Source organism: Leucobacter salsicius M1-8 (assembly GCF_000350525.1).
GTDB lineage: Bacteria > Actinomycetota > Actinomycetes > Actinomycetales > Microbacteriaceae > Leucobacter > Leucobacter salsicius.
The window spans coordinates 1-57671 of sequence record NZ_AOCN01000004.1 but is presented as its reverse complement, the minus strand read 5'-3'; the positions used below and the strand labels follow the sequence as shown (position 1 = coordinate 57671).

Sequence of the window (57671 nt, the reverse complement as noted above, 5' to 3'; positions counted from 1 at the left end):
ACACGAGCCCGTTTACCGCCGCGGCTGGCGGCGTGCTCGTCGTGCGCGCGGTTGCTGATTTGAACTCTGCAGACCTAGTTGATGGCGCGCGTGCGTTCGTGCTGGCGACTGGGCGCGAGTATCTTCGGCGCGGTGGCGCGTGGGAGCGTGTGCCGATCGTCTGGGCGACCACTGGGGCGATTCCTGGTACGGCGCAGGCTCAGGGATCGGTTACCGTATCGTTCCCGGCTGGACTGTTTCCGAGCGCGCCAGCGGTCACTGTGACGCCACAGACGACGGTGCCTGGGTCTGCTGACGTGAAGATGGGTGCCGCGAGCATCACCGCTTCTGCATGTGCCGTATACCTGGGGCGGTTGAGTAACCAGCTCACCTCGTTTTCGCTGATCGCCGTGCTGGCGTAGCCGATCGGGAGGGAGCAACGTGCGCGTTTTGCTTCACGAGACGATGACGGGCGAGCCCGTCTCAGAGCTCGAGTACTCTGCCGCGTCATGGTCAGTGGGGGTGTGCCGCGCGGACGAAGTCACGGTAGAGATTCCGGGCTATACGGGCCGGTCTTGGTACCAGTTCATGGTGCCTCGTAAGTTCGTGATGTCGGTGATCGACGAAGAGCGACGGGTGCTCGCTGCTGGCGTACTGGGGATACCCGAGGGGAAAAGCGATACCGACGGGGCACACAAGATCTCCTTCCCCGGCACCGGGGTTGAGTCGTTGTACGAGCGCAGGCACGTGCTCCCGGTCGGGTACTGGCCGCTCGTGGACGCGACTGGGTTCCCGATCAAAGCACGCAACACAACGATCACCGGTGTTGACTACGGGACGATCATGAAACGGCTGTACATGCAGGCCATGAATCACGAGGGCGGGCATATCCCTGCGGTGTTCATGCCTGACCGGATAGGCACTCGTGAGCGCACATATCTTGCCGTCGACGGGAAACCAGTACAAGACGCGGTACAGGAAATTGCTGAAGTCGTGGGCGGGGTCGAGTGGGACTGGGTGCCGGTGATCGACGAGAGCGACCGGCTCACGTTCCATCTGATCACCGGAACCGACGCGGAACCTGAGATCACCTCTTCATTTTGGCGGGCCTGGCAGTCGGGCGGGGACGACCCCGATATTCGCGGACTGGATTTCAAGATCTCGCCCGAGTTCCTCGCGCAGACCGCAATCTTCATGGGCGGAAAAGATGACGACCGGGTGATGGCCTCCCGGCGTACCGGCTCCGCCCTGGTTGCAGCCGGGATCCCGCTCTGCGAGGTGTGGGACACCTCACATACTTCGGTGTCTCGACAATCGACACTCGACGGGTGGGCTCAAGCCCGCTACGAGGAAGGCCAGGCCCCGATCCACTACTGGACTTTCGATGTGCGCGCTGAGAGCTCGAACGGGCTGCGGTCGGGCGATTGGTGCACGATCGATGTCTTCGACCACTGGGGCATCCCAGATGGCACGTATGAGCGACGCATCGTCGAGGTATCTGGCAGCGCCGATTCTGACTGGCTAGGTGTTGTGGTAGCGGGGGAGGCGTCATGGTAAGGCCGATGTATACGCCGCCTGAACGTAGGTTGGCGAGCACGCTCAAGAAGATCTCGACATCGGTGTCTGATGTGCAGCGGCCCACGGGTACCGAGAAGGAGCAATCACTGAAGAGGCTGGAGGAAGCTCTGGCTCAACTCGCCAACGTGGTTGCTGCGATTCCCGTAGCGGTGGCCGCAGAGTCAGTTGGTGGCGGGTTTACCCCGACCACGCAATGGGAGACCGTAGCAACGGTAACCGTGTCGCGTCCTGTAGGAAAGTCTGCGGCGGCGGTGATGGCGTTGGCGTCCGTAGTGGTGAACTGGTCCGTAGCCGGTGCCGCCGCATGGCCTGTCGTGTCAGCACGCGTGCTAGTTAACGGCACTGCAGGCCCCGCTGTCCCGCTCGGACAAGGCGTGAGTGCTGCGAGCACGACGGTCTCAGGCCGGGCGAGTGGCGCCGCGATGCGGGCCTCAAACGCGGCTGGGGACGGACCAGTCGTGGTAGCGGTACAAGTGGCGATCACGGGATGGATCGGCGATGGCGCGCAAGGCACCGCGTCATGGTCAGGCGGCGCTCCGCAGGTCGCCGCAAATGTAGTTTTTTCTAGCTAACGAGGGGATCCACATGCAGGTACAAATCACAGGTGTGGTCGCTGATTCGGCGGGGCTGCGTGAGAGCGGCCGTATCGAGTTCGCGCAGGCGCAACGCATCGATACAGGCGAGATGCTCATCACGCAGTCGCTTGCTGTGGCTCAGGTGGTTAATGGGGCGCTTCGTCAGCTTGACGGAACAGCATTTTCACTCCCATCAAACCCGGACGGCACGGCGGTTCGGGTGCGCGAGATCCTGGGTGGTCGGACGTTTGAGTGGTGGACAGCGATCCCTGTCACCGATCAGGTCGAGTACAGGTCCCTCCCCGTGGTTGAGTCGACTTCGGTCCCATCGTCGGTATTTGGGCCGCCTCCGTGGCTGGCCGATGTCAACCAGATGCGTGATGAGACGGTGCAGGCTATTGAAGCAGGCTTGGAAGCTGCTGATGCTTTGGGCGGGATCACTGGGATCAATGCCGCGGTTGATCGCGCAGAATCCGCTTCATCGGCCGCAGCTGACAGCTCGGCAACTGCTACTGCTGAAGCTGAGCGTGCGAAAGCGGCTGCGGAGTCGATTGATGTTGACGCGATTGATGCCAGCATTGATGAAGTACGAGAGATCGCTGCGGGAGCGATTCAGGCCCCAGAACCCAGCCCTAATGATGAAACACTGTTGATGTACTCGGGTGCGTTTGGTGAGTACCAGCCAGTGTCGCTAGGCGATGGGTTGGAAGCCGTGAGTGGCGAGATCCGTGTGATAAATAACCTGCTCCCGAACATTGACTGGACTGAGCTTGTTTACGCTCCAGGTTACATCGGGGGGACTGGCGGAACGGCTCGGGTTTGCCGGTTCGATGGCGTGATCTACTTCGAGGGCGGCGTGCAAGCGCCAGCGGGCGAAACTATCCCCGCAGGGCAGACGATCGTTGTCCCGTGGGCAAACATTCCGACGTGGGCGCGTCCTGCTCGAACGGTGATGTTTGGCGCTCGCGCTACGGGCAACCGGATAGCGTCTATGTCATTGAGCGTTGGCGGTGCCAGCCCAGGGCTGACTGTTCTCCCTAACCGGAATGACAATACTTCGTTACCGCAGTGGATGGGTGGATCCGCTTCGTGGGTTGCTCCCGGCCAGCCTGAAGGCGGCCCGAAGCTTGGCGCAAATGGCCATAGCGTCGCGTTTGATTTACGCCAGGCCCGGGTGTCATTCGGTGCAGCATTCGGCTCTGATGACCGATACGTGATGCAGGGCGCGTTCTTGTGCGAAGCCGAAAACAATCGTTGGTTCACTTCACGCAACACTCCTGGAAGTGAGTCTGGGCGTGAGTCTGCCGTGGTTTCGATGCTCGAGCACTCGGGATCTACGCTGCTGAATGATACGGGCATCCCGGTTAACTCGATGGTGCTTATTGACGCTGGGCACGGCGACGGCGCGTTCATTGAGCGCACTTCGAGCGGGCAGATGTTCTTGTGGTCTGACTGGCGCGACTGGCGTTATCCGAGCTCTGACACTGCGCGTCACCGGAATATCGTTCGGATGCCGTGGGCCCCTGGTGTCTACACGTTCGCGCAGATGGAGCAGTACCGCGTCAGCTCCCTTAGCGGTGTGGCTCGGCGGCTGAACTATGACGAACGTAACGGGGTTATCGTTTCGCGGGAAGGTGGCGGCGCTACTCGAACGATGAACGCTTTTCTGATCGGCGACGTGAAAAGCAGTCAGACGGCACCTGCCCCGATTGCTTCCGCTGTGGTTGAAATGAGTACCGTTCATGGGTCTGTGCAGAACCATGCGTATATGCACGAAACCGGAAAATGGTTTTTCCTGTTCGGGTCTCCGTCTGGGCCGGCTGCTGTTGTGTCATACAACGCTGACGGATCAACCGACTTCGTTAAGGAACTCGGGGACGCCATCTCATATGACGCATGGGGCGTGGAGCTGTCGGTGCACGAGCCGGAGGGCATCGTGGTTCATCATTCGCCGTCTGGCGACGCTTCGCTGATTGTCGGGGTGGCTACCGGTCCGACGCACGCCCGTAAGTCGATGCTGTATTCAATCGACATGGGCGCTAAGAGCGCCGCGTTTGACATGCTTTCAAACCAGCTCGCACCAGATATGAGCACCTGGAACGATTACACGACGACTTCCATATCGCTCGGGGCAGGGTTCACGTCGCCTTCGGCGCGGCCGTTCCGGGTGTCGATCGAGAACCGCAAGGTTCGGCTTCGTGGACGCGTTGAGGGCCCGTTCGCTGGTCCCAGTGTGGAGTTCGGGAAGCTCAACGGAACGTTTGCTCCGGTCCGGCATCAGCAGGCTCTTTGTGTTGCTCAGCTTTCAAACCCTAACGCGATTAGCGTGCTTCGGCTTGAGGTGAGCGTTACGGGTGACATGAAGGTGTATATCCCTGATGACAACGTGCCTGGGTGGATTGATTTTGATGTTTCCGAGTTTTATCTAAATGACTGATTAGGGCGGGTGGCTTAATGAGTACGTTGGTTGTTTATCCGGCAGCTAACCCGGTCATAACTGAAGAAGCGGGCACGCGCGGAGGCACGCACTCCGGGATGGATCTTGCGGCTGAACGCGGCGACCCGGTACTCGCTGCGTTTGACGGAGAGGTTATTTTCGTCGGCGGCGATGGCTCTTCGGGGTCACTCCCACTCGGAAACGGCAAATTTGTGAAGGCCAACGGCGAAGGCCGCACGGTCGAGATCCGCCGCCCTGATGGGCTGATCTCCCGCGTCGGCCACCTCGAGGGGTACGCGGTCAAGGTCGGCGACAAAGTAAAGGCCGGCCAGGTCGTCGGCTTCGCTGGCGACTCCGGCTTCTCCCTCGGGGTTCATATCCACTGGGAGACCCGCTGGGACCGTGCATGGAGCGGCGGACGCTGGATCAATCCGCGATCGCTTAACCCGGTCGTGTTCAAGGCCATTCAGGCCAGCAACGAGGGCGGCGCGATCGCCCGAAACCGTAAGGAAGATGACATGATTTTCATTTACCTCGCTAACGTGTTCGGCAAGTACAAGCACAACTACGCGGTCTATGTACTTGGGCAGCCGGGGACATGGATGGAGTTCTCTGGGCAGGACTCCGCGAACCAAATGGCAACGCAGCGCGGGAGCGCTATGTCCGTCAATAAAGCGATGTGGGAACGACTCAAAAAGCAGCACTCGTAATGCGAGCTGTAATCCACTGGGCCCGAACCTGGTGGCTAACAGTCCCAGAACCAAGACCATTCTCAATCGGCTGGGGACTCGCATACCTCATGCTCGGCGCGTCAGGCTTCTCAGTACTCACCACCGCCGCCTGCTACACAACCGGCATGAGCTACGCACTCGCCGCAGCCATCGCGGTGGGAGTGCTCAACGTTGTGGGCATGGTCGTTGCGATGATCTCGGGGTATCGGGACTTCTGGTGGGGCGAGCGTCTTGGGATTGCGTTGATGTTGTGCGCGGCAGCGATCTATGTGGTGCTCTTGCCCGGCTCTGATTCGGTGACGCCCTGGTATATCGGGTTTGCACTCGTGGTGCTCGGCCTCCGTTGGCTCATGATTCGCAGGTTCACTTACCGGCCCAGGGGGTGAATACATGGACGGTCCTATCTGGGCTTTGCTCGCGGTCGCGTTCGTCTCCGGAGGCGGTCTGACGAAAGCGATGGACATGGTCCGTGAAGGGCACACTGGGCGCACGCAGCGTCGGCGTTCAGAGGTCGACCACATGGCGCGGCTACTTGCGGAAGCGGAAGCCCGCGTCCGTGTGGCTGAGCGGCGGGAACGGATCGCGACCGAATGGGGGCACCGTAACGCTGTTGCCGCGATTCGGGCTGGTGTTACAGAGACAGAGATGCCATCTCTGGACTTTCGTGATGATTAGGAAGAAGGAACAGATGTTAGAGGAACCGCTTAAAGATGCCGGTCAGCTGACGCGAGCCGAGGTGCATGCCGATGCTCGTCGTCGTGCATCGCGCACCATCCTGCAGAACTCAGCTGCAGTAATCGTGGTCGCCGTGCTTGGCGTGATCGCGGCCGCATTGATTGGCATCACGCCGGAACAGTTGCTGTCGGGCCCGTTCTGGATCAGCGTGGGAACTGCTGCGGTCGTTGCCGGGCTCGGTGCGCTGGGTTCGTACATCCAGCGGCTTACTGAGGCAGCTCGGGGGAAAGCGCCGCGCTAAGAGTGTGTTTCAAACGATGTCATATTTTGACAACATTTCTTGATCTGTCAGATTATGACAAGCAATGTAACACCGCCCCTCACTCCTTCGGGAGTGAGGGGCGGCTTTTTGCGTTACGCGAGTGCATGTTGTTCGACGGGCTTGTGTCGTTGGTTCCAAGACCGCCAGGTGACCGCTGCGGCCATCTGGATCGACGGAAAGTATCCGACGAGGTGGCGGTCGTCCGGGGCCTGATCGCCCGTGACAGAGCGCCACAGGAGCGCGGAGGGGCGTCCAATACGAACTTGACGCAAGATAGCTACACGGACGTTGCCGTCATAGAGGTGTCCCTCATCATCACTTACTCGCTGCACGGCCATCATCGGGTTCCAAGGCATTCCTCCCATACGGGCGAGGGTACGGGGCGCCTACGACAATGATTCGAGAATCTGATCGCGTTCGTTGGCGCGCACGATCTCGCCTACTCGTGATGCGGAGAGGCCTACCTCGGTAGCGATCTGTGAATATGAAATGCCTCCAGCGCGTAGCTCGAGGATTAGTTCAGCGACTTTGGCTTCCGGTGTGGTCTGGGTGAAGCGGTCTGTTGTGGCCATCTTCGGAGCGTACCGCGAGTGTTACTGAAGTTAGCGTTATGTGATGCCCATAGGCTATAGGCTCGCACCCAACTTTGTCCCCTGTTCAATCGCACGTTTGGCGTCCAGCTCGCCCGCAATGAAAGCGCCTCCGATCAGGAGCGCCTCGCGGCCCGCGGCGGCGAGCTCGTCAAACAGCGTGCGATCCGGATCCTGTCCCGTGCACAGGACGATCGTGTCGACCTCGAGCGTGCGCACCTGTTCGCCCGCGCGTACGGTGAGGCCCGCGTCGTCGATGCTGAGGTACTCGGCACCCGGGATCATGAGCACGTCGCGGCGGGCAAGCTCGGCGCGGTGAATCCACCCGGTTGTCTTGCCGAGCCCCACGCCCAGCTTGGTGTCCTTGCGCTGCAGCATGATCACCGAGCGGCGAGGCACATCAGGAGACGGGCCCGTGGCCGCGAACCCATCGGGCTGCTCCGGATCAACGCCCCAGTGCGCGAGGAACGCCCCGATATCGGAGGGCGCGGCGGGGTGCTCGTCCGTGAGATAGTCGGCGACGTCGAAGCCGATGCCCCCCGCGCCCAGGATCGCGACCCGCTCGCCGACGGCGGCACCGTGCCGCAGCACGTCCACGTAGCTGACGACGCTTGGATGGTCGAGGCCGGGAATCTCGGGGGAGCGGGGCGTGACCCCCGTCGCAATCACGACCTCGTCAAAGTCCGCGAGATCCTCGGGCGTCGCACGGTGACCGAGGCGCAGCTCAGTTTCGGTCTCGTGAATGCGGTTCGTGAAGTAGCGCAGCGTCTCGCGAAACTCGCTCTTACCGGGTACTTTGAGTGCCAGGTTCAGCTGGCCTCCGAGGTCGGCTGCCGCCTCGAAAAGTGTGACGCGGTGGCCACGGCTTGCGGCGGTGGTGGCGCACGCGAGCCCCGCGGGTCCCGAGCCCACGACCGCGATGCGCCGGGGTGTAAGCGCCGGATCGATGGCGAGCTCTGTCTCGCGACCAGCCCGCGGATTCACGAGGCACGAAGCGGGTTTGCCCGCGAAGGCATGGTCGAGGCATGCCTGGTTGCACGCGATGCAGGTGTTGATGCGCCAGGGTGTGCCGGCCCGCGCCTTGGCGACGAACTCGGGGTCGGCGAGAAACGGGCGGGCGAGTGAGACGAGGTGGGCGGCCCCCTCCTCGAGTACCTGCTCGGCTTCGGCCGGCATGTTGATGCGATTGGCGGCGATGAGGGGAACAGATATCGCGCCCATGAGGCGCTTCGTGACCCACGCAAAGGCCGCCCGCGGAACGGTGGCCGCAATTGTCGGCACCCGGGCCTCGTGCCAGCCGATCCCGGTGTTAATGAGGTTGGTGCCGGCCGACTCGACGCGCCTGGCGAGTTCGATCACCTCGTCCACGGTGGAGCCGCCCTGCACGAGGTCGAGCATCGAGACGCGGGTGACAATGATGAAGCCTTCGCCGCAGGCTTCGCGCACGCGCCGCACGATTTCGGTCGGAAACCGGAGTCGGTTGTCGAGACTGCCACCCCAGCGGTCCGTGCGCCGATTGGTGACGGGGGCCGTGAACTGGTTGATGAGGTAGCCCTCGGAGCCCATGATCTCGACTCCGTCGTATCCCGCCTGTAGCGCCAGGCGCGCGGCGTGCGCGTAGTCGTCGATCGTGCGTTCGATGTCGGCGTCGGTGAGTTCCCTCGGGGTAAGGGGAGAGATTGGAGCCTGAATGGGGCTCGGGGCGACGAGCCCGGGGTGGGCGGCGTACCGCCCGGCGTGCAGGAGCTGCAGGGCAATGCGGCCGCCCGCCTGATGCACGGCCTCGGTAATCGGGCGGTGGCGCGCGAGATCCTGTTCACTGGTGAGTGGCCGCTCCTTGGCGGTGAGTCGGCCCGCCTCGTTGGGGGAGACGCCGCCGGTGATGATGAGGGCTGGTCCGGATGCGGCTCGTTCGCGATAGAAAGCGGCGAGCCGGGCGGGGCCGTCATCGAATTCTTCGAGCCCAAGGTGCATGGAGCCCATGATGATGCGGTTGGGCAGCGTGACGCGTCCCAACTCGAGGGGTTCGAAGAGTCGAGGGAAATGCTGGGCCGTGGAGGAGCCCGTGGGGCGGAGCGGAATTGAGGAACCGAGGGGCGTCTGCGCTGACATGTATGGCACCGTTCGTAGGGAATCTCCTCGAACGTATCGCTTGGCGCGGTGACGCGTCGAGTGACCTGTGGTGAAGATACAAAAAACCCGAGGGGTGGAGCCGAAGCTCCACCCCTCGGGTGTAAATCTTTAACCTTGCGGTTGAAGAATTAACTTACATCGCGCGGATGTTGCTCGCCTGCAGGCCCTTGGGGCCCTGCTCGATGTCAAACTCAACGCGCTGCTCTTCGAACAGATCGCGGCGGCCGTTGCCTGCGATGGCGCTGAAGTGTGCGAACACGTCAGACGAGCCCTCGTCGGGGGTGATGAAGCCGAAGCCCTTTTCGGAGTTGAACCATTTTACGGTGCCGGTGGCCATGCTGTATTTCCTTTGTTATTGCTGGGCATTTAAGCCCTTGGTGCCACGGCGACGGTGCCGACGTGGAGACTGGTGAAGCAGTGCCGCGCGAGCGCGGCATAAAACGTGCTGGAAGTTTCCTACGTTCGGCATTACTGGTCTTGCGCTCGAGTTTAGCCTACGTACCTGGTTTGACACCAGGATTGTGATCTGTTTGTGTCTTTTCGTCTCAGGTTGGGTGTGCTTGATGGGTGTGGCTGAGGCTGTGCAAGAGACTCTGCGCCGCACATGGCCGTATGTGAGCGACTGCTGGCCAGCTGTCGAGTTTCGTCGCAGAGGCTCGCTTTTGGCGTGTCGCGCTTGAAATTGGGTGGTCCCGTCACGCGGTTGTGCACCAGATTAATTTGGTCGTCTCGTGGTTCGGGCGTAGTCTTGAGGGCGCAAGTCACTTATGGTCACATTGACTTTAAGTAAGGTTGGAGCTGAACGAGAGCTCCTGAACGTTGAGTGGAGCCGTGGTGGACTACGCAGCTTTGAGCGCAAGCGAGCGCCGGTTTCTGCCGCCCGCTGTTGCGGTTTCGACAATCGCGTTCGCACTCACGCCTCCAACCGATAGTGGCGACGCTGAGCATGACCTCGCACTGTGGATTCCGCTCGTGCGCCGCACGCGTGCCCCGTTTCGCGGCCTGTGGGCGCTGCCCGGTGGGTCCACCAGGTGGGACGAACCCCTCTCCGGCACCGCCAACCGCACGCTGTCAGACGCGGTGGGCAGCCAGCCCGGGTACCTTGAACAGCTCTACTCTTTCGGCGGCGTCGAGCGTTCCGCCGAGGCACAGCGGCTTGTCACAATCGCCTACTGGGCGCTGTACGGCGGAGAGTGGCTTCCCGAGGCGCGGCGCGACAGCAATGCCTTGAACGAATCGATCGAGGTACCAGTGGGAGCAACCGGCATCGGTTCGCAAGGTCTCGACGAAGGCAGTGGCACCGCCGCCCAGGCCCCGCGTGCGCGGCGGTGGGACGATCCGGAACCGATTGAACCTGCGCCCCAAGAACATGAACCGCAGCATGCCCCCGAGGACTTTGCCGATGCGCTGCGCTTGAGCGCTGGCGCAGATGAGGCCGCGCGCAACGTGGCTTGGTTCCCGGTCGACGCGTTGCCCGAGCTCGCGTTCGACCACGCCGAGATCGTCGCGCACGCCCTCGATCGGCTGCGCAGCAAGACGGAGTATGCGCAGGTTGCGCACAGATTCTTGGGCGAATCATTCACGCTCGCCCAGCTGCGCCGCGTGCACGAGGCCGTGCAAGGCCGCACGGTTGATCCCGCGAACTTCCGCCGCCAGGCGCTTGCCCAGGGCTCGCTCGTCGAAACCGGCGGCGTCGAATCCGGGACGCGTCACCGGCCCGCGAAGCTCTACCGCTTCGTCGCCCCGCCCGCGTAATCAAAGTGCCCAGGCGCTGGGCCCGACCAATCTTCCACCCCAGCCACCACACCAACTTCACCGAGGAGTACCCCCAATGACGAGCGTGCACGACCTGATTGCTGGCGCGGTTCAGCGTGAGAGCCAGCGCGACAGCCAGCGCGAGATTGATTCGCGCCCGGCGGGCAAGCCGCGGCAGCCTGCGCTGCGTAAGCCCATCAAGCTGACGTCGAAGAACGACTCTGGCAACGCCTCGACCTGTGGCACAGAACTCGCCGACGCACCGTGGAGTATCGACCGCGCGCCGGGCTACGGCCCGGGCGCCTCGGTAGCCGACGGCATCCCCGGCGACGCCCCCCGCCAGGGTCCGCTGCCGACGCGTTACACCGATGCGAGTGACGATCAACTACACGAGTGGATCGTCGCGGCCAGGGCAACGCTGGGCGAACGCGTGCGCATTTTGGGTCACTTCTACCAGCGTGACGAAGTGGTGCAGTACGCAGATTTCGTGGGCGACTCGTTCATGCTCGCGCAGGCCGCGAAGAGTAGCCCGGAGGCTGAGGCGTTCGTGTTCTGTGGGGTGCACTTCATGGCCGAGACGGCCGATATTCTCTCGCGCGATGATCAGGCGGTGATCCTGCCCAACCTTGCGGCCGGCTGCTCGATGGCCGACATGGCGACGATCGATCAGGTCGAGGACTGCTGGAGTGAGCTCGCCGAGGCGCTGGGCTTCGATGCGAATGCGCCGCAAGTCGAGGGCGAGCTGCAGCCCGTCATTCCCGTCACCTACATGAACTCGTCGGCCGCGATCAAGGCGTTCTGCGGGCGCAACGGCGGCATCGTGTGCACCTCCTCGAATGCGCACACCGTGCTCGAGTGGGCGTTCGCGCGCGGTCAGCGCGTCGTGTTCTTCCCCGACCAGCACCTCGGCCGCAACACGGCCAGGGCCATGGGTGTCACCGAGGCCGAGATGCCCCTGTGGCGGCCGCACCTGGCACGGGGCGGTAACACGGTCGAGCAGCTGCGTGACTCCAAAGTGATCCTGTGGAACGGCTTCTGCTCGGTACACAAGCGCTTCACCGTGGACCAGATCGCGAAGGCGCGCGAGGAGTACCCCGGCGTGCGCGTGATCGTGCACCCCGAGTGCCCGGCCCCCGTCGTCGACGCGGCAGATGGTGCGGGCTCAACCGAGTACATTCGTCTGGCGGTCGAGGCGGCGCAGCCCGGGGATGTGCTCGCGATCGGCACCGAGATCAACCTCGTGAACCGGCTCCAACAGCAGCGCCCGGATCTCACGATCTTCTGTCTCGACCCCGTAATCTGCCCCTGTTCGACCATGTATCGCATCCACCCGGCCTATCTCGCGTGGACCCTGGAATCGCTCGTTGCGGGGAACACCCCCAACCGCATCACGGTCGCACCTGAGGTGTCGCAGGACGCGAGCGTCGCTCTCGAGCGGATGCTCGCGGCAAAGCCATGATTCTCGTCATCGGTGCCGGGGTCGCGGGGCTGACCGCGGCACGCGTGGCGCACGCCGCGGGCGCCGCGGTAACCGTCGTTACGGCGGGCACGCTCGCGTTCGGTGACGCGTGCAGCACCGCGATGGCACAAGGCGGGATCGCCGCGGCGCTTGCGCCCGGTGACTCTGCGCGCGCCCACCTGGACGACACGATGGCCGCGGGTGCCGGGCTTGTCGATGTCGAGGCCGCCCGGGCGCTCGTGACCGACGGTGCCGCCGACGTGCGGCACCTGATTGCTGAGGGTTTTGCGCCGGATCGCGGCCCCGCGGGTGAGGTCGCCCTCGGGCTCGAGGGCGCCCACGGGGCGCACCGGATCGTGCACGCGGGCGGCGACCGCACGGGGGCCGTGATGCACGCGCACCTGGTGGCGCACCTCCCTGTCGGGGTTCGCGTGATCGAGCACGCGGTGCTTGACCGGTTGATCGTGGACCAGGGCGTCGTGGTGGGAGCGGAACTGCGCCGTGAGGACGGCGAGGGTCTCGAGGGCGCCCCGGGGGAGCGGATCCACGCGGACGCGGTCGTGTTGGCCACGGGCGGATACTCGGCGCTCTACGACCGCACCTCGAATCACGCGGGCGCCCGCGGCGACGGCATCGGTGCCGCGGCCGAGGTCGGCGCCGTGGTGGCCGACCTGGAGTTCGTGCAGTTTCACCCCACCGTGCTCGCGGGCACGGGAGCGCTGATTTCCGAGGCGGTGCGGGGAGCCGGGGCAGTGCTGCTCGACGGCGCGGGGTCGAGGTTTATGCAGGGACGTCACCCCGCAGCGGATCTGGCGTCGCGCGACATCGTGTCGCGCGAGATTCATCGCGTGCTGCGTGACACTGGCTCCGATCGCGTCTGGCTCGACGCCCGCAGCATCGAGACCGAGCACGGCCAGGGAAGCCTTGCCCGACTATTTCCTGGGATTGATGCGGCACTGCGGAGGCACGGCTACGAGTGGGCCGCGGAGCCCGTGCCGGTGGCGCCCGCCGCGCACTACACAATGGGCGGCGTCGCCACCGACCTCGAGGGGCGTTCCAGCGTGCCGGGGCTGTTCGTCGCGGGCGAGGCCGCGGGCACCGGGGTGCACGGCGCGAACCGGCTGGCCTCAAACTCGCTGCTTGAGGGGCTCGTCTTTGGCCGTCGCGCGGCCGAAGCGGCCGTGCGATTCGTCGCCGATCGGTCCTGGGAACTGTCGGGTGCGGCGCTGCCACGGTTGCTGGCGAGGGTGGAGATCGTGGGGCAGAAAGGCGCACGGGCCGGTTCTGCGTGTGCCGGATCCGTGCGATCGACGGGTGGGACGCCGCAGTCGGTGGGTCGAATGTTGAGCCAGGAGCTCGGGATCGAGCGCGAGGCGGCCGGTATGACCTCTGCGCTCGACGCCTTCGGGGCGGTGCCCGGCCGCGATGCCCGGCTCGCCGAGCTCATCGCGTACGCGGCGCTTGCCCGCACCGAGTCCCGCGGTGCACACCAGCGCGCCGACACCCCCGCAACGGACCCCGCGCAGGCGCTCCGGCGAGCCTGGCGTCTTGCGACGGTCTCCCCTGGGGTCGCTGCACCCACAGGCGCAGCTGCACGAAACCATTCTTCTCACACCACTCCCGCTCGAAGGAGCTTTGCACCGTGCTAACTCGAACCAAGATTGAACAGGTCATCGCCAATGCCCTCGAGGAGGACGCCCCCTGGGGCGACCTCACCGTTGAACTCACGATCCCCGAGGGCCTGGGCATGACGGCACAGCTCGTGGCCCGGGAGCCCGGGGTGTTTGCAGGCGGAGCGCTTGTGCGCGAGACCTTTCGGCACACGGACCCGCGCATCGAGGTGCGTGAGTTGGCGGCCGACGGCACCCGGTTTGCCGCTGGCGACACCCTCGGCGTGATCGAAGGGCCGGCCCGCGGCATTCTCACCGGCGAGCGGGTGGCGCTCAACCTGGCGCAGCGCATGAGCGGCATCGCAACACTGACCGCGCAGTTTGTGGCCGAGGTCGCGCACACCCCGGCCCGCATTGCCGACACCCGCAAGACGACGCCGGGGCTGCGCGCGCTCGAGAAGTACGCGGTGCACGTGGGCGGCGGCTCAAACCATCGCTTTGGCCTGTCCGACGCGATCATGGTGAAGGACAATCACCTCGCGGCCCTCGGCGCCGTCGACGAAGCAAGCACGACCCGTGCGCTGCAGGGACTGCGTGACCGCGCCGGCCACACGACCTCGATCATCGTTGAGGTCGACCGGCTCGACCAGGTGGCCGCCGTGCTTGAGGCGGGAGTCACCGGGATCCTGCTCGATAATTTTGCCAACGCCGATCTCGTGCGCGCGGTCGCCCAGATCGGTGACCGAGCGATCGCTGAAGCGAGCGGCGGCGTCTCGCTGGAAACAGTGCGGGGCATCGCCGAGACCGGGGTGGACGTCATCTCGGTGGGGCTGTTGACCCACGGGGCGCGCGCCCTCGACCTAGGATTGGACGCATCATGAATGAGCGCTACCTCGACGCAGCCGCGACCGCACCGCTGCGCCCCGAAGCCCGTGCGGCAATGATCGCCGTCTTCGATGAATCCGCCGGTAACCCGTCGAGCGTCCACACGGCCGGGCACCGCGCCGCGCGCACCGTCGAGCTCGCCAGACAAACCATCGCAACGACCTTTGGCGTACGTGCCTCAGACGTCATTTTCACCTCCGGGGGCACCGAGGCAAACAACCTCGCCATCATCGGGCTTGCCCTCGCGCACCCACGGGGAAGACATCTGGTCACCACCCCCATCGAACACCCGTCGGTGCTTGAGAGCTGCCGATACCTGGAGCGAGTGTTCGGGTACGAGCTGACCATGCTGCCGGTGGATGAACTGGGCCGCGTCGACCCCGACGACGTGACACGCGCGGTGCGAGCCGACACCACCCTCGTCTCGATTGGGCTCGCGAACGCCGAGGTCGGCACCGTACAGCCCATGCCCGCGCTCGCCGCAGCGGCGAAGCAGGTTGGCGCGATCGTTCACACTGACGCGGTGCAGGCGGCGCCGTCACTACCCGTGACCCTGCAATCGCAGGGCTGGCCCGGCGACAATGTCGATGCCCTGTCGATGGCCTCGCATAAGTTTGGCGGGCCGCAGGGCGTGGGGGCCCTGATCGTGCGCGACGGGCTTCGACTGGAACCGCTGATGCATGGCGGCGGGCAAGAGCTGGGGCGCAGGGCCGGCACCGAGAACGTCGCGGGCCTCGCCGGTTTTGCCGCCGCGGTGGCTGCAACGGCACATGACTATGGCGGGCGCGCCCTCGCCCTCATAGACAGCCGCAACGCACTCGTCGAACGCGTGACCCGCGAGGTTTCGGGGGCTCGGGTCACGGGACACCCGACCGAGCGGCTCCCGGGGCACGCCTCGTTTACGTTCGAGGGCGTCAGCGGTGAGTCATTGCTGGTCGCGCTCGACGCCTCGGGGATCGCGGTGTCAGCGGGATCTGCCTGCGCCGCGGGAAAGAGCGAGCCGTCGCCCGCCCTGCTGGCGCTGGGGCTCGACCCCGAGACAGCCCAGACCGCGTTGCGGATCACGCTGGCCGAACCCATCGCCGAGGAATTACAGCACCGGGTCGTCACGACGCTGCAGCGCGAGGTGGGCTGAGGGGGCTGCTCGAGCCGGGAGCTGTCGGCACCAGCAGCTGCCGCGCGATGACGGGCACAGCAATTAGGCCGCGCACCATCAGCGATACCTCGTGCTCGGGGCGGATCTCGAGGGCGGCATCCACGTGAGCGTTCGCCGTCGTCTGGCTGCCGCACAACCACCACACGAGTGCGCTGAGCGCAAACACCCCAGGGCGGGCCACGGTCGGGAGATCGGCGAGCGTGCGCGCGAGGCGGCCCCGCACCGGGGAGAGCCGCTCACGCTCGGTGAACTCGGGGCAGATTGCGGCGAGGATCCCGGCCATAGATATCGAGGGACCGCCTGCGGCACCCGGCGCCGCCCCGAACAGGTCACCCCGCGCAGCCAGGTTTGCGTTGGTGACCGGCAACTCGCTCAGTACCCGCTCACCCAGATCTCGCTCCAGTTCACCGGGAAATTCGGGCCTGGTGATCATTCCCATTGCGAGGTGCCACCACCCCTGCACATCGGAGGCAACGTGTGCGATGCGCCCTGCAGCTTCGGGGGAGAGGTCGGACCGGACGTCCTGTAGCTCGCGGGCGGCTACCGGGGCGAGCGCGACGCGGCTCCGGGCCGAGAGGACGGGTTCGAGCTCTGGAGCCTGCCCTGCATCCTGCCCCTCACGTTGGCCGGCTCGTTGCGACGCGACGAGTGCCGATCGATCGAGCGTCGCAAGCTCCGATGTCGCGCGGGCCACACGATCCGGATCAATAGGCGGCAGCGCACCGAGCTCCGCGAGCGTGGGTACAAGCTGCCGAGCCATTCTGGCGGCCACGGCGATCGGGCTCCGCTCGATCTCGTCGAGACTGCGGCCGCTGCGAGGCGCTGCCTGGTCGAGGTAGCTCACCCAGCCGTCGGGGGCGCGCACGCAGAGCTCACGCGGGTAGATGCGGTCACGCCGCAGCCGCCGCTCGATGCGGCGGGCGAGCCTGAGCCAGGGTGGCCCATCGCAGTCTGCGAAAGTCTGCTCAGACATGATGGCGATCGCGGGGGCCGCGGTGCGCCCGCTGTTGACGCTGAAGCTGCGAATCGTGTGGCTCAGAAACTCGAGCAGGTCGGCGGCCTCGCGCGGATCGTCATCGGGCGGCAGATCGACGCGCATCGCCTCTCGGGTGCGTGATCCTTCGAAGAACAGCACGAAGATGCTGTGGGTGGCGGTGAAGCCCGCAAGTTGGGGCAGCGCCGCGAGAAAGTCGGCGGTTCCCGAGCATTTGAGTACCCGGGTTGAATCTGGGTTGGCGTCTGAACTGTGGTCGGTCATGCCACGATTTTGCGCCGAACGAACGGCCCGTGCGGGTTATGCACAGAAAATCTCGAATCCCGCCGAGATCCGGGATTTTGTGCGCCTGTGGACGAAGATGGTGCCCCCACAAACGTCACGGGCCGCACACCGATGAGATGGTGTGCGGCCCGTGACGTTCTGATCACGCGAGAAGCTAGGCGCTGGCCTGAGCCTCCACCTGAGCGATGTCGGCCTCGAGGGCGACCCAGCCGAGCATTGCGCACTTGACGCGCATCACGTACTTCGCGACACCCTGCAGAGCGACGGCGTCGCCGAGAACGTCCTCATCGGGCTCCTGCTCGCCGCGCGTCTGAATCATCTCGCGGAAGGCCGCGATCTTCACGCGGGCCTCGTCCATCGTCATCTCCTCGTCGCGAACCAGCTGCGACAGAATCGATGCGGACGCCATCGAGATCGAACATCCCTGACCCTGCCAAGCGAGCTGCGAGATGCGACCCGTGGCGGGGTCGACCGCGATCGACAGCTCGATCTCGTCACCGCAGCTCGGGTTGAACTCGTGATGCGATGCCGTGCGTGCGCCGGGATGGTCGCTCAGATCACCCTTGCCGATGGGGCGCTTTGAATGGTCGAGAATTAGTTCTTGGTACAGACCGTCGAGCGCGCTCACGCCGACACCTCCACTCCGAAGTACCGCTGGGCGCCGCGGAGCGCGTCGAGGAACCGATCGACCTCGTCTTCTGTGGTGGTCAAGTGCACGCTTGCGCGCGTGCTTGAAGCGATGCCAAACGCGCGGTGCAGCGGTTGTGCGCAGTGGTGGCCCACGCGAACGAGCACGCCCTGCTCGTCGAGATACTGGCCCACGTCGTGGGCGTGCAGGTTCTCGACAGAGACGGCCGCGAGGGCGACGCGCTGCGTGGTGCCCTGGGGGCCGAGGAGCCGCAGCCCGGGGGTTTCGAGGATGCCCGCCACCAGCCGCTCAACGAGCTCGTGCTCGCGTGCGGCGGCGCGCTCCATTCCCACCGTCTCGAGAAACTCGACGGCAGCGCCGAGGCCCACGACCTGAGACACCGGCTGCGTGCCGGGCTCGAACCGCATCGGGGCCGGCATGAACTCGGCGTTCTGCATCGTGACGCGGGTGATGGCGGAGCCACCGGTGCGCGACGGCGGCAGCGCCGCGAGCATATCGGCCCGGCCGTACAGCACGCCGATACCGTTGGGGCCGAGCATCTTGTGGCCCGAGAAGGCCGCGAAGTCAACGCCGAGGGTCGCGAAGTCCACCGGAATGTGCGGTACGGACTGGCACGCGTCGAGCACGGTCACTGCGCCGACGGCTCGGGCGAGTGCCACGAGTTCGGCCACCGGGGCGACAAACCCCGTGACGTTGGAGACGTGACCGAACGCGAAGATACGCGTGCGATCGTTGATGGCCGCGCGAGCGTCGTCGAGGCTCCATGTGCCGTGCTCGTTCACGGGAATGAAGGTGAGCGTCGCCCCGGTCTTCGCGGCGAGCCGCTGCCAAGGAATCAGGTTCGCGTGATGTTCGGCCTCGGTGACGAGAATCTCGTCGCCCGCACCCAGCGTGAATCGCTCAGAACCGGTCACTCCGAGACCCGCGTTCGCCTCGCCGATGCCGAGGGCAACAATGTTGATCGCGTCGGTGGCGTTCTCGGCCCACACGATCTGCTCGGGGGTCGCGGCACCGACGAACCGGGCCACTGCTGCCCGAGCGCCCTCGAACGCAAGTGTGGCCTCGCCGACTGCGCCACTGGTGCCGCGGTGCACGGCGGCGTTGTGGTGTTCGAGGAACTGGCGTTCGGCGTCGAGTACCGCGGTCGGGCGCTGCGAGGTCGCGGCCGAATCAAGGTAGGCCGGGGCCAGCGTTCCGGGTTGGGGCTGCGAAGCGAAGTACGGGAATGCGGCGCGAAGGTCTGCGACCTCAGCGGCGGTAAGGGCTGACATGTATTCCATTCTCCCACTGACGGCTGACATGGAATGTAACGAGAAGAAACTTCAGGCTATTCCTAGGTCGGCCCACCCGCGTTGCGTCGGTACAATCAACACCGTGTGGGGTGAAATCCTTTATCAAGCGCTGCAGCTGGCAGGAATTTGCGCCTTCGCGATCTCAGGGGCACTCGTCGGTGTGCGCCGCGGGCTCGACCTGCTCGGCATCCTGGTCGTCGGCTCGGCGACCGGAATCGGCGGTGGCATCATCCGCGATCTCCTATTGGGCGTGCATCCGCCCGTCGCATTCACCCACTGGCCCTACCTCGTAGCGGCCATCGGCGCATCGCTCATCGTCTTCTTCGTCCATCCCGGTCTCGCCCGCATCCGCCATTTCGAGGTCGTGTTTGACGCCTTTGGGCTGGGGCTTTTCTCGGCGGGCGGGGCCGTGGCCGCCCTCGCTTCCGGTTATCACCCGATCGTCGCGATCAGCATCGGCACGATCACGGCGGTGGGAGGCGGAGTGGTGCGCGACGTGCTCGTCAACACGGTGCCCGGCGTGCTCACCCGCGAGCTCTATGCGGTCTCGGCAATCCTCGGCGCCGCGGCGGCTGCCGGCGCGATCGCGCTGGGAGCGACCCCGAGCATCGCGACGATCGCGGGCGGCGGCTGTGCCATCGCGCTCAGGCTCATCTCGTACGCGCGCGGCTGGCACCTGCCTAGCCCCAAGCTGCGCGAGGACACGGTGGGCTGATCCGGCGCGCGCACTCAGTGCCGGATCCGGGCTTCGCCCGCTTGCAGATGGGCTAGGGCTTTGCCCTAGCTCGCGAGCTGTGGCTCAGGGCCTGCGGGGGTAAGGAACCAGTTGACGAGGCCCGCCGCGACCGCCACGGCCGCTGCAATGAGCGGCAGCGTGAGGGCAGCCTGGGTGTTGATCTGCTCGGCTACGATGCCCGTGGCGGCGGCCGTGAAGGACTGCCCCACCATGATCGATGTGCCGAGCATTGCCATGACGGTCGCGCCGCGGCCGGCCGGTGTGCGGTGCGCGCCGAAGCTGTAGAGCGTGACGAGCAGCGGGCCGATGCCGATGCCCATGACTGCGAGGGCGGCGATCATGCGCGGCAGATCGTGGGCAGTCTGCAGAAACACGGCACCGCCGAGGATCAGCGAAGCGAACACGAGCCAGCGGGCGCGCAGCGTGAACTTGGGTGACAGCCACACGATTCCGATCGCGAAGAGCGCCGACCCCACACCCATCACGCCGTAGATCAGGCCGGCCTGTTCGGGCTCGCCACGATCCTGCATGAACGCCGTCAGCGAGGTGAACATCGAGCCGAAGAACATGCCCACCCCGAAGATTCCCACGACGGTAACGATCAGCGACGGGCGCCAGAGCTCGCTTACGGGCGAGGTTGGGACAACCTCGCCCGTGGCGGCCTGGGGCTTCGTACCCGAGGGATGCAGCGCGAAGGCCGTCACAAACGCGAGCGTGAGGACGGCGGCGCCCACGACGGGAGCCCACGCGCCGAGGGTCGTGGCGAGCAGGCCCACCGCGACCGGGCCGAACACGAAGATGACCTCGTCTGCGGCCGACTCATAGGCAAACGTGGACGACAGCGTGCGCGACCGACGCGCGACTGGAATGTCGTTTTGAATGATGCTCACGAGACGGGCACGTGACATCGGGGAGATCTGCGGCACGGTCGCGCCCACGAGGAGTGACGACAGGAACATCGCCCATACAGGGAAGTCACCGAATGCGACCCAGGCGAGCACGCCCAGAAACACCGAGTTGACCGCGCCCGAGATGAGCAGGGTGGGGCGCTGACCGAAGCGGTCAGCGGCCGCACCGATGAGCGGACCGCAGACGGCGACGCCGAGACCCACCACGGCCGAGTTGAGCCCGCCGAGTTCGACGGAGCCGCGGGCCGACACGATGAGGGTGAGCACCCCGATGACGACCATGGCAAACGGCAGGCGCGCCACCAGCGCGAGGGGAAAGTATGCGAATCCCGTGCGCGACATGACGGTCACGGGGGCCTGCTCGTTCGATTTGTCCATAGCCGAGCGAGTCTAACAGTCTGCCGCCGTGCAGCTACTCAGCGAGTTTTCCCGCGAGCAGCTGGTCGGCGCCCAGCTACTGGGCGAGCGGCACCCGCTGCTGCCCGAGGAACTGGGTGAAGGCACCGGAATCTGAAATGTCGCCGGCGAACGCGACCCCGTTGACGAGCACGAGAGGTGTGCCCTCCACCCGCAGATCGGGAATCTCGGACCGCGGCACGGGGTTCGTGCTGATCCAGTTGCTGAGGGCCTGCGCAAAGATAACGTTCTCTTCATCAGCAATGCAAGATCGGGCGTCGGTGTTCAGCTTTCCCGCCGCGCCCTCGATGCGGTCGATGACCGCGGCGTTATCGGGGCCTTCCGTGCCGCCCTCGGGCTGGAACTCGGGGCTGAGCAGGGCGACGTGCGCGCTCCAAGCGGCCGTGGGCTGGTGCTCAGCAAGGCACGCCATTGCGCCCGAGACGCGTGACGAGTAATAGGTGCCGGCCGATGCGCCGTCGAGGAATGTCAGGGGCTGCAGTTCGACGACCGCGCCCGCCTGGGCGGCCCGCTCCAGAGTCTCGCCGTTGGCCGTCTCAAAGGTGAGGCAGGCGGGGCAGCGGTAGTCGAGGTAGACCTGGATGCGGTCGGGGGAGGTGCCGTCGGACGCGGCAGGCAGCTCAGACACATCGGGGAACGCGTTGTCGGGCAGGCGGCCGCTCTCGATCACACGCATCGAACCCGCTGCGCTGCTGTCATCTCCGGTAAACATGATGCCGCCCGTTGAGAGGTTCGCGGGCCACTCGATGGTCATTGGCGCTTCGGGACTGCCACCGGAGCCGGGCCCTTCCGTACCGCCTGCAGCGGTGCCACCGTGGGTCGCGAACCCCATAATCGCCTGGGCTCCCAACGCGCCCATCCCCACGGCCACCATTCCGGCTGTGAGCAGGATCGCGACGCCGCCCGATACCAGCCCGGCGATGCCGGGGCCGCGCGGGCCGCGCCGCACGAGGGCCACGCCGCCGAGCACGATCGCGGTGACCGCGAGCAGGACGCCCAAGATAACGGCGATCGGCAGGTAGAACATAGCCACGAGCACCGTGACAAGTGCGGCAAGACCGAGTGACATCGCCATGATCGAGATGCCGCGTGCCGGGGCGGGATGTGAGGCCATCGCCGCGTACGCGTAGGGGTGAGGCGGCGCCTGCATTGCCGGGGGTGCCGGATGCTCGGGTGTTGGATGCTCGACTGAATCGGGAGTGGGGTCACCCTGACCGGGCACTACGGGATCGCTCATGCCTCCCATTCTCGCAGTGGGCGCCTGCGGCAATGCCTACACGGCGGCGGCAACGCCCATCAAGCAGCGCCTACGATGGAGGCATGATCTTGCTCGCAGCCACCCCGATCGGCAACCTCGGCGACGCCTCCACCCGACTGCGCGAAACCTTCGAAGCAGCGACGGTGATCGCGGCGGAGGACACGAGGCACACCATCCAGCTGCTGCGCCTGCTCGGCATTGAAAATCGGCCTGAGCTCATCGCGCTTCACGACCACAACGAGCACGACCGCGCGGCTTCCCTCGTCGAGCGCGCCCGGGACGAGGACGTCGTGCTCGTAAGCGATGCGGGCATGCCCACCGTCTCAGACCCGGGCTTTCGGGTCGTGCAGCTCGCCGCCGAACAGGGCGTCGAGGTCACCTGCATCCCCGGGCCGAGCGCTGTCGTTACCGCGCTCGCCGTGTCGGGACTGCCCACCGACCGGTTTGCCTTTGAAGGTTTCGTGCCGCGTAAGGCGGGCGAGCGAGCTCGGGCGTTTACCGAGCTCGCCGGCGAGCGGCGCACGCTCGTCTTCTTCGAGGCTCCCTCGCGGCTCGCGGCGACGCTTGCCGACTTCGCCACGCATTTTGGGCCGGATCGCCCCGCCGCCGTCTGCCGCGAGCTGACGAAGCTCCACGAGGAAGTGAAGCGCGGCGGACTCGCCGAGCTCGCCGAGTGGGCCGAAGGTGGGGTGCGCGGTGAGATCGTCATCGTGATCGCCGCCGGGGAGGCGCCAGTGGCATCGCCGGAGGACGCGCTCGCCGACGTGCAGCGTCGCGTAGCCGCAGGCACACGCTTGAAGGACGCGACCCGCGAGGTCGCTGAGGCCACCGGGCTGTCTGCCCGCGACCTTTACGCCGCTGCGCTCGCCGCTAAGTAACAGCGCCCGGCCACCCACGCGTCTACCAGCACCCCGCCAAAGGAGTTACCCGTGTCGAAGTCCAAGTCTCGCAAGTCACGCTCACCGCAGCAGCGCTCGGCCCAGCAGCGCTCGCCGCAGCCGCCCACGCAGCCACGCTTGGCGCGCGGCTACGTGCGACTCGAACTGTGGCGGATGGCGCTTCCGATCTTGTGGCTCGGCATGGTCGCGGCGATCTCGTTCATCGAGGCGCCGCTGAAGTTCCAAGCTGAGGGCATCACCATTCCTCTGGGGCTCGGAATTGGACGACTCGTGTTCGCGGCGCTTAATGTCGCCGAGGGTATCCTCCTATTTGCGCTGACGATCGTGTCGTTCTGGCCGGTTGCGCACCGTATCGAAGGGCGCAGGCTCGCCGCATGGGCGGCCGTTGCGGCCGTGTTCGTCTTGAAGGTGGTGTTTGTGCGGCCCCCACTTAACGCCCGCACCGACCTTGTACTGCAGGGTGCTGACCCTGGCGAATCCGTCTGGCACTACGTCTACATCGCCTGCGACGTTGCCTCGATGGCGCTGCTCATTGTGGTGGCGGTCATGGCGGCACGCGCGCTACTCGCATCGGTACTAGAGAAGTAACTGGCCTAAAAGCGATGGCTAGAGGGGGAATAGTCATCGCTCTTAGGTTGGGGAAATCGTACTAAAAAACGGGACTGCATACGGGCGCCAGATGTCGCATAAAACAAACACTGTTCCGGCAGCGAGCTGTGAGATTGTGCTGACGCTGGTTGACCGCGGAGCCCCCTCACAGGTCGGCGGCAGCAGGATACGAAATACTCGAATCACTGCGCCGGCGCGGCCGGCGGCACTCCACCCAGTTAGGAACACTCTCACGTGAAACTCTCCCGCGCACTTCTGCCCGCGGCGCTCGCCGGGGCGCTGCTGATCACCGGATGTTCGGCTGGGGGTGGCGCAGTGTCGAAGGACGCCGCTGGCAAAGAATGCCTGGCCCCGGGTGACGCAAGCAAGGCGCTGAAGGTTGAGGGTGAGGTCGGTGTCGACGCCAAGATCACCTCGAAGACGCCCGTAGCGGCCAAGGCGCTCGAGCGTTCGGTTCTCAAGGAGGGCGAGGGCAAGATTGCCGAGAAGGGCCAGACCATGAACGTTGCGATGACAATGTTCAACGGCGCTGACGGCTCGGCTATTCAGCAGGCCCCCGCAAGTGACGTGCCGCTCGACGGCGAGCTGCTTGCGCCCTGGGCGTACGAGGGACTGCGCTGCGCGCTGCCCGGTGAAGAAGTGACCGTAGTAGCACCCTTCGAGGAGTTCTTTGGTGCAGACACCGACCCGGCCGCAACCGGTGTCGAGGGCATCACGAAGAAGGACTCGATCGTCGTCGTGATGCAGGTCGGCAAGATTTCTGACGCCACGGCACCCGCTGGTGAGCCGGGAACGCTCGAGCTCGACAAGCTGCTGGATAAGGCTGAGGGCAAGGCGAAGGCCGCCCCCGAGGGCTTCCCGACCGTGAAGCTCGCCAAGAACGGTGAGCCCACGATCACGATGCCCAAGGGAGCGAAGGCACCCGACAAGCTCGAGGTCGCGACCATCATTGAGGGTGAAGGCGAAGAGGTCAAGCCCGGCGATCGCGTGTACGTCAACTACCGTGGCGTGATCTGGCGCACGGGCGAGGAATTCGACTCGAGCTGGAGCCGTGGCGAGCCCGCGAACTTCCTCACCACCCAGGTGATCGGCGGATTCCAGAAGGCACTGGAGGGCCAGAAGGTCGGCTCACAGATCATCTCAGTCGTGCCCGCTGAAGACGGCGGCTACGGCGCGGCCGGTCTGGAGCAGCAGGGTCACAAGCCCGACGACGTGATGGTGTTCGTGCTTGATATTCTCGGCACGGTCCACGCCGAGTAATCAGTCGCATCCTGTCCGCCCCGTGCCCGGCTTCACTGAACTGCCCAGCCCGGGGCGGTTTGCGTATGCGCGAGTGAGCGCACGGCCCGATCCGGCACAATGGAGGCATGAAGCGCGTCATCATCTTGGGATCCACCGGTTCAATCGGCGAGCAGGCGCTCGACGTCATTCGTGCGAACCCCGAAAAGTTTCAGGTCGCCGGACTCATCGCTGGCAGCAACGCGGCCCGCGTTGCTGAGCAGGCCGAGGAGTTTAACGTCGAGCACACGGGCCTCGGCGCACAGGAAGCCGTCACGCTCATCGAAGACGTCGAGGCCGATGTGGTACTCAACGGCATTACCGGATCGGTGGGCCTCGCCCCCACTATCGCCGCGCTCAAGTCGGGTCGCACGCTGGCCCTCGCGAACAAGGAATCCCTGATCGTGGGAGGCGACCTCGTGCGCGATCTCGCGCAGCCGGGACAGATTGTGCCCGTCGACTCCGAACACTCGGCCATTGCGCAGGCGCTGCGATCGGGCAGCGCGGGCGAGGTGCGCAGGCTCGTGCTCACCGCGTCGGGCGGGCCATTCCGCGGCCGCAGCCGCGCCGAGCTCGCGAGTGTCACACCCGCGCAGGCGCTTGCGCACCCCACCTGGGACATGGGCCGCGTCGTCACCACGAACTCCGCCACGCTCGTCAATAAAGGCCTCGAGGTCATCGAAGCGCACCTGCTGTTCAACGTTTCCTACGGCGACATCGACGTTGTGGTGCACCCGCAGTCGATCGTGCACTCCATGGTCGAGTTCATCGACGGGTCGACGATCGCGCAGGCCTCGCCGCCCGACATGCGGCTGCCCATCGCCCTCGGCCTCACCTGGCCCGAGCGCCTCGGCGGCGTCGGCAGGCCTCTCGACTGGACCCGTGCAACCTCTTGGGAATTTGAGCCGCTCGATTCAGCAGCCTTTCCCGCGGTCGACGTGGCGAAGCAGGTGGGGCGCGCCCGCAAAACGTTCCCGGCCGTGTTTAACGCCGCGAACGAGGAGGCCGTCGACGCCTTCCATGAGGGGCGCATCCCGTTCACCGGCATCGTGGACACCGTGCGCGAGGTGCTCGAAGCACACGAGGCGCCGGCCGACCTGACACTCGACACGCTCGCGGAGGCGGAACGCTGGGCTCGTGAGCGGGCCGAGAAGGTGATCGCGGGCCACGCCCGCTAAGCTGCGCGGGCATCCCCCCGCTAGGGTGCGTGGGCCACACCCCAGGTAATTCTGCGCGAGCTTGCGAGTCGCAGAATCCAGCCGTCTCCCCGAGACTCCACAGCGCGGGCCAGTAATCTAAACCCGTGATAAACGTGCTGCTCTACGTGCTGGGGATCCTGATCGTTCTCGTCGGTCTCGGTGTATCCATCGGGCTGCACGAGATCGGGCACCTCGTGCCCGCCAAGCTGTTCGGCGTCAAGGTGACGCAGTACATGGTGGGCTTCGGCAAGACCCTGTGGTCGCGTAAGAAGGGCGAGACCGAGTACGGGGTCAAAATGATTCCGCTCGGCGGCTACGTCGCCATGACGGGGATGTACCCGCCCAACAAGCCGGGGGAGGCGCCGCGTGCCTCGACCACGGGGTTCTTGAACTCGGTCGTCGAGGAGAGCGCTCACGCCACACGCGGTGAAGCCGTGGCCGCAGACGAACAGCGCAAGCAGGAGTCCCGTCGAGGTATCGCGGGCCTTGTTGACGAGGCCCGGCTCGCGAGCGCAGAAACCATCGCCGAGGGCGAAGACCACCGCACCTTCTACCGGCTTCCGGTATGGAAAAAGGTCATCATCATGCTCGGTGGCCCGTTCATGAACCTCGTGCTCGCGTTTGTGTTCTTTGCGATCGTGTTTGTGGGTTTTGGGGTGCCGCAGTTCTCGACGACACTGGGACAGGTGAGCGAGTGCCTCATTCCCGCCTCGAGCAGCGCGACGTCCTGTTCCGCTGAGGACCCCGCGGCACCCGCCGCTGCGGCGGGGCTGCAGCCCGGCGACAAAATGATTGCCGTGGACGGCACCGAGATCACGAGCTGGGATCAGTTTCGTGACACGGTGAGTGCCGCTCCGGGAACCCCGCTCGCCGTAGTCATCGAGCGTGACGGCGTGCAGGAGATCGTGGAGCTCACCCCCGAACCTAACGAGCGCGCCGTGGCCAACGAAAACGGTCAAGCGGTGAAGGGCGCAGACGGCACCTATCTCACCGAGACCGTCGGCATGATCGGGGCGACGCCCGCGAGCGAGCAAGTGCGCCAGCCCATCACCGAGGTGCCCGCCTACGTCGGGCAAAACATCGAGCAGGTGGTTGGCATCGTCGTGCGCCTGCCCGAGCGCATGGTGGACGTGTGGAACGCCGCGTTTGGTACCGAAGCGCGCGATCCGAACGGACCCATCAGCGTGGTCGGAGTGGGCCGCATCGCGGGCGAGGTCGCAAGCGCCAGCGAGATCGACGTGGCAGCGCGCGCGCAGACGCTGTTTGGGCTGCTCGGCTCGCTCAATGTCGCACTGTTCGTGTTCAACCTCGTGCCGCTCATGCCGCTCGACGGCGGCCACGTCGTGGGCGCGCTGCACGAGGGGGCGAAGCGCCGCCTCGCCAAGCTGTTTGGCAAGCCCGACCCGGGCCCCGTTGACACCGCGAAAATGGTGCCCGTGACGTTTGCGGTCGTCGTGGTGCTCGGGGCGATGAGCATTCTGCTCGTCTACGCGGATCTCGTGAAACCGGTCTCACTGTTCGGCTAGCGGGATCCGGCGCGATCCGGCGCGGAGCACACCCGAGCCAGCCGGCTGCGCGCGCCACTGGGCGCGCACGCAGCTGGCGTGGCTAGAATCTTCTTCGTGGCTGCAATTAATCTCGGAATGCCGAAGGTCCCTGAAGTTCTCGCACCTCGGAGGAAGACCCGCAAGATCAAGGTGGGCTCCGTCATGGTCGGCGGTGACGCTCCCGTGTCGGTGCAGTCGATGACTACGACTCCCACGACCGACATCAACTCGACCCTGCAGCAGATCGCTGAGCTGACGGCATCAGGCTGCGACATTGTGCGCGTTGCCTGCCCCAGCCGCGACGATGCAGAGGCGCTGCCGATCATCGCGATGAAGAGCCAGATTCCGGTCATCGCTGACATTCACTTCCAGCCGAACTACGTGTACGCCGCGATCGATGCTGGCTGCGCCGCGGTGCGTGTGAACCCCGGCAATATTCGCAAGTTCGACGACCAGGTGGGCGAGATCGCCAGGCGCGCGAAGGCCGCTGGCACCTCAATTCGTATTGGCGTGAATGCCGGATCGCTTGACCCGCGCCTGCTGCAGAAGTACGGCAAGGCGACCCCCGAAGCGCTCGTGGAGAGCGCGATCTGGGAGGCTTCGCTGTTCGAAGAACACGACTTCCACGACTTCAAGATTTCGGTGAAGCACAACGACCCCATCGTGATGGTGAAGGCGTACCGCATGCTCTCCGAGCGTGGCGACTGGCCGCTGCACCTCGGCGTGACCGAGGCAGGCCCGGCGTTCCAGGGCACGATCAAGAGCGCGACCGCGTTCGGCATCCTGCTCTCGGAGGGCATCGGCGACACGATTCGCGTCTCGCTGTCGGCGCCCCCGGTGGAAGAGGTCAAGGTCGGCCTGCAGATTCTGCAGTCGCTCAACCTGCGGGAGCGCAAGCTCGAGATCGTGTCGTGCCCCTCGTGCGGCCGTGCCCAGGTCGACGTATACACGCTTGCCGAAGAGGTCACGAAGGGCCTCGAAGGCATGAGCGTGCCGCTGCGCGTCGCCGTCATGGGGTGCGTTGTGAACGGCCCCGGCGAGGCGCGCGAAGCCGACCTCGGTGTTGCCTCAGGTAACGGCAAGGGCCAGATCTTCGTCAAGGGAGAGGTCATCAAGACCGTGCCCGAGTCAGAGATCGTTGCCACGCTCATCGAGGAGGCCAACCGGATCGCCGCCGAGATCGGTCACAAGACCGAGTCGGGCGCCCCCGAGGTGTTCACGGGCTAATCGCTCGAGACGATTTTTTGAACGCGGCGGGCCGACGGCTCGCCGCGTTCTCGTCTCTCCGGGGTGTGGCCCCGGCCAGGCCTAGACTGGGGGCGTGACGAAGCCTCAGGATCCCCAGTCCAGCGCGACGACACTGCGTGAGCAGCTCGACGCGATCATCACCGAGCACGGGGCTGGTCAACAGCGCGGTCTCGTACGGCGCATTCTGGAGACCGGTATCGGACTGGGGGCCGATGGCACTTCGCGGTTGAATCTGAAGATAACTGCCGCCGCGGTGGAGGAAATGCGGGCCGCGTTCAGACTGTTCGCGCCCTTCACCGACACCCCCAAAGTGACGGTGTTTGGATCGGCGCGCACGCAGCCGCACGATCCGCTGTGGCTCAAGACCGAGGACGTGGCGAAGCAGCTCGCCGAGCGCGGCTGGATGGTAGTGACGGGGGCGGGCCCGGGCATCATGGAGGCTGCCGCCAGCGGCGCAGGCGACGGCCAGTCGCTGGGCGTCTCGATCCGGCTACCCTTCGAGGAGCCCCTTGAGATACCCGACGACTCGATAGAGGCTCACCGCGTCGTCATGAAGTACTTCTTCACCCGCAAGCTCATGCTGGTGAAGGAGTCACGCGGCTTTGTCTGCCTGCCCGGAGGGTTCGGCACGATGGACGAGGCGTTTGAGCTGCTCACGCTGCAGCAGACGGGCAAGATGGAGCCCGTGCCGATCGTGTTTCTCGATCGCCCCGGCGGCAGCTACTGGAAGCACCTCGCGGGCTTCATCACCGAGGAGCTCGCGGGCGGCGGCTACATCGCCATCAACGATCTTGACCGTGTGCTCATCACGGACTCGGCCAAGGCTGCGACCGCCGAAATTGTCGGTTTCTGGCGCAACTACGACTCGCTGCGCTGGGTGGGGGACTCGCTCGTTGTTCGGCTCAAGGCTGTGCCCAGTGCCGCCGAGATCGAGCAACTCAACGAGAACTTCGCAGGACTACTGGACTCGGGCCGGATCGAGGCCACCGGGCCGCTCGATGCTGAGGTCGCCGATCGGGACCAGCTCGATCTGCCGCGGATTGTGTTCACCCCGCGCCGCCGCGCGGTCGGCGAGCTGCACCGACTGATCCGGGCACTCAACCAGCTCGACAGCGCGCCGCAGTAACCACAGGCTGGTCACGCCGGTCAACGCGTCGCGCCTCTCAATAGTTGTGTTGGGGCCAAATCTGGGGGATATGGTGCGCCATTACCCCCAGATTTGGCCCCAACGGCGTGAGACGCGGCCTACGCACCGACGTAGGCGGCGAGGTGCTGCGCCGTGAGCGTTGACCCGTCGGCGATGAGCGCCGCGGGCGTCCCCTCGAACACGATGGTGCCGCCCTCGTGGCCGGCGCCCGGGCCGAGATCGATGATCCAGTCGGCGTGCGCCATGACGGCCTGATGGTGCTCGATCACGATGACGCTCTTGCCTGCATCGACGAGCCGGTCGAGGAGCCCGAGTAACTGCTCGACATCGGCGAGGTGCAGCCCGGTCGTCGGCTCGTCGAGCACGTACACGTCGGCGTCCTCGAGCATGTGGATCGCAAGCTTGAGGCGCTGCCGCTCGCCGCCCGACAGCGTCGACAGCGGCTGGCCGAGCTTGATGTAGCCGATCCCCACGTCCACGAGCTTGGCGAGGATCTTCGCGGCCTTGGGCACCTTCGACTCGGCCCGGGTGAAGAACTCGTGCGCGTCGCTCATGGACAGGTCGAGCACCTCGGCGATGTTCTTGCCGCCCAGCGTGTACTCGAGCACCGCCGCGTCGAAGCGCTGGCCGTCGCACACGGGACACACGCTCTCCATCGTCGCCATCATGCCGAGGTCGGTGTAGATGATGCCCGCGCCCTTGCACTCGGGGCAGGCACCCTCGGAGTTCGCGCTGAAGAGTGCGGGCTTCACCCCGTTGGCCTTCGCGAACGCGGTGCGTACCGGGTCGAGCAGTCCCGTATAGGTGGCCGGATTTGAGCGGCGCGAGCCCTTGATTGCTCCCTGGTCGACCGTCACCACCCCCTCACGGCCCGACACCGAGCTGCGAATCAGCGAGCTCTTGCCTGAGCCCGCGACGCCCGTGAACACGCACAGCACTCCCAGCGGCACGTCGACGTCGATGTTCTTGAGGTTGTTTTCGGTCGCCCCGCGTACCTCGATCTGGCCGGTTGCCGATCGCACGGATTCCTTCACCCGGGCGCGGTCGTCGAGGTGGATGCCCGTGAGTGTGCCCGACGCGCGCAGCTCCTCGACCGTGCCTTCGAAGCAGATCTCGCCGCCGTGGCTGCCAGCTCGCGGCCCGAGATCAACGACGTGGTCGGCGATCTCGATCATCTCGGGCTTGTGTTCCACCACGAGCACCGTGTTGCCTTTGTCGCGCAGTTTGAGCAGCAGCTGATTCATGCGCTGAATGTCATGCGGGTGCAGCCCAATGGACGGCTCATCGAACACGTAGGTCGCGTCGGTGAGGGCCGAGCCCAGGTGCCGAATCATCTTGGTGCGCTGCGATTCGCCGCCCGAGAGCGTTCCGGTGGGGCGGTCGAGGCTGAGATACCCAAGCCCGATCTGTACGAATGAATCGAGGGTCTCAGTGAGCTTGAGCGTCAGCGGCGCAAGCCCCGGATCATCGACCTGGCGCACCCACTCGGCCAGGTCACTGATCTGCATTGCGCAGACATCGGCGATCGACTTGCCAGCGATGAGGGAGGAACGGGCCGAGTCGTTGAGGCGCGTGCCGCCACAGGCGGGGCACGCGTGAAACACGATGGCGCGGTCTACGAAGGCGCGAATGTGGGGCTGCATCGCGTCACGATCTTTTGACAGCATCGACTTTTGAATGCGCGGAATAAGTCCCTCGTAAGTGACATTCACGCCGTCGGCCTTCACCTTGACCGGCTCCTTGTAGAGCAGATCGTGCAGCTGGTCCTCGGTGAAGTCCTTGATGGGGGTGTCCATCGGCAGCATCGCGCCGAACACGCGGCCGTACCAACCGTCCATGCTGTAGCCGGGCACGGTGAGCGCGCCATCGTTCAGCGATTTCGAGGCGTCGTACAGCTCGTCGAGGGCGAAGTCGCTGACGCTCCCGCGCCCCTCGCACTTCGCGCACATGCCGCCGAGTACCTCGAAGCTGCGCCGCTCTTTCACCTGCTTGCCGCCCTTCTCCAGGGTGACGGCGCCCGCGCCGCTGATCGACGCAACGTTAAAGGAGAACGCCTGCGGGCCGCCGATGTGCGGCGCCCCGAGGCGCGAAAACATGATCCGGAGCATCGCATTTACGTCGGTGGCCGTGCCGACCGTCGAGCGTGGGTTCGCGCCCATGCGCTCCTGGTCGACGATGATCGCGGTCGTGAGGCCCTCGAGCACATCGGCGTCGGGGCGTGCTTGCTGCGGCATGAAGCCCTGCACAAAGGTGCTGTAGGTCTCGTTGATGAGCCGTTGAGACTCGGCCGCAATCGTGCTGAACACGAGCGAGCTCTTGCCCGAGCCCGAGACCCCGGTGAACGCGGTGAGACGGCGCTTGGGTAGGTCGATGTCGACGCTCTTGAGGTTGTGCTCGCGGGCGCCCCGCACGCGAATGATGGTGTGGTCGTCGGCCGGGTGAACGGGCTGTGCAGCGGTCATATCGAAAGCGTAACGCCTGCCACTGACGTTGAGCAGGCTTCTCGGCCAACGGGCGGCTAGCGGCGTGTCAGACGACAACCGTATGCTGGGCGGGTGGTCACTGCACCCCCAATCAAGCTCACCGTGAAGCCCTGGCCGGCCATCGCTGCCTTGCTCACGGTGCTGGCCGCGCCCGCATTCTTCGTGTTCGAGGACGTGTTTGCCGGGGTGCTGCTGCTCGTGCTGGGGCTCGCGGCGGCGGGTTACTCGGACCGCGGCGGCTGCGGGGCAGCCTGCTCGCTGCCGCTCACGCGCGACGAACGAAGGCTGTGGGCCGGCCGCGACAGCGCGCCGAGACCGCCCTCGTTACTGCGCGATCTGTCGCTGATCGCGCTGGGCTTGGGCATTATCAGACTCATCCCGCTTGCGGCTCAGCTCGACAACTGGGCGATGGTGCGCTTCACGCTGGCGCTCGGGGGTGCGGTGTTTGTGCCGTATCTCGTCTCGCGCTTCATCTACCGCGACCGCGCGACCGGGTTCCCGTGGCGCGGCGGCGGCCGCTGGGGCCGACTGCACTGGACCTGGCTCGTCGCGGTCATCGTCCTTGCCTGGCTGCTGCTGCCCGTCTACTTCATGGGCTCCGGTGTCTACCAAAACTGGCCCGCCGTCGATTCTCCCGAGCAGATCGCCCGGCTCTTTGTCGGCGTCGGTGCCGTCGGCATCTGGGACGAACTGTTCTTCATCTGCACCGTGTTCGCGGCGCTGCTGCGCCACTTTCCGATGTGGGCCGCCAATATCCTGCAGGCAATCGTGTTTGTGTCGTTCCTCTGGGAGCTCGGCTACCGCTCCTGGGGGCCGCTGCTCACGATCCCGTTCGCGCTCGTGCAGGGGTATATCTTTGTGCGCACCAGGTCCCTCGCGTACGTCGTCACGGTGCATCTCATCTTCGATGCGATCGTGTTCGCGGTGCTCGTACACGCGCACAATCCCGCCATGTTCGACTGGTTTCCGCTCGCCGGATAGCCCGCGAGCCGAGATCGGCCGCGGTAGGTTGCTGATCCGGATCCGGAGCAGCCGTCGTGCTGGGAGGGTGCCGCGCTAGCCCGCGAGCAGCGCGGCGAGGCGGCGCACCGCGAACTCGTAGCCCTGCACGCCGCAGCCCACGATCACGCACTCGGCGATGTCTGAGACGTAGGAGTGATGCCTGAAGGGCTCGCGCGCGTGCACGTTCGAGATGTGCACCTCGGCGACCGGCAGCGCGACGCCGGTGAGCGCGTCGCGGATCGCGACCGAGGTGTGCGTGAACGCGCCGGGGTTGATGATGATTGCGGCGCAGTCCTCGCGGGCGGCGTGGATCGCGTCGATGAGCACGCCCTCGTGGTTGCTCTGCACGCTGCGCGTCTCGAAGCTGAACTCCTTGGCGGTGCGTGCCACGAGCGACTCGACGTCGGCGAGGGTGCCAGCACCGTAGATCTCGGGTTCGCGCGTGCCGAGCAGGTTCAGATTGGGGCCGTTCACCAGCAGGATGCGTCTCGTCATGGCGCCCTCTCGTCGTTGCAACACGTCGTCGCGATGGATCGTTCACCCCATCGTAGCGGCGACACACGGGTCACTAGGGTACCGTTGTCTGGTGACTGAAGAGCAGCCCCGCCCCCAGAAGACGCACGACCCGTTGACCTTTCGCGACAAGCCGGTGTCCTTTGTACGCCGCGGCGGTCGCATGACCGAGTCGCAGGACCGTGCCTGGGCTGACGACAACGGCCAGTACCTGTTGCCGATTGAGCACGGCCCGGCGACGGCGAGCCTCGGCGAGGGGCAGACCGGAAACCCGGTCGAGCTGTTCGGGCGTGAGGCACCCCTGACTGTTGAAATCGGATCGGGACAGGGGCACGCGATTGTTCACGCGTGCGCCACGCACCCCGAACGTGATTACCTCGCAGTTGAGGTCTTCCAGGGTGGTCTCGCCCGTACGATTCTGGGCGCGCGCGAGGCAGGGGTGACAAACCTCAAGCTCGCCGAGGTGAACGCCCCCGAGCTGCTCGAGAAGTACCTGCCGGCCGGTTCGGTCGACGAGATCTGGGTGTTTTTCCCGGATCCCTGGCACAAGGCCCGGCACAACAAGCGTCGCCTCATCAGCCCCGACTTTGCGCGCATCGCGCACCGGGCGCTCGTTCCGGGTGGTACGCTGCGCCTGGCGACCGACTGGCAGGAATACGCCGACCAGATGCGCGAGGTACTCGACGAGGCGCCCGAGTTCACGCGTGCTTTTGAGGGGGAATGGGCGCCCCGGTACGAGGGCCGCGTCATGACCGCCTTCGAGCGCAAGGGCCTCGACAAGGGGCGCGACATTCGTGATCTGACGTACACGCGGGTGTAGCGGCCGCTGACGTTACAGATGCCCCAGTTGGTTTGCTATAGAGAGCTCTTGAGCACCCCAACTGGGGCATTTGTAGGGGCAGCTTCGATGAACAGGCCCGCCGTGTACGTCGTCCACAGGCGACGCGAAGTGGGCATCATTGGTGAGAACCTAAAGCGATTGTGGATAACTCGTTCTGTGGTGAAACGCCAACCTAACGTCTAGGCATGCGACGGCTCACCCCACTCAACGCCCCTGGACTCGAAGCGGCGGTCGTGCATGTGCGCGAGCTGCGGCAGGCCGGGGTGAAGGATTGGCGCATGAATGCAGGCGACCTCGAAACACCGATGCGCGGCACCCGTGCCAGGCCGGGCCTCGACGGCAATAGCTTTGAGGCACGTGCAAAGGCCGTTCAGCTCCTCATCGGAGAAGGTCGATTCATCTCGCGTTTGAGTGCTGCGACGTTACTTCTTGTTCCGGTGCCCAAGAGAAACGACTTGATTGACGTGGGGGCGGTGCGACCCCATAAGCCTCCTCGAAGATTGGGAGTAGCGGGGCACCAGATTCAGCCTGGTGTGCTGAGCCGGGTGCCCGTGGCACCACACTGGTTACCCGCCCCTGAAGACGCCTGGGCTCTGCTCGGCGCGGTCTGCCGTGTAGAGGATCTGGTCGTCGCGGGCGACCATCTGATCTCAACGACTCGTAAGTCCCGTGGCCCGGGCTGTTCGTTTGAAGATCTCGTTGACGCGTCGATACGGTTTGGCCGGTGTCAGGGGGTAGGAAACCTGAAAGCCGCGCTGCCCCAGGTGCGACACGGGGTGGCCTCGCCGCCAGAAACGATGGTGCGACTGCGTATTGTGAAGGCGGGGTTCGAAGAGCCTGTCACCAATTGCTTAGTGCCGACCTACGGGCGTGTGCTTCATGCCGACTTGGGATACCCGCAGTGGCGCATAGCCATCGAGTATGACGGGGCGTATCACTTTGAACATGGCCCAGCGCAGATGAAGTTTGACAACGAACGCTGCGAACGAATGATCGATGCCGGGTGGACAGTGCTGCGGCTCACCTCCCTCGACCTGAAGTCGCCTGCCGGGTTTCTGCGGCGGCTCGCCCGCGCCATTGAACGGGCGAAGCAACCCAAGTAAGCCCGCTTGGAAAACTCGGATGGTGTGCCGCCTGTCACCGCACATGGAACGGCCCGACTCAGATGCCCTAGTTTGTTTGCTTTTGAGTGTTCTAAATCACACAAACTGGGGCATCTGTGGCGCCGCCTACGGTGTGGCTCGGGCGGAGGTAAGCGTGCGTCACACTTCTGAGCTGTAGGGGAGCGGCAGGAGTACGGTGGAAGTATGAGCGACGACGAGGAAGCCCAAGGGTCGGAACGACCCGAACAACCCAGTACGTCGCCGCTCAGCAGCATCCCACCGCACCGCGTCATCGAGCCGAGCGTGCTCTACGTCGGTACCCCCGCCTATCTCGTCGCGACCCAGAACCCCGACGGCACCGCCAACCTCGCGCCCGCCTCGAGCCACTTCGCGCTCGGCCGCATCATCGTACTCGGGCTCGAGGAGGGTGGGCAGTCGCTCGACAACGTGCGGCGGCTCGGCGAGCTCACCGTGAACTTCCCGTCCGCCAATCAGTGGCAGCACGTCGAACGGCTCGCGGGCGTCACTGGTAAGGACCCCGTTCCGGACGAGAAGTTCGGGTATGAGTTCGAGCCACACAAGTTTGAGCGCGCCGGGCTCACTCCAGCGCCATCAGACCTGGTCGACGTGCCGCGGGTGGCAGAAGCTCCGATACAGCTTGAGGCCCGGGTGCTGCGCATCACCGATGGTGCACACTCCGAAGGCGCCGCGCACAACTACGGCATCGTTGAGGCCGAGGTGGTGCGGGTGCACGCGGCCGAAGACATCACGGTTCCCGGCACCAATCATCTCGACCCCGAGGCGTGGCACCCGCTGATCTACGCTTACCGCCACTTCTTCGACCGCGGCCCCGAGGTCGGATGGACCCGCAAGAGTCCCGTCGCCCGGGTTCCAGCGGCCATTGACCGGTGGGAACTCAGTGGCGGCATCTGGCGCGTGCTCAGCGTTTCCGACGACCACGCTGTTATCGAGCTGCGCCGCTGCGATGGTGGCGAGACCGCCGAACTCGCCACGCTCACCGATCCGCACGAGCTGCGCTGGGCCCGCGTGCAGCTCGCGGCGGCGGAACAACACCCGGCTTCGCCCCAGCTCACGTAGTTCAGAGGAGAACACATGACTCACCAGGACTCCCAGACAGCAGGGCCCGTCGCCAACACTGCGTGGGCCGAAGCGCTCGGGTTCACGGTCCCTATCGTCTGCGCGCCCATGGGCGGGGCCGCCGGCGGTCAGCTCGCTGCCGCGGTGTCCCTTGCGGGCGGCCTCGGCATGATCGGCATGGGAAGCGCCGGATCGACTGCCGCGCTCGAACGCGAACTCGCGGCATTTGAACGTGCGATCGCCGACGACCTCGCGGCGCGGGCACCGGATCCGGCGCACCGGCACGAGAGCGCGGCTCAGGCCGGCGCGGGGAGGCACCACACACATGAACCTCGCGCACGTGATCCGCGAGACAGTGCGCCCTTCGGCATCGGAATGGTCGACTGGGGTATAGCGAAGCACCCCGACATGTTCGAGCGGGCGCTCGCCGCAAAGCCCACCCTCATCTCGGTCAGCTTTGGCAACTGGAAACGTGGCGGCCCGGCACCCGCGTGGATCGAGCAGGCGCGAGCCATCGGCGTGCACACGATCACGCAGGTCGCGACCGTTGACGAAGCGCGGGCCGCCGCCGATGCTGGTATCGACGCCCTCGTCGCGCGCGGGCTCGAGGGCGGCGGCCACGGCGACCACGCCGAACCGCTCGCCCGCCTGCTCGACGACGTGCTCACCACGGTCGAAATTCCGGTGCTCGCCGCCGGAGCCGTGAGCACCTCGGCAGACGTGCGACGCCTACTCAACGCGGGGGCGGCCGCAGCCTGGGCCGGCACGTCGTTCGCGGCGTGCGAGGAATCACTCACGCCACCCGCAGCGCGGGCCGCGATGATTGCGGCGCGCGGATCCGGCACCCTCGTGAGTCGTGTCTACGACGTCGCGCTCGAGCGGCCGTGGCCAGCGAGATTCCCCGAACGCCTCATCCCGACCCCGTTCATCTCCGAGTGGCAGGGGCGCGAGGACGAACTCGCCGCGAACGAGGCGGCCAAGCGGGAGTTTCGGGCCGCGTGCGAGGCGGGGGACTTCACCGTCGTACCGGTTGACGCCGGGCAGGGAGTCGACCACGTGACCCGGGTGCGGCCCGCGCGCGAGGTGCTGCGGGAGCTCGCGGGCCGCTAGCCGCCCGCATCATCGCCCAGACGCTACCGCCCGAAGAAGCCGCGCAGCAGCGCTGTCGACCCCTCGACGTGCTCCATCATGGCCGCTGCCGCGACTTCGGGCCGCCCCGCCAGAATCGCCCCGACGATCGCCGTGTGCTGGTCGTCGGAGTGCGCGAGGTTGGGGCGCAGCATCGGAATCTCGTCGAGCAGGGCGTTGACCCGCGTGCGCAGGCTCGCGATCGCGGGGACGAGCGATCCGGATCCCGAGAGCTCCGCGATGATCAGATGCAGCCTGGAATCGAGCCTGCGGTGATCGGCGTCTGATGCGGCGCGGCAGGCGTCGAGCGCGTGCGACAGCGAGGCACGCTCGTCAGCGGTGAGGTTGCGCGCCGCCGCCTCGCGCGCCGCCCCTACCTCGAGCACGCGCCGCAACACAGCCGTGTCCTCGATCTCGGCAATGAGCTCGCGGGGGCTGGGCACGGGGCCGGGGGCATCGCGCACGGTGGCTCCGGCTCCGGCTCCGGCTCCGTCACCGGTCTCGGCACCAACGCCCGCGCCCGCGCCCCCGGTCCCGACCCCGACCGCGGGCAGCTCGGCCGACACGAACGTGCCCCCGTAGCGCCCGCGCCGCGACTCCACGTACCCCGCCTCGGCGAGCGTGGACAGCGCCTCGCGCACCGTGTCGCGGCTCACCTTGAGCATCGCCGCAAGGTCGCGCTCGGCGGGCAGCCGCTCACCCGGGGCAATCAGCCCCAACCGCACCGACTGCAACAGCCGCTCCATCGTCTCCTCGTACGCGTTCGCAGGTCGCGAGCTGCGCACGAGCAGCTCAAAGCCCTCGGCGGGCGGCGGGGTCACAGTCGTCATAGCGAACGACAGCCTACATCGGTGTCGTGTAGGCGCTGGTCAGGCCGCCATCGACCAGGAACGTCGACGCCGTGATAAACGACGCGTCGTCGCTCGCGAGGAACGCGACCGAGGCCGCGAGCTCCTCGGGGCGGGCGAAGCGACCCACAGGAATGTGCACGAGGCGCCGCGCGGCACGCTCCGGATCCTTGGCGAACAGCTCCTGCAACAGCGGGGTGTTGACGGGCCCGGGGCAGAGCGCGTTCACGCGAATGCCCTGGCGCGCGAACTGCACGCCCAGCTCGCGGCTCATCGCGAGCACGCCGCCCTTCGACGCCGTGTACGAGATCTGCGAGGTCGCAGATCCCATGATCGCAACAAACGATGCGGTGTTGATGATTGATCCGGATCCCTGCTTCGTCATGTGACGCAGCGCCGCACGGGAGCACAGGTAGACGCTCTTCAGATTCACGTCCTGCACTTTCTCCCACGCGGGGAGCTCGGTGATTTCGATCGAATCGTCGTCGTCGGGGGAGATGCCCGCGTTATTGAACGCGATGTCGACCGAGCCATACTCGCGGGCGGCGGTGTCAAATAGATTGTTGACCTGGGCCTCGTCGGTGACGTTGACCTGCACGAAGAGGCCGCCGACGGCGTCGGCCGCGGCCTGGCCGCTCGTTAGATCCATGTCGCCGATGACGATGCGGGCGCCCTCGGCGCGCATGCGCTTCGCGGTCGCGAGGCCGATGCCGCTGCCGCCGCCCGTGATGACGGCGACCTTGCCTGCGAGGCGCTGGGTGAGATCGATGGGGGTGATGTCGCTCATGGTGTGGTCTTTCTACTGGAGGGGTCAGCGCTATTCGGCGGAGAAAAAAACGTTTTTGGTTTCGGTGAAGTGCTCGGCGGCATCGGGGCCGAGTTCGCGGCCGAGGCCCGACTGCTTGAACCCGCCAAACGGCGTGGAGTACCTCACTGACGAGTGCGAGTTCACCGACAGGTTGCCGCCCTCGACGCCGCGGGCGACGCGGATGCCGCGGCCGAGGTCACGGGTCCAGATCGAGCCCGAGAGCCCGAAATCGCTGCTGTTCGCGAGCCGGATCGCGTCTTCCTCATCCTCGAACGGCAGCACGGCGACGACGGGGCCGAAGACCTCCTCAGTGGCGATGCGGCTGTCGCGCTCGGGGGTCACGACGGTGGGCGCAAACCAGGAGCCGGGGCCCTCGGGGGCGCTGCCCGTGAACGCGACGGGCACGTCGTCGGTGAGATACGACTGCACCGACTCCTTGTGTGCCTGGGTGACGAGCGGCCCCACCTCGGTGTCGTCGAGTAGCGGGTCGCCAACCTTGACGCCCTGCACCGCGGTCTCGAAGCGCTCCATGAACTTGTCGTAGACGCTGCGTTCCACGAGCAGGCGGCTGCGGGCGCAGCAGTCCTGGCCCGCGTTGTCGAACACGGAGTAGGGGGCGGTGGCCGCCGCTTGCTCGAGGTCGGCGTCGGCGAACACGATGTTGGCGCTCTTGCCCCCGAGCTCGAGGGTGACGCGCTTCACCTGTTCGGCGCAGCCACTCATGATGCGCTTGCCGACGCCGGTCGAGCCGGTGAATACGATTTTGCGCACGCTCGGGTTCGTGACGAAGCGCTCGCCTACAACGGAGCCTCGGCCCGGCAGCACCTGGAACAGGCCATGGGGCAGCCCCGCTTCGAGCGCAAGTTCGCCGAGGCGGATGCTCGTGAGTGGAGTCCACTCGGCCGGCTTCAGCACGACGGCGTTGCCCGCGGCGAGCGCGGGGGCGAAGCCCCACGAGGCGATCGTCATGGGAAAATTCCACGGCGTGATGATGCCGACGACGCCGAGCGGTTCGTGGAAGGTGACGTTCATTCCGCCAGCCACCGGGATCTGCTGTCCGATGAGGCGTTCGGGGCTCGCTGAGTAGTACTCGAGCACATCGCGTACGTGCCCGGCCTCCCACCTGGACTGGGTGATCGGGTGACCCGAGTTTTGGGTCTCGAGCTGGGCGAGCCGCTCGGTGTCGCTGTCGACGGCGTCGGCGAAGCGGCGTAGCGCGCGCGCCCGGTCGACGGGGGCGACGTTCGCCCACGCCTCCTGGGCGGTGACGGCGCGGGCGATGGCGGCGTCGGTGTCGTGTTCGTCGAGGTGCGCGACCTCGGTGACGGCCTCGCCCGTGGCGGGATTGATGACGGTATAGCTCACGGTAGTTCCTTTCGAGCTGCGTACTCTTGAGCGGCGGCCACGAGGCCCTCGAATAGTCGGCGATCCTCGGGGTGCTCCTCGGGGTGCCACTGCACGGCGAGCCCGAAGGGCACCGTGGGCAGCTCGACCGATTCGACGATGCCGTCGGACGTGCGACTGGTGACGACGAGACCCTCACCGATCTCCCCGAGCCCCTGGTGGTGGTACAGCGGCGCTGTGGCCTGCAGCGCATTGCCGTAGACCTCGGCGATGCGGGTACCCGGCTCGACCTCGACCTCGATGGGGTTGAACCGAGCAGCGCCGAGTTGGTAGCGGTCGTCACCCACCACGTCGGGCAGGTGCTGCAGTAGCGTGCCGCCCAGCTCAACGTTGAGGATCTGCGCGCCGCGGCAGATGCCGAGAAACGGGATCTTCGCTTCGATGGCGGCCTGCACGAGCTCGCCCTCGAATGTGTCACGGTCGTCGCGCGGGGCGCCGGTCTTCTCGTGCGCTGCTTCGCCGTATGCGGCGGGGTTGATGTCGGCGCCTCCCGAGAAGATGATGCCGTCGAGCGACGCGATGATCGCGCGTGCGGTGTCGGCCGACACAGGCTGGGGCGGAAGCACGAAGGCGATGCCGCCGACGCTCGTCACCGCGTCGAGATACACCTGGGGGAGGAAGGACGCCCGCACATCCCACACCCCGGTCTGGGCCTGCTCGAGGTAGCTGGTGATGCCAATGCGCGGCGGGCGCTCGCCGCCGGGCGCGCTCCGTTCAGAGTCGTTCAAAGCCACGCACCCGCTCCCAGTCCGTCACGGCGGCATCGTACGCGGCAACCTCCACGCGCGCCGCATGCACATAGTGTTCGACGACCTCGTCTCCGAACACCTCGCGGGCGAGCACCGACGCCTCGAACAGGTCGGCGGCCTCGCGCAGGGTCGTCGGCACACGGTGGATATCGCTCGTGTAGGCGTTGCCGGTGAGCGCTTCGCCGGGGTCGAGCTCATTCTCGATGCCGTGGAGCCCTGAGGCGAGCATGCCCGCGACGGCGAGGTACTGGTTCACGTCGCCGCCGGGCACACGGTTCTCGACGCGCATCCCGCCGCCGTGGCCGACGACGCGCAGCGCGCACGACCGGTTGTCGTGGCCCCAGGCCACCGCGGTGGGCGCGAAGCTGCCGTCGACGAAGCGCTTGTATGAGTTAATGTTGGGGGCATAGAGCAGCGTGAATTCGCGCATCGCCCGCATCTGGCCCGCAATGAAGTGGCGAAACATCTGCGACATGCCGTCTGCGGCCGAATCGTCGGCGAATACCATCTCGCCGGTCACCGAACGCAGGCTCGCGTGCACGTGGCAGCTGTTGCCCTCGCGCTCGTTGAACTTCGCCATGAACGTGATCGACTTGCCGTGCTTGTCGGCGATCTCCTTCGACCCGCTCTTGTAGATCGAGTGGTTATCGCAGGTGGGCAGCGCCTCGGCGTATCGAAACGCGATCTCTTGCTGACCGAGGTTGCACTCACCCTTGACGCCCTCGCAGTACATGCCGGCACCGTCCATGGAGTTGCGAATGTCGCGCAACAGCGGCTCGAGGCGCGTCGAGGCGTGCAGCGCGTAGTCGGTGTTGTAGTCGCTCGCGGGGGTCAGATCCTTGTAGCCCGACTGCCATGCCGAGCGGTAGTCGTCGTCGAAGACCAAGAACTCGAGCTCGGTCGCGACGTGGGCGACGAGCCCCCGCTCCCGCAGCCGTTCCATCTGTCGGCGCAGAATCTGACGGGGCGACACCTCGATCAGCGAGTGATCGCTCGCGAGTGTGAGATCGGCAATCACGAGCGCGGTCGCGGTCTGCCACGGCAGTACGCGCAGCGTGGAAAGATCCGGCACCATCGCCATATCGCCGTAGCCGCGCTCCCAGCTCGTGAGCGCGTAGCCGTCGACCGTGTTGAGTTCGACATCGACGGTGAGCAGATAGTTGCAGCACTCGGCGCCGTGATCCATCACGTCTTCGAGGAACAGCCGGGCCGAGACACGCTTGCCCACGAGGCGGCCCTGCATGTCGGTGAACCCAACGATGACGGTGTCGATGCGGCCCTCGGCGACTTCCTGTCGCAGCATATCGGGCGTTAGATGCCCGTCAGGTCTGTTCGAGTCAGTCATGTGTTGTCCTTCGTCTCATCGTTGAGGGGAGGCTTGCGCCACCCGTAAAGGTTGGTGTGTGGGCCATTCAATCACACGACGCGCGATAATCCAGCCACAAATTTGCGACAAAGGTAGTTGCAAACCACCATTACGTGGGTAAGCTCAGAAATTGCACTCCGGGGCGTGCGGTCTGCGGCATTCTGTCGCTCGGGCGAACCTTCAGCTCTGGGCGGGCAATCCATCACAACGACGTGAAAGGGGCCGACATGGCCAAGGACACTCTGAAAGTTTCGGGGGTCACGTATACGACCGCCGAATCCGGGTACTTCGAGAAACGAAAGCTCAAACGGGCCGCGGGCATCTGGGGGCTGTGGGGCCTCGCCGTCGGCGCCGTCATCTCGGGCGACTTCTCGGGCTGGAACTTCGGCATCGAGGCCGCAGGATTCGGCGGCATGATGATCGCGTTCGCCGTGCTCATCGTGATGTATTACGGCCTCATCTTTTCCATCGGCGAGATGGCGGCGGCTATGCCCCACACGGGCGGCGCCTACTCATTCGGGCGCGCGGCCATGGGGCCGTGGGGCGGCTTCGTCACCGGTCTCGCCGAGACCATAGAGTACGTCGCTACAACCGCGGTCATCGTGTTCTTCTCGGCCTCCTACGCCGACGGCATCACGACCGAGCTGCTCGGATTCTCACTGCCACCGTGGCTCTGGTGGCTCATCCTCTACGCGCTGTTCGTCGGTCTCAACACCGCGGGCGCCGCGATCTCGTTCAAGTTCGCGATCGTCGTCTCGGTGATCTCCATCGGCATCATTCTGCTGTTCTCGGTAATGGCGCTCATGAGCCCCGCGCTCGACTGGTCGAGCCTGTGGAACATCGAGCCCGACGCAGGCCAGTCGGCCTTCCTGCCGCACGGCATCACTCCGATCCTGTTCGCGCTCCCGTTCGCAATGTGGTTCTTCCTCGGCATTGAGGAGCTGCCGCTCGCGGCAGAGGAATCGATCAACCCCGTGCGCGACATCCCCAAGGCGGGTCTCTGGGCGCGCGGCACCCTGATCGTCACCGGTCTGCTCGTGCTGTTCCTCAACACCGCGATCCTGGGCGCCGAAGACATGGGCGTCGCGGGCGAGCCGCTGCTCGACGGCTTCCGCGCCATCGTCGGCGACCAGATGGCCGCCGTACTCGCACTGTTCGCGCTCATCGGCCTCTTCGCGTCGCTGCAGGGCATCATGTTTGCCTACGGCCGCAACATGTACTCGCTGTCGCGCGCCGGCTACTACCCGAAGTTCCTCTCGCTCACGGGCAAGCGGCAGACCCCGTGGGTCGCGTTGCTCGCGGGCGCGCTGATCGGCTTCGTCGCGCTCAACATCGTGAACATCGCGGGCGGCGCCGACGGCGTGGCCGGTGCAATCGTGCTGAACATCGCGGTCTGGGGTGCGGTGCTCGCATACTTCATGCAGATGGTGTCGTTCATGATCCTGCGCCGCAAGTACCCAACGCAAAGCGACCCTACCGCAGCCCGTGGGGCATGTTCGGCGCGGTCTCGGCGGCAATCATTGCATTCCTGATCTTCATCGGGTTTCTGCTCAACGAGACCTTCCAGCCCGCGATCGTCGCGATCCTGGTCGTGTACGTGATCGGCCTCGCCGTCTTCGGCCTCTACACGCGCCACCGGCTCATCCTCTCTCCCGAGGAGGAATACGCGGTCTCGGGGGGCCTGCACGGTGACCCGCAGGCCGAGGGTTACGGTGGCGAGGTCGAGGAGGAGATCCTCGCGCTCGACGGCAAGGACTAGCGGCTCGAAGTAACCACTCGAACCATTGAGCCCGGGTGCTCGTGGGCCTCGGCCCGCGAGCACCCGGGCTGTTTCGATCCGGATCATGCGCCGCGCCGACCTATCACCGCCGTGGCCCCCGATGCTAGAGTGATCGTACATTTTGAATATCGGCCATCAAGCTGTGGCGGGAGAGCTCGGGCGTTGAGGCCCGGCGCCGTAGGAGCAAACCCTCCCCGGGAATCTCTCAGGCCCACGTACCGTCGCAGCGAGGCAACTCTGGAAAGTAGCGCGGCTGTGCCGTGCTCACCGACGGTGCAAGGGCACCGCGGCCGGGGCATCCAGCCCCGCTCGCGACCCGAATCTCTCAGGTCCAGTAACAGAGCGGGGAGGATCCCACGCCCCTTTTGCGCGCCCGCGCACTTTTGAGACGAGATCCTCTTGAGCGTTACTCCCACCCACCGCACCTTCGCCGACCGCCACATGGGCGTCACCGCGGATTCCGATCGCGACCAGATGCTCGGGGCACTCGGCTTCGACAGCCTCGATGCGCTCGTCGACGCGGCAGTGCCCGCTGATATTCGCATGGACGCACCGCTCGCCCTGCCCGGCGCACGCAGCGAGGAGGAGATTCTCGGGGACCTCCGCGGGCTCGCGAACCAGAACACGGTCATGACGCAGATGATTGGCCAGGGGTTCTACGACACCCACACGCCGCCCGTCATTCGCCGCAATGTGCTTGAAAGCCCGGCCTGGTACACGGCCTACACGCCCTACCAGCCCGAGATCTCGCAGGGCCGCCTCGAGGCGCTGCTCAACTTTCAGACCATGGTCTCTGACCTGACCGGCCTCGACGTCGCGAACGCCTCGATGCTCGACGAGTCGTCGGCCGCAGCAGAGGCCGTGCTGCTGATGCGCCGCGCGAGCAAGGCCGCCGCTACGGCGAAGGCCGTGATCGACCAGAACCTTTTTCCCCAGACCATCAACGTGATCCTGGGCCGCGCCGAGGCGCTCGACTTCACGGTCGAGGTTGCCGACCTGTCGCAGGGGCTGCCCGAGGGCGACATCTTCGGCATCGTGCTGCAGCAGCCCGGCGGCGACGGCGCGGTCGTTGACCACGCCGCGATCATCGCTGAGGCGAAGGAGCGCGGCGCGATGACCACGATCATCGCCGACCTGCTGGCGCTCACCCTCATCACCTCGCCCGGCGAGCAGGGCGCCGACGTCGCCGTTGGTAACACCCAGCGCTTCGGCGTGCCGCTGTTCTACGGCGGACCGCACGCCGCGTACCTGTCGATCCGCGCGGGCCTCGAGCGCGCGCTGCCCGGCCGCCTCGTGGGCGTCTCGCGCGACGCCGAGGGTCGCCAGGCCTGTCGCCTCGCGCTGCAGACCCGCGAGCAGCACATTCGCCGCGAGAAGGCCACGAGCAACATCTGTACCGCGCAGGCCCTGCTCGCCATCACCGCCTCGATGTACGTGCTGTACCACGGTGCCGACGGCCTCAAGGGCATCGCCGAGCGCACCCACGCGCACGCCCGCACGATCGCGGCGGGCCTCACTGCCGCCGGGATCCGGGTCGCGAGCGCCTCGTTCTTCGACACCGTGACGGCGATCGTGCCGGATCGCGCCGATGCAGTGATCGCGGCCGCAGCCGACCGAGGCATCAACCTGCGCCGCATCGACGCTGGCGCCGTGGGCATCTCGGCCGACGAGACCACCACGGCCGCACACGTTGCGCGCGTGCTCGAGGCGTTCGCTGCCGCAGGATTCGACGTCGCGGCGCCCGAGGCAGCGGCCCTCGGTGACTACGCGTTCGACGCCGCCCTGGCACGCACGAGCGATTACCTGACGCAGCCGATCTTCTGGGAGCACCGCTCGGAGACGCAGATGCTGCGCTACCTGCGCCGCCTCGCAGATCGTGATCTCGCGCTCGACCGCACGATGATTCCGCTCGGCTCGTGCACCATGAAGCTCAACTCGACCGCCGAGATGGAGTCGATCTCCTGGCCTGAGTTCGCGGGCATTCACCCCTACGCCCCGGCCGATCAGACGGCCGGCTGGCGCGCGCTCATCGAAGACCTCGAGCGTCGCCTCGTCGAGATCACCGGTTACGCCGGCGTCTCGGTGCAGCCGAACTCTGGCGCACAGGGTGAGTATGCGGGCCTCAACGCGATCCGCGCCTACCATGTGGCGCGCGGCGAGAGCCAGCGCACGATCTGTCTGATCCCCGCCTCGGCACATGGCACGAATGCGGCGTCGGCCGTGCTCGCCGGCATGCGCGTGGTCGTCGTCAAGAACCTTGAGACCGGCACGATCGACATGGATGACCTCAAGGCCAAGATCGAGAAGCACGCACACGAGCTCGCCGCGATCATGATCACCTACCCGTCGACCTACGGCGTCTACGACACCGATGTGCGCGAGGTGTGCGCCCGCGTGCACGACGCCGGCGGTCAGGTCTACATCGACGGCGCCAACATGAACGCCCTCGTTGGCGTCGCCCAGCCCGGCAAGTTCGGCGGCGACGTATCGCACCTGAACCTGCACAAGACGTTCGCGATTCCGCACGGCGGCGGCGGCCCCGGCGTCGGCCCGATCGGCGTCGCCGAGCACCTACTGCCGTACCTGCCCTCGGACCCGCGTGCCGTAGCCGGCGTCGCCGGATCAGCGACCCCCGTCGTTGCTACCCTGTTCGGCTCCGCCGGCGTGCTGCCGATCTCCTACGCCTACATCGCAATGATGGGCGGCGACGGCCTCACCGACGCCACCCGGCATGCGCTGCTCGGTGCCAACTACATTGCCGCTCAGCTGCGCGATCACTTCCCGGTGCTGTTCACCGGCGCGGGCGGACTGGTCGCCCACGAGTGCATCCTCGACCTGCGCGAGCTCACCAAGGTCTCGGGCGTCACCGCCGAGGACGTGGCGAAGCGTCTCATTGACTTCGGGTTCCACGCACCCACCCTCGCGTTCCCCGTCGCGGGCACCCTGATGGTCGAGCCGACCGAGTCAGAGGCCCTTGACGAGATCGAGCGGTTCATCGAGGCGATGATTGCCATTCGCGCTGAGATCCAGGAGATCATCGACGGTCGCTTCGAGGTCGTCGATTCGCCGCTACGCAACGCCCCGCACACCGCCGAGGGCGTCATTGCAGGGGAGTGGGACCGCGCCTACAGCCGCGAGCAGGCTGCCTACCCGGTCGCGCGTCTGCGCACCGACAAATACTTCCCGCCCGTCGCCCGCATCGACGGCGCATTTGGCGACCGCAACCTCGTGTGCGCGTGCCCCGCGCCCGAGGCCTTCGAAGACTGAACCCCACTTTTGATTAGGAAGGCCACACACTGATGAGTGACCCGAAACGCACCCCGCTGTACGCTGAGCACGACGCGCTCGGTGCCTCGTTCACTGATTTCGGCGGCTGGGATATGCCCCTGAAATATGGCTCAGAGCTTGCCGAGCACCGCGCCGTGCGCGGTGCCGCCGGGCTCTTCGACCTCTCGCACATGGGCGAAATTCGCGTGACCGGGCCCGACGCCGCCGCGTTCTTGAACACCGCGCTCGTGGGCAACCTCGGTGTTATCGCGGTGGGCCGGGCCAAGTACTCGGTCATCTGCAACCCCGACGGCGGCATCATCGACGACCTCATCAGCTACCGCCTCGCGGAGGACGAGTACCTCGTCGTACCGAACGCGGGCAACGCGCCCGCCGTGTTTGCCGAGTTCGAGGCGCGCGCCGAGGGCTTCGACGTCACGCTTGTCGATGAGACCCTTACGACCGCGCTCGTGGCGGTGCAGGGCCCCGCCTCGGCCGAGATTCTGTTGACCCTCGTCGACGAGGCCGACCGCGACGCCGTGCGCGACATGAAGTACTACGCCGCGGCACCCGCGCGCGTACTGGGAGCTGACGCACTGATCGCCCGCACCGGATACACCGGTGAGGACGGCTTCGAAGTGTACGTGCCGAATGACCGTGCGGCTGAGCTGTGGCGCGCCCTGCTCGAAGCGGGCGAAAGCCACGGGCTCATTCCCGCGGGCCTCGCAGCACGCGATTCGCTGCGCCTCGAAGCGGGCATGCCGCTCTACGGCAACGAGCTTGGTCTCGACACGACCCCGTTTGAGGCTGGGCTCGGTGGCATCGTCTCGTTCAAGAAGACCGAACAGTTCGTGGGCCGCGAGGCGCTCGAGGCGCTGCGCGAGCAGGGCCCCGCGCGTGTGCTTGTGGGCCTCTCGGGTGCGGGCCGTCGCGCGGGCCGCGGCGGCTATGCCGTCTCCGTGAACGGTGAGCCGGTCGGCGCGATCACGAGCGGTCAGCCGAGCCCCACGCTCGGCTACCCGATCGCCCTCGCCTACGTCGCCCCCGAGCATGCCGCGGTCGGCACTGCCGTCGAGGTCGACCTACGCGGCAAAGCCGAGCCGTTTGAGGTCGTGGCGCTACCGTTCTACAAGCGCGGCGCGTAGACACTGCGACTCGTACCTCGCGCAGCATGACGACCAGAGGCAAGGTGCCTCGCGATCCACCCAAGATTTACTCACACCACCCAACTCCAGAAAAGGAATAACACCATGAGCATCGTCAAGACCGGACTGCGTTACTCGGCTGAGCACGAGTGGGTTACTGGCGACAGCCCCGCCTCGATCGGCATCTCAGAGGTCGCCGCTGACGCCCTCGGCGAGATCGTCTACGTCGACCTGCCCGAGGTCGGCACGGCCGTCACCGCCGGTGAGGTCTGCGGCGAGGTCGAGTCGACCAAGTCGGTTTCCGAGATCTACTCACCCGTCACCGGCGAGGTCGTCGAACGCAACGAGGACGCGATCGCGGACCCCGCCCTCATCAACTCGGACCCCTACGGCGCCGCGTGGCTGTTCAAGGTCGCCGTCACCGAGGAGGGGCCCCTCCTCACTGCCGAGCAGTACGCGGCAGACAACAGCGCCGACCTGGCGTAATTCCCGGGCCCGAAAGGGCTCCACTCGAGGAGGCAGTGTGGCCGTCAGCGTATTTGACCTATTCAAGGTGGGCATTGGCCCGTCGAGTTCCCATACCGTGGGACCGATGCGAGCCGCGCACCATTTTGCGTCGCGCCTGGCACACGCTGGCCTCCTCGAACGCGCCCGGTCGCTCGAGATGCACCTGTACGGTTCACTCGCGGCCACCGGGCGCGGGCACGGCACCTTCTCGGCTGTGCTGCTCGGGCTCGAAGGCTTCGACCCCGAGCAGGTCCTCCCGACCGAGGTTGACGCGGCGATCGCGCGCATCGAGGCGAGCGGCGAGGTCCGCTTCGGCACTGAAATTCTCGCTGCCAACGAGGCCGACGAAGCCAACGGGGCGCATGCGTCCGCACCGCCTGTCACCCGGGCGCCAGCGATCCGGATCAGCACTGCAGATCTCGTGCTGCATCCGCTCACGGTGCTCGCCCGGCACACGAACGGCATGCGCGTCGCGGCGCGCGATGGCGCAGGCGAGCTGCTCGACGAGCAAACCTACTTCTCGGTGGGCGGCGGCTTCGTGGTGCGCGAGGGCGCCGAGGACGACGTGCAGCAGCGGCTCGAGCGCGCCGTCGCCCGACAGCCCTACCCGTTCACGACCGCACGCGAGCTGCTTGCGCACGCGCACGCATCGGGACTGTCGATCGCCGGGGTGATGCGGGCAAACGAGCGCGTGCAGCGCACGGACGCCGACATTGATGCGGGGCTCACCGGGCTCTGGCGCGTCATGGAGGCCTGCAAAGACTCGGCGCTCACGCGCACCGGTACGCTGCCCGGCGGCCTCGAGGTGCGTAGGCGCGCACCCGAGTGGCACCGGCGGCTGCGGGAGCAGGACCCAGATCGAGACCCCGTGTTCTGGCAGGAATGGATCAACCTCGTCGCGCTCGCGGTCAACGAAGAGAACGCGTCGGGCGGCCGCGTGGTCACGGCGCCCACGAACGGGGCGGCCGGCATCATTCCGGCCGTGCTGTTCTATGCGACCCACTATGCCCCCGGGGCCCGCGACTGGAGTGACGCGCACAAGGCCGAGGTCGTGGCGGAGTTCCTGCTGACGGCCGCCGCGGTGGGCGTGCTGTACAAGGAGCAAGCCTCGATCTCGGGGGCCGAGGTGGGCTGCCAGGGCGAGGTCGGGTCAGCCTCGTCGATGGCAGCGGCCGGGCTCGCCCACGCGCTCGGGGGCACCGCCGAACAGATCGAGAACGCCGCCGAGATCGCGATGGAGCACAACCTCGGACTCACCTGCGATCCGGTGGGCGGGCTGGTGCAGATTCCCTGCATCGAGCGCAACGCGATTGCCGCGTCGAAGGCGGTGAATGCCGCGAAGATGGCGCTCATGGGAGACGGCACCCACTTCGTCACCCTTGATCAAGTGATTCGAACGATGCGCGATACCGGCAGAGACATGAGCGACCTGTACAAGGAGACCTCCCGTGGCGGCCTCGCCGTGAACGTCATCGAATGCTAGCGGGGGTGCCCGGCGATCTACGATGGAGTGCATGAGCGAATCTCGCAACAGCGCACCCCGCACGATCGCTGAGCGCCTCGACGCGCTTCCGTTCACCCGCAAGCATCGAAGGGTGCTCACCGGGTCAGGGGTGGGCTGGGCCCTCGACGCCATGGATGTCGGGCTGATCTCATTCATCATCGCCGCTCTGATTCAAGAGTGGGGCATCTCAAGCGGTGAGGCCGGGCTCATCGCCTCCATCGGTTTCGTCGGCATGGCGATCGGCGCCAGCTTCGGCGGGCTTCTTGCCGACCGTCTCGGCCGTCGCCAGGTGTTCGCGATCACGCTGCTGATCTACGGTCTGGCGACGGGTGCGAGCGCGCTCGCGGGCGGCGTTGCGGTGCTGCTCGTCCTTCGGTTCTTTGTGGGCCTAGGACTCGGGGCAGAGCTGCCCGTCGCGTCGACCTACGTCAGCGAGTTTGCCCCAGCGCGCATTCGCGGCCGCATCATCGTGATTCTCGAGGCCTTCTGGGCGGTGGGCTGGACCGCCTCGGCCCTCATCGGCTACTTCGTGGTGCCCGCCTCCGAAAACGGCTGGCGCTGGGCCCTCGCGCTCGGCGCGGTTCCTGCAGTGTGGGCGCTCGTGGTGCGCTGGACACTGCCCGAGTCACCCCGCTGGCTGAGTAGTCGCGGGCGCTCCGCCGAAGCCGAGAAAATCGTCGCGGGCCTCGAGTCATCGGCTGGCCTCGCCCCGGGGGAGATGGATCCCGAGACTCATGTGCCGGTAGCCGCGGCCCCCGCCCTGCCAAGCTCCGGATCGCGCATCGCCGCCATCTGGTCGCCTGAGCTGCGGCGCCGCACGCTCGCAATCTGGACCGTCTGGTTCTGCGTTAACTTTGCCTACTACGGCGCGTTCATCTGGATCCCGAGCATCCTCGTCGACGCGGGCTTCAGCCTCGTGCGCTCCTTTGGATTCACACTCATCATCACCCTCGCGCAGCTGCCCGGCTACGCCGTTGCCGCCTGGCTCATCGAGGTGTGGGGCCGCAGGCTTACGCTCTCAGTGTTCCTCGTCGGCTCGGCCGCATCAGCAGTGATGTTCGGTACGGTGCACACCGAGGGCGCGATCATCGCGGCCGGTATGGCGCTATCCTTCTTCAACCTCGGTGCCTGGGGTGCGCTCTACGCCGTGACGCCCGAGATCTACCCGACCTCGCTGCGTGGCACGGGGGCGGGGTGGGCGGCGGGCTTCGGCCGCATCGCTTCAATCATTGCCCCGCTGCTCGTTCCGGTGATGCTGGCGGCTGGCGGATCCGGACTCACCTTCGCCGTATTCGCGGTCTTCTTCGTGATCGCGGCGGCCGCGACATGGGGGCTCGTGGACCGCAAGGGCGAGGCGCTCGACGACCGCTGATTCGAATCCGGATCTACTCGGGCCGCGGGCCATGCGTTGGTACAGGCGAACAGCCAAAAGTGATGGTTCACATCCGAAACGAAACGGTTTTCGGTGGCAATAGTTGGAAGAAGGAGCTAAAACTCCTATATGAGATGTTCCAAGTGCGTGCGCTCCGGGGGGAGAGGACACGCTCTTGGAACATCTTGTCGTTTGTGAAGCAGCGGTCGTGAGGGAAGAGCTACGCGGAAGCTGCGACCAGGGGTGCCAGCTTTTGCTCCCGTGCAATGCGTTCGGCATCGGGGACTACCGGGGTGTGGCCGGGCTCCGCGATCCAGCCCAGGTAGCTGCCCTCGAGTTCGACCACGTCGTAGCCGGCCCGGCGCAGCGCGCTCGCAGCGACGGCGTTGCGTACCCCGCTGCGGCAGTAGCTGACGATCGTACCCGTCTCGGGGAGCTCATCGAGGTGCCACAGCGCCCGTCCACCCGAGAGCTGATGCGCCCCCGGTAGATGCCCGTCTGCGAACTCATTCTTGTTGCGCAGGTCGAGCAGGAGAGCGTGAGGCAGCTTCTCGAGCGCGGTCGGTGACACCCGGGGAACGGGTGCTTGCGGGAGGCCCTCGACGCCGGTGATAAAGCCCCGCACCGTGTCGATGCCCACGCGCACGAGGTGATCGCGGTACTCGGCAGCTGCGGCGTGATCCGGAGCGAGCAGCACCAGGGGTCGTGCCTCGGACTCGGGATCGAGCACCCACGCACCGTAGCTCGCTGATTTCGCGATGCCGGGTACATGCAGCGAGCGGGGCACGGTGCTCTCGTGGACGTCGCTGTGGTGACGAGTGTCGACGAAGATTGTCTCGTCCCTGGCCAACAGTTGCGCAAGTTCAGTGGCATCGTACTCGACCAGTTCGGGCGTCACACCGAGGAGGGCGGGGCCCTCGCGATTCTGCCGCTTCATGCGTGCGAAGTAGGCGTGTGCGTCGGGCTGTCCGTTGAGCAGCTCGGCAATGAATCCTGCCTCATCGCCTGCCTCCACATACGGGCCCCACCATGAGAAACGACGCTCGTAGCCAACCGTCGACGTGGGCACGGCGCCGAGCGCCTTGCCGCAGGCCGATCCGGAGCCGTGGCCGGGCAGCACCTGCACGAAATCGGGCAGCGTGAGAAACCGGTCACTGAGGCTGGCGAAGAGGTCGCGCGCGCCCTGAAACCGGGTGTTTTCATAGCCTGCGGCCTCGTCGAGCAGATCGGGGCGGCCGATGTCTCCGACAAACACGAAGTCGCCCGTGAGTATGAAGCCGGGCTCGGGGGACTGCGCGCCGTCGGTGACGAGAAACGACAGGTGTTCGGGGGTGTGCCCCGGCGTGTGTCGGGCCTCGAGCGAGATGTTGCCGAGCCTGATCTCGTGGCCGTGGGTGATGCGGTTGGCGCCTTCGAAGCCCGCACCGTAGGCCCAGTCGGGGCCGCCCTCGTCGGAAACATAGACGGTTGCGCCTGTGGCGGCCGCAAGCTCGCGGGTGCCCGAGAGGAAATCGGCGTGGATGTGGGTTTCGGTGACCGCGACGATGCGCATTCCGTTTGCGCCCGCGATGTCGAGGTAGACCTGGACGTCTCTGCGGGGGTCGACCACCACGGCCTCGCCCGTGGCTTGGCAGCCGATGAGGTAGCTGGCCTGGGCCAGGTCTTCGTCATAGATGCGTTCGAGCAGCATTGCGTTGAGTCCTTTCGCGGTGGGCGGGGGTGAGGTGCGGGGTGCGCTCGGGGAGTTAGTTGCAGGAGCAGCGATCAGCGAGGGCGACGCCGTCGAGCGCCTCCTCGATGTGTTGGCCGCAGCCGGCCCAGGTCGGTTTGGTGCAGTGGGGGCAGGTGGTGCGTGCGCACATGGTGTGTCCTTCGTGAGTGGGGTGTTGTGTGTCTTGGGGCAGGGGGCTGTCGTGGAGGTCTAGCGGCCGAAGAGGCGTGCAAAGAAACCGGGCCGGTTGGCTCTGGCCTCGTCGACCTGCGCCTGCGTGTGCTTGCCATTGCACCAGTCAGAGGCTGGCACGGTCATCTTGACCATTGCCACGTGCTGGCCGCAGCCAGCCCAGGTGGTCTTCTGGCAGGTGCGGCAGGTAGTGGGGCGGCACATGGGGGCTCCGTTCGGGAAAGGAGTGGCGGTTGACTCGGTGACTTGTTATACCCCGGGGGGTATCTCGAACAAGACTATACCCCATGGGGTATCTTGGAAGTCAAGTTCATCCCAGAAAAGGAGTTCCGATGACAACGAGCGCAGATCAGAGCGTGGCGCAGGGTACGCAAAGCACCGCCCCGGGTGTGGAGCATGATCCCGAGGCGAAGCGAAAGATCGTCAACCGCCTGCGCCGCGCGCAGGGTCAGCTCAACGCCGTCGTGGAGGCAATTGAGCGCGATGCGCACTGCCGCGACGTCGTGCAGCAACTGTCTGCGGTCTCAAAAGCGATCGACCGGGCGGGATTTCTGGTTATCTCGACCGCGCTTCGAGAGTGCCTCACGAATCCCGATGCCGAGGGTGGCCCGGATCGCGACGAGCTAGAAAAGCTCTTCCTGTCGCTCGCGTAGCGCGAGGGCGGGCTATTGTGCGGTGCGGTGGGGTGGGTGGCGAGGCCTAGCGCGTGGCCGGATCGCGCCAGAATGTGTTGAGTGTGAGGCCTGAAGGCAGCGCAATCGTGCCGTGCTTCTCGTAGCCCAGCGCCATGTAGCGCTGGTCGTTCGCTGGGTTGGACGACTCGAGGTAGGAGGGGGCGCCGAGATCGTCAAGTACCGCGAGGTTGGCGGCGAGCAGGCCCATACCGAGGCCCCGCCCGGAGTAGGCGGGGTTCGTCGCGAGCAGGCTCAAGTAATAGTGGGGTTCGGTCGGGTGTGCGGCCTCGAAGAGATCAGATTTCTCGAGCAGTTCATCGCGCTTCTCGGCCCCCAGCAGCTCGGCTGCGAAGTCGGGAAACGACTCCTGTTCGGCCGGGGTGAGCTCGTCCGACCCCGGCGGGTACCAGACGGTAGTCGCGGCAACCGAATCGGTGACATTGGCGTTCGCGCCGGTATCGCCGTCAATCGTAAACGTCCAGGGGTACCGCTGTGCGGTGCTCACGAAGAATCCCCAGTAGCGGCGGGCCACGGCGAGGTCCAATACGTCGGGGGACAGCATTGGGGCCCAGGTGGGGTCAGTGGCAAATGCGCGAGTGATCGTCTCGGTGATCGCTGCGAGTCGGGGCTCGGAGTGCGGGGCGGGCGTTACCGTCACTGGTGTCTGCGTCATGAGGGGATCTCCGTTACTGGGCCGGGGCGAGAATAGGCACGTGCCGCAGTAACAGCATGCGGCGCGACAACCTTGGGGCGGCGCAACCTCGGCTGCACTGCCCTCACCTGCACCATAGCAATCAACGGGTGTGCCGCGCACGGCACGCCCGACACCGGGTATAGCGTGGTTGCCTATGACGAGCCCCGACCAGAGCCCCGCACTGCCGATCCGCACGCCCCGCCTGACCCTGCGCCCGCACACCTCAGCGGACGCTGCTTGGATGCACGCCCTGTTCGCACGCGAGGATGTTGCGAGGTACCTGCCCTACGAGCCCTGGACCCGCGCGTTCACTGAGCAAAAGCTCGCCGAGCACGTCGCGAAGAACGGCCTGGAGCACGAGGCTGGCGGCCTCACGCTCGCGGTTGAGCACACCGAAACGGGTGAGGCAATCGGGCAGGTGCTGCTCTGGTACACGGATCGCGAGCACGGCATCGCCGAAATGGGGTGGGCTTTTGATCCGGCGTGGCAGGGCAGGGGCTACGCGTTCGAGGCCGCAAGCACGCTGCTCGACCTCGCCTTCGACCACTACGGCGTACACCGCGTCGCGGCCCACCTCGACGTGCGCAACGCCGCTTCTGCAGCCCTCGCGGTCAAGCTTGGTCTGCGCCGCGAAGCCGAGTTGCGCGACAGCGAGTGGCTCAAGGGCGAATGGGTCACGATGGCGATCCACGCGGTGATCGCGCCGGATCGCGCCAGCCGTTAGGTGATTGGGGGGGTCATTGGGCGCGACTCGCGCGCCCGTCGATTCGAAGCCACGCTTCGAGGTGCGCTAGGCTAAACGAGTCGCAGTACCTCGCCTCCGTAGCTCAGGGGATAGAGCACTGGTTTCCGGTACCAAAGGTCGGGGGTTCGAATCCCTCCGGGGGCACTAGCGACATGGCTCCCACCGCATCAGCGGTGGGAGCCATTTTTTGTGCCGGAATGGCGGACTCAATCGGCAGCTTGCCGATGAGGTAGTCAATCGAGACCCCAAAAACGTCACAAAGCGCCAAGGTATCCTCAAGGCTCCATTTTCCATTTCCGTGAATCTTGTTGTTCACGGTGGGGTCTGCTGAAGGTTTGATTGACTCTTGTCCGCCAGTTCTGTAGGACTGGCTGGGAGGATATGAA

51 protein-coding genes, 1 tRNA gene, 1 pseudogene and 1 riboswitch (1 of these 54 running past the window's edge) are annotated in these 57671 nt (G+C 66.0%); of the genes and pseudogenes, 34 read left to right on the top strand and 19 right to left on the bottom strand.

Features of this window, described 5'->3' with window-relative positions:
* The 7 genes from C795_RS0100870 to C795_RS0100835 form a co-directional block, all read left to right on the top strand.
* On the top strand, positions 1-401 hold the final stretch of the coding sequence (locus C795_RS0100870; protein WP_157486880.1) for a hypothetical protein. It extends 463 nt beyond the left edge of the window; 401 of the gene's 864 nt are visible here — the last part of the coding sequence; its start codon lies off the left edge, out of view; its stop codon occupies positions 399-401.
* Between the two features lie 19 nt (positions 402-420).
* Positions 421-1536 carry a hypothetical protein gene (locus C795_RS0100865; protein WP_017791870.1) on the top strand — a complete coding sequence of 372 codons (1116 nt, stop codon included), beginning with the start codon at positions 421-423 and terminating at the stop codon, positions 1534-1536.
* A 62-nt stretch (positions 1537-1598) separates the two neighbouring features.
* On the top strand, positions 1599-2129 hold the full coding sequence (locus C795_RS0100860) for a hypothetical protein (RefSeq protein WP_157486879.1): 531 nt from the start codon (positions 1599-1601) through the stop codon (positions 2127-2129).
* Between the two features lie 13 nt (positions 2130-2142).
* Positions 2143-4569, top strand: a complete 2427-nt coding sequence (locus C795_RS0100855) for a phage baseplate protein (RefSeq protein WP_017791868.1) — start codon at positions 2143-2145, stop codon at positions 4567-4569.
* Between the two features lie 17 nt (positions 4570-4586).
* Positions 4587-5279, top strand: coding sequence for a M23 family metallopeptidase (locus C795_RS16740; RefSeq protein ID WP_083879086.1), 693 nt, complete (start codon positions 4587-4589; stop codon positions 5277-5279).
* 146 nt (positions 5280-5425) lie between these two features.
* Positions 5426-5686, top strand: a complete 261-nt coding sequence (locus tag C795_RS0100845; protein WP_157486878.1) for a hypothetical protein — start codon at positions 5426-5428, stop codon at positions 5684-5686.
* A 302-nt stretch (positions 5687-5988) separates the two neighbouring features.
* Positions 5989-6276: a hypothetical protein gene (locus C795_RS0100835; RefSeq protein ID WP_017791864.1), complete on the top strand. Its 288-nt coding sequence runs from the start codon at positions 5989-5991 to the stop codon at positions 6274-6276.
* A gap of 113 nt (positions 6277-6389) precedes the next feature.
* Here C795_RS0100835 and C795_RS0100830 read toward each other — a convergent pair whose 3' ends face one another.
* The 4 genes from C795_RS0100830 to C795_RS0100815 all read right to left on the bottom strand — a co-directional run bounded on the left by C795_RS0100830 (position 6390) and on the right by C795_RS0100815 (position 9357).
* Positions 6390-6662 carry a hypothetical protein gene (locus tag C795_RS0100830; RefSeq protein ID WP_157486876.1) on the bottom strand — a complete coding sequence of 91 codons (273 nt, stop codon included), beginning with the start codon at positions 6660-6662 and terminating at the stop codon, positions 6390-6392.
* A gap of 21 nt (positions 6663-6683) precedes the next feature.
* On the bottom strand, positions 6684-6869 hold the full coding sequence (locus tag C795_RS0100825; RefSeq protein WP_017791862.1) for a hypothetical protein: 186 nt from the start codon (positions 6867-6869) through the stop codon (positions 6684-6686).
* A 54-nt stretch (positions 6870-6923) separates the two neighbouring features.
* On the bottom strand, positions 6924-8999 hold the full coding sequence (locus C795_RS0100820) for an NADPH-dependent 2,4-dienoyl-CoA reductase (RefSeq protein ID WP_017791861.1): 2076 nt from the start codon (positions 8997-8999) through the stop codon (positions 6924-6926).
* 154 nt (positions 9000-9153) lie between these two features.
* Positions 9154-9357: a cold-shock protein gene (locus tag C795_RS0100815; protein ID WP_017791860.1), complete on the bottom strand. Its 204-nt coding sequence runs from the start codon at positions 9355-9357 to the stop codon at positions 9154-9156.
* A gap of 497 nt (positions 9358-9854) precedes the next feature.
* Here C795_RS0100815 and C795_RS0100810 point away from each other — a divergent pair, with 497 nt between their 5' ends.
* From C795_RS0100810 to C795_RS0100790, 5 genes are all read left to right on the top strand, one after another.
* Positions 9855-10775: an NUDIX hydrolase gene (locus C795_RS0100810; protein WP_017791859.1), complete on the top strand. Its 921-nt coding sequence runs from the start codon at positions 9855-9857 to the stop codon at positions 10773-10775.
* A 76-nt stretch (positions 10776-10851) separates the two neighbouring features.
* Positions 10852-12234, top strand: a complete 1383-nt coding sequence (gene nadA / locus C795_RS0100805; RefSeq protein ID WP_017791858.1) for a quinolinate synthase NadA — start codon at positions 10852-10854, stop codon at positions 12232-12234.
* Positions 12231-13883 (top strand): L-aspartate oxidase, encoded by a 1653-nt coding sequence (locus C795_RS0100800; protein ID WP_017791857.1) that lies wholly within the window; start codon positions 12231-12233, stop codon positions 13881-13883. The genes nadA and C795_RS0100800 overlap by 4 nt, the downstream gene beginning before the upstream one ends.
* Complete coding sequence (gene nadC / locus C795_RS0100795; RefSeq protein WP_017791856.1) at positions 13877-14725, top strand: carboxylating nicotinate-nucleotide diphosphorylase; 849 nt, start codon at positions 13877-13879, stop codon at positions 14723-14725. The genes C795_RS0100800 and nadC overlap by 7 nt, the downstream gene beginning before the upstream one ends.
* The gene (locus C795_RS0100790; RefSeq protein WP_017791855.1) at positions 14722-15864 is read left to right on the top strand and encodes a cysteine desulfurase family protein; all 1143 of its coding nucleotides are present in this window, start codon (positions 14722-14724) and stop codon (positions 15862-15864) included. The genes nadC and C795_RS0100790 overlap by 4 nt, the downstream gene beginning before the upstream one ends.
* Here C795_RS0100790 and C795_RS0100785 read toward each other — a convergent pair.
* The 3 genes from C795_RS0100785 to C795_RS0100775 form a co-directional block, all read right to left on the bottom strand.
* Positions 15836-17143 (bottom strand): DUF4192 family protein, encoded by a 1308-nt coding sequence (locus tag C795_RS0100785; RefSeq protein ID WP_017791854.1) that lies wholly within the window; start codon positions 17141-17143, stop codon positions 15836-15838. The genes C795_RS0100790 and C795_RS0100785 overlap by 29 nt on opposite strands.
* A 175-nt stretch (positions 17144-17318) precedes the next feature.
* Positions 17319-17792, bottom strand: a complete 474-nt coding sequence (sufU, locus tag C795_RS0100780; RefSeq protein WP_017791853.1) for a Fe-S cluster assembly sulfur transfer protein SufU — start codon at positions 17790-17792, stop codon at positions 17319-17321.
* Positions 17789-19084: an aminotransferase class V-fold PLP-dependent enzyme gene (locus C795_RS0100775; protein WP_017791852.1), complete on the bottom strand. Its 1296-nt coding sequence runs from the start codon at positions 19082-19084 to the stop codon at positions 17789-17791. Before C795_RS0100775 ends, sufU begins: the two co-directional genes overlap by 4 nt.
* Before the next feature lie 103 nt (positions 19085-19187).
* Here C795_RS0100775 and C795_RS0100770 point away from each other — a divergent pair, with 103 nt between their 5' ends.
* Positions 19188-19820: a trimeric intracellular cation channel family protein gene (locus C795_RS0100770; protein WP_017791851.1), complete on the top strand. Its 633-nt coding sequence runs from the start codon at positions 19188-19190 to the stop codon at positions 19818-19820.
* A gap of 65 nt (positions 19821-19885) precedes the next feature.
* Here the strand turns inward: C795_RS0100770 and C795_RS0100765 are convergent, their stop codons facing one another.
* Together C795_RS0100765 and C795_RS0100760 are read right to left on the bottom strand one after the other, a co-directional pair.
* Positions 19886-21127, bottom strand: a complete 1242-nt coding sequence (locus C795_RS0100765) for an MFS transporter (protein WP_017791850.1) — start codon at positions 21125-21127, stop codon at positions 19886-19888.
* 76 nt (positions 21128-21203) lie between these two features.
* The gene (locus C795_RS0100760) at positions 21204-22403 is read right to left on the bottom strand and encodes a thioredoxin domain-containing protein (RefSeq protein ID WP_026139344.1); all 1200 of its coding nucleotides are present in this window, start codon (positions 22401-22403) and stop codon (positions 21204-21206) included.
* Between the two features lie 83 nt (positions 22404-22486).
* Here C795_RS0100760 and rsmI point away from each other — a divergent pair, with 83 nt between their 5' ends.
* The 7 genes from rsmI to C795_RS0100725 all read left to right on the top strand — a co-directional run bounded on the left by rsmI (position 22487) and on the right by C795_RS0100725 (position 30330).
* Positions 22487-23302 (top strand): 16S rRNA (cytidine(1402)-2'-O)-methyltransferase, encoded by an 816-nt coding sequence (rsmI, locus tag C795_RS0100755; RefSeq protein ID WP_017791849.1) that lies wholly within the window; start codon positions 22487-22489, stop codon positions 23300-23302.
* Between the two features lie 51 nt (positions 23303-23353).
* Positions 23354-23911: a hypothetical protein gene (locus C795_RS0100750; RefSeq protein WP_017791848.1), complete on the top strand. Its 558-nt coding sequence runs from the start codon at positions 23354-23356 to the stop codon at positions 23909-23911.
* Positions 23912-24166: 255 nt separating this feature from the next.
* The gene (locus C795_RS0100745; protein WP_017791847.1) at positions 24167-25192 is read left to right on the top strand and encodes an FKBP-type peptidyl-prolyl cis-trans isomerase; all 1026 of its coding nucleotides are present in this window, start codon (positions 24167-24169) and stop codon (positions 25190-25192) included.
* 107 nt (positions 25193-25299) lie between these two features.
* Positions 25300-26388, top strand: coding sequence for a 1-deoxy-D-xylulose-5-phosphate reductoisomerase (dxr, locus tag C795_RS0100740; RefSeq protein ID WP_017791846.1), 1089 nt, complete (start codon positions 25300-25302; stop codon positions 26386-26388).
* A gap of 125 nt (positions 26389-26513) precedes the next feature.
* Positions 26514-27935 (top strand): M50 family metallopeptidase, encoded by a 1422-nt coding sequence (locus C795_RS0100735; protein ID WP_198008401.1) that lies wholly within the window; start codon positions 26514-26516, stop codon positions 27933-27935.
* 117 nt (positions 27936-28052) lie between these two features.
* On the top strand, positions 28053-29183 hold the full coding sequence (gene ispG / locus C795_RS0100730; RefSeq protein WP_026139342.1) for a flavodoxin-dependent (E)-4-hydroxy-3-methylbut-2-enyl-diphosphate synthase: 1131 nt from the start codon (positions 28053-28055) through the stop codon (positions 29181-29183).
* 94 nt (positions 29184-29277) lie between these two features.
* Complete coding sequence (locus C795_RS0100725) at positions 29278-30330, top strand: LOG family protein (RefSeq protein ID WP_017791843.1); 1053 nt, start codon at positions 29278-29280, stop codon at positions 30328-30330.
* Positions 30331-30449: 119 nt separating this feature from the next.
* Here the strand turns inward: C795_RS0100725 and C795_RS0100720 are convergent, their stop codons facing one another.
* A complete protein-coding gene (locus tag C795_RS0100720; protein ID WP_017791842.1) occupies positions 30450-32813 on the bottom strand; it encodes an ATP-binding cassette domain-containing protein in 2364 nt (787 codons plus the stop codon).
* A 93-nt stretch (positions 32814-32906) separates the two neighbouring features.
* Between C795_RS0100720 and C795_RS0100715 the strand changes: the two genes are divergently transcribed.
* Positions 32907-33815, top strand: a complete 909-nt coding sequence (locus tag C795_RS0100715; protein WP_017791841.1) for a CPBP family glutamic-type intramembrane protease — start codon at positions 32907-32909, stop codon at positions 33813-33815.
* A 75-nt stretch (positions 33816-33890) separates the two neighbouring features.
* Here the strand turns inward: C795_RS0100715 and aroQ are convergent, their stop codons facing one another.
* Complete coding sequence (gene aroQ / locus C795_RS0100710; protein ID WP_017791840.1) at positions 33891-34331, bottom strand: type II 3-dehydroquinate dehydratase; 441 nt, start codon at positions 34329-34331, stop codon at positions 33891-33893.
* A 91-nt stretch (positions 34332-34422) separates the two neighbouring features.
* Here aroQ and trmB point away from each other — a divergent pair, with 91 nt between their 5' ends.
* From trmB to C795_RS0100690, 4 genes are all read left to right on the top strand, one after another.
* A complete protein-coding gene (gene trmB / locus C795_RS0100705) occupies positions 34423-35169 on the top strand; it encodes a tRNA (guanosine(46)-N7)-methyltransferase TrmB (protein ID WP_017791839.1) in 747 nt (248 codons plus the stop codon).
* Between the two features lie 206 nt (positions 35170-35375).
* On the top strand, positions 35376-36293 hold the full coding sequence (locus tag C795_RS0100700; protein ID WP_083879083.1) for an endonuclease domain-containing protein: 918 nt from the start codon (positions 35376-35378) through the stop codon (positions 36291-36293).
* A 204-nt stretch (positions 36294-36497) separates the two neighbouring features.
* Positions 36498-37391, top strand: a complete 894-nt coding sequence (locus tag C795_RS14695; RefSeq protein ID WP_017791837.1) for a flavin reductase family protein — start codon at positions 36498-36500, stop codon at positions 37389-37391.
* 15 nt (positions 37392-37406) lie between these two features.
* Entirely contained in the window at positions 37407-38501 is a 1095-nt protein-coding gene (locus tag C795_RS0100690) for an NAD(P)H-dependent flavin oxidoreductase (protein ID WP_017791836.1), read from the top strand.
* A gap of 23 nt (positions 38502-38524) precedes the next feature.
* Here the strand turns inward: C795_RS0100690 and C795_RS0100685 are convergent, their stop codons facing one another.
* From C795_RS0100685 to C795_RS0100665, 5 genes are read right to left on the bottom strand one after another with little or no spacing between them, the layout of a single operon-like run.
* Positions 38525-39349, bottom strand: a complete 825-nt coding sequence (locus tag C795_RS0100685; protein ID WP_017791835.1) for a FadR/GntR family transcriptional regulator — start codon at positions 39347-39349, stop codon at positions 38525-38527.
* A gap of 13 nt (positions 39350-39362) precedes the next feature.
* Positions 39363-40154 carry a 3-oxoacyl-ACP reductase gene (locus C795_RS0100680; protein WP_017791834.1) on the bottom strand — a complete coding sequence of 264 codons (792 nt, stop codon included), beginning with the start codon at positions 40152-40154 and terminating at the stop codon, positions 39363-39365.
* A 30-nt stretch (positions 40155-40184) separates the two neighbouring features.
* On the bottom strand, positions 40185-41540 hold the full coding sequence (locus C795_RS0100675; RefSeq protein ID WP_017791833.1) for an aldehyde dehydrogenase family protein: 1356 nt from the start codon (positions 41538-41540) through the stop codon (positions 40185-40187).
* A complete protein-coding gene (locus C795_RS0100670; RefSeq protein WP_017791832.1) occupies positions 41537-42313 on the bottom strand; it encodes a gamma-glutamyl-gamma-aminobutyrate hydrolase family protein in 777 nt (258 codons plus the stop codon). Before C795_RS0100670 ends, C795_RS0100675 begins: the two co-directional genes overlap by 4 nt.
* Positions 42294-43673 carry a glutamine synthetase family protein gene (locus C795_RS0100665; protein WP_026139337.1) on the bottom strand — a complete coding sequence of 460 codons (1380 nt, stop codon included), beginning with the start codon at positions 43671-43673 and terminating at the stop codon, positions 42294-42296. The genes C795_RS0100670 and C795_RS0100665 overlap by 20 nt, the downstream gene beginning before the upstream one ends.
* A 248-nt stretch (positions 43674-43921) precedes the next feature.
* Here C795_RS0100665 and C795_RS16230 point away from each other — a divergent pair.
* The 6 genes and pseudogenes from C795_RS16230 to C795_RS0100635 all read left to right on the top strand — a co-directional run bounded on the left by C795_RS16230 (position 43922) and on the right by C795_RS0100635 (position 53269).
* Positions 43922-45453 (top strand): annotated as a pseudogene (locus C795_RS16230) (amino acid permease).
* A gap of 157 nt (positions 45454-45610) precedes the next feature.
* Positions 45611-45705, top strand: a riboswitch (glycine riboswitch).
* A gap of 168 nt (positions 45706-45873) precedes the next feature.
* Positions 45874-48741, top strand: coding sequence for an aminomethyl-transferring glycine dehydrogenase (gene gcvP / locus C795_RS0100655; protein ID WP_017791830.1), 2868 nt, complete (start codon positions 45874-45876; stop codon positions 48739-48741).
* 32 nt (positions 48742-48773) lie between these two features.
* The gene (gene gcvT / locus C795_RS0100650; protein ID WP_017791829.1) at positions 48774-49886 is read left to right on the top strand and encodes a glycine cleavage system aminomethyltransferase GcvT; all 1113 of its coding nucleotides are present in this window, start codon (positions 48774-48776) and stop codon (positions 49884-49886) included.
* Between the two features lie 105 nt (positions 49887-49991).
* Entirely contained in the window at positions 49992-50372 is a 381-nt protein-coding gene (gcvH, locus tag C795_RS0100645; protein ID WP_017791828.1) for a glycine cleavage system protein GcvH, read from the top strand.
* A gap of 37 nt (positions 50373-50409) precedes the next feature.
* Entirely contained in the window at positions 50410-51876 is a 1467-nt protein-coding gene (locus C795_RS0100640; protein ID WP_017791827.1) for an L-serine ammonia-lyase, read from the top strand.
* A gap of 31 nt (positions 51877-51907) precedes the next feature.
* Positions 51908-53269, top strand: coding sequence for an MFS transporter (locus tag C795_RS0100635; protein ID WP_017791826.1), 1362 nt, complete (start codon positions 51908-51910; stop codon positions 53267-53269).
* A gap of 220 nt (positions 53270-53489) precedes the next feature.
* On the opposite strand, the gene C795_RS0100630 is transcribed toward C795_RS0100635, so the two are convergent.
* Positions 53490-54959 carry an MBL fold metallo-hydrolase gene (locus C795_RS0100630; protein ID WP_017791825.1) on the bottom strand — a complete coding sequence of 490 codons (1470 nt, stop codon included), beginning with the start codon at positions 54957-54959 and terminating at the stop codon, positions 53490-53492.
* A gap of 231 nt (positions 54960-55190) precedes the next feature.
* A complete protein-coding gene (locus C795_RS0100620) occupies positions 55191-55376 on the bottom strand; it encodes a hypothetical protein (RefSeq protein WP_017791823.1) in 186 nt (61 codons plus the stop codon).
* A 128-nt stretch (positions 55377-55504) separates the two neighbouring features.
* On the opposite strand from C795_RS0100620, the gene C795_RS0100615 reads away from it, so the two are divergent.
* A complete protein-coding gene (locus C795_RS0100615) occupies positions 55505-55825 on the top strand; it encodes a metal-sensitive transcriptional regulator (RefSeq protein ID WP_017791822.1) in 321 nt (106 codons plus the stop codon).
* A 46-nt stretch (positions 55826-55871) separates the two neighbouring features.
* On the opposite strand, the gene C795_RS14685 is transcribed toward C795_RS0100615, so the two are convergent.
* Positions 55872-56519 carry a GNAT family N-acetyltransferase gene (locus C795_RS14685; protein WP_017791821.1) on the bottom strand — a complete coding sequence of 216 codons (648 nt, stop codon included), beginning with the start codon at positions 56517-56519 and terminating at the stop codon, positions 55872-55874.
* A gap of 175 nt (positions 56520-56694) precedes the next feature.
* On the opposite strand from C795_RS14685, the gene C795_RS0100605 reads away from it, so the two are divergent.
* Positions 56695-57264 (top strand): GNAT family N-acetyltransferase, encoded by a 570-nt coding sequence (locus tag C795_RS0100605; protein ID WP_017791820.1) that lies wholly within the window; start codon positions 56695-56697, stop codon positions 57262-57264.
* Between the two features lie 92 nt (positions 57265-57356).
* Positions 57357-57429, top strand: a tRNA-Arg gene (locus tag C795_RS0100600).
* Positions 57430-57671 lie beyond the last annotated feature (242 nt).

What these genes read in the sequence shown, in the direction of transcription:
- C795_RS0100605 (WP_017791820.1), top strand. Translation starts at nt 56,695, where the DNA reads ATGACGAGCCCCGACCAGAGCCCCGCACTGCCGATCCGCACGCCCCGC.
- dxr (WP_017791846.1), top strand. Translation starts at nt 25,300, where the DNA reads ATGAAGCGCGTCATCATCTTGGGATCCACCGGTTCAATCGGCGAGCAG.
- rsmI (WP_017791849.1), top strand. Translation starts at nt 22,487, where the DNA reads ATGATCTTGCTCGCAGCCACCCCGATCGGCAACCTCGGCGACGCCTCC.
- C795_RS0100830 (WP_157486876.1), bottom strand. Translation starts at nt 6,662, where the DNA reads ATGGGAGGAATGCCTTGGAACCCGATGATGGCCGTGCAGCGAGTAAGT.
- C795_RS0100630 (WP_017791825.1), bottom strand. Translation starts at nt 54,959, where the DNA reads ATGCTGCTCGAACGCATCTATGACGAAGACCTGGCCCAGGCCAGCTAC.
- gcvH (WP_017791828.1), top strand. Translation starts at nt 49,992, where the DNA reads ATGAGCATCGTCAAGACCGGACTGCGTTACTCGGCTGAGCACGAGTGG.
- C795_RS14695 (WP_017791837.1), top strand. Translation starts at nt 36,498, where the DNA reads ATGAGCGACGACGAGGAAGCCCAAGGGTCGGAACGACCCGAACAACCC.
- C795_RS0100790 (WP_017791855.1), top strand. Translation starts at nt 14,722, where the DNA reads ATGAATGAGCGCTACCTCGACGCAGCCGCGACCGCACCGCTGCGCCCC.
- C795_RS0100815 (WP_017791860.1), bottom strand. Translation starts at nt 9,357, where the DNA reads ATGGCCACCGGCACCGTAAAATGGTTCAACTCCGAAAAGGGCTTCGGC.
- C795_RS0100635 (WP_017791826.1), top strand. Translation starts at nt 51,908, where the DNA reads ATGAGCGAATCTCGCAACAGCGCACCCCGCACGATCGCTGAGCGCCTC.
- C795_RS0100680 (WP_017791834.1), bottom strand. Translation starts at nt 40,154, where the DNA reads ATGAGCGACATCACCCCCATCGATCTCACCCAGCGCCTCGCAGGCAAG.
- C795_RS0100720 (WP_017791842.1), bottom strand. Translation starts at nt 32,813, where the DNA reads ATGACCGCTGCACAGCCCGTTCACCCGGCCGACGACCACACCATCATT.
- C795_RS0100615 (WP_017791822.1), top strand. Translation starts at nt 55,505, where the DNA reads ATGACAACGAGCGCAGATCAGAGCGTGGCGCAGGGTACGCAAAGCACC.
- C795_RS0100800 (WP_017791857.1), top strand. Translation starts at nt 12,231, where the DNA reads ATGATTCTCGTCATCGGTGCCGGGGTCGCGGGGCTGACCGCGGCACGC.
- gcvT (WP_017791829.1), top strand. Translation starts at nt 48,774, where the DNA reads ATGAGTGACCCGAAACGCACCCCGCTGTACGCTGAGCACGACGCGCTC.
- C795_RS0100690 (WP_017791836.1), top strand. Translation starts at nt 37,407, where the DNA reads ATGACTCACCAGGACTCCCAGACAGCAGGGCCCGTCGCCAACACTGCG.
- aroQ (WP_017791840.1), bottom strand. Translation starts at nt 34,331, where the DNA reads ATGACGAGACGCATCCTGCTGGTGAACGGCCCCAATCTGAACCTGCTC.
- C795_RS0100845 (WP_157486878.1), top strand. Translation starts at nt 5,426, where the DNA reads ATGAGCTACGCACTCGCCGCAGCCATCGCGGTGGGAGTGCTCAACGTT.
- C795_RS0100855 (WP_017791868.1), top strand. Translation starts at nt 2,143, where the DNA reads ATGCAGGTACAAATCACAGGTGTGGTCGCTGATTCGGCGGGGCTGCGT.
- C795_RS0100775 (WP_017791852.1), bottom strand. Translation starts at nt 19,084, where the DNA reads ATGTCAGCCCTTACCGCCGCTGAGGTCGCAGACCTTCGCGCCGCATTC.
- C795_RS0100665 (WP_026139337.1), bottom strand. Translation starts at nt 43,673, where the DNA reads ATGACTGACTCGAACAGACCTGACGGGCATCTAACGCCCGATATGCTG.
- C795_RS0100820 (WP_017791861.1), bottom strand. Translation starts at nt 8,999, where the DNA reads ATGTCAGCGCAGACGCCCCTCGGTTCCTCAATTCCGCTCCGCCCCACG.
- C795_RS0100760 (WP_026139344.1), bottom strand. Translation starts at nt 22,403, where the DNA reads ATGAGCGATCCCGTAGTGCCCGGTCAGGGTGACCCCACTCCCGATTCA.
- ispG (WP_026139342.1), top strand. Translation starts at nt 28,053, where the DNA reads ATGCCGAAGGTCCCTGAAGTTCTCGCACCTCGGAGGAAGACCCGCAAG.
- C795_RS0100620 (WP_017791823.1), bottom strand. Translation starts at nt 55,376, where the DNA reads ATGTGCCGCCCCACTACCTGCCGCACCTGCCAGAAGACCACCTGGGCT.
- C795_RS0100685 (WP_017791835.1), bottom strand. Translation starts at nt 39,349, where the DNA reads ATGACGACTGTGACCCCGCCGCCCGCCGAGGGCTTTGAGCTGCTCGTG.
- C795_RS0100785 (WP_017791854.1), bottom strand. Translation starts at nt 17,143, where the DNA reads ATGACCGACCACAGTTCAGACGCCAACCCAGATTCAACCCGGGTACTC.
- C795_RS0100700 (WP_083879083.1), top strand. Translation starts at nt 35,376, where the DNA reads ATGCGACGGCTCACCCCACTCAACGCCCCTGGACTCGAAGCGGCGGTC.
- C795_RS0100835 (WP_017791864.1), top strand. Translation starts at nt 5,989, where the DNA reads ATGTTAGAGGAACCGCTTAAAGATGCCGGTCAGCTGACGCGAGCCGAG.
- C795_RS0100825 (WP_017791862.1), bottom strand. Translation starts at nt 6,869, where the DNA reads ATGGCCACAACAGACCGCTTCACCCAGACCACACCGGAAGCCAAAGTC.
- C795_RS16740 (WP_083879086.1), top strand. Translation starts at nt 4,587, where the DNA reads ATGAGTACGTTGGTTGTTTATCCGGCAGCTAACCCGGTCATAACTGAA.
- C795_RS14685 (WP_017791821.1), bottom strand. Translation starts at nt 56,519, where the DNA reads ATGACGCAGACACCAGTGACGGTAACGCCCGCCCCGCACTCCGAGCCC.
- nadA (WP_017791858.1), top strand. Translation starts at nt 10,852, where the DNA reads ATGACGAGCGTGCACGACCTGATTGCTGGCGCGGTTCAGCGTGAGAGC.
- C795_RS0100765 (WP_017791850.1), bottom strand. Translation starts at nt 21,127, where the DNA reads ATGGACAAATCGAACGAGCAGGCCCCCGTGACCGTCATGTCGCGCACG.